Source organism: Bradyrhizobium sp. UFLA05-108, from assembly GCF_059803455.1.
The window spans coordinates 1-46,260 of sequence record NZ_JBANAZ010000074.1 but is presented as its reverse complement, the minus strand read 5'-3'; the positions used below and the strand labels follow the sequence as shown (position 1 = coordinate 46,260).

Annotated in this window: 43 protein-coding genes and 4 pseudogenes; 21 read left to right on the top strand and 26 right to left on the bottom strand. The window is 60.6% G+C overall.

What is annotated here, in order from left to right; all coding sequences use genetic code 11:
- Nucleotides 1-302: 302 nt before the first annotated feature.
- On the bottom strand, nt 303-689 hold the full coding sequence (locus tag SO140_RS37420; RefSeq protein WP_449384313.1) for a GYD domain-containing protein: 387 nt from the start codon (nt 687-689) through the stop codon (nt 303-305).
- A 384-nt stretch (nt 690-1,073) separates the two neighbouring features.
- On the opposite strand from SO140_RS37420, the gene SO140_RS37415 reads away from it, so the two are divergent.
- Together SO140_RS37415 and SO140_RS37410 are read left to right on the top strand one after the other, a co-directional pair.
- Complete coding sequence (locus SO140_RS37415) at nt 1,074-2,414, top strand: MFS transporter (protein WP_449384314.1); 1,341 nt, start codon at nt 1,074-1,076, stop codon at nt 2,412-2,414.
- Nucleotides 2,415-3,122: 708 nt separating this feature from the next.
- Nucleotides 3,123-3,359, top strand: a complete 237-nt coding sequence (locus SO140_RS37410) for a hypothetical protein (RefSeq protein ID WP_449384315.1) — start codon at nt 3,123-3,125, stop codon at nt 3,357-3,359.
- 364 nt (nt 3,360-3,723) lie between these two features.
- Here the strand turns inward: SO140_RS37410 and SO140_RS37405 are convergent, their stop codons facing one another.
- The 3 genes from SO140_RS37405 to SO140_RS37395 all read right to left on the bottom strand — a co-directional run bounded on the left by SO140_RS37405 (nt 3,724) and on the right by SO140_RS37395 (nt 4,533).
- Nucleotides 3,724-3,972: a hypothetical protein gene (locus SO140_RS37405; RefSeq protein WP_449384316.1), complete on the bottom strand. Its 249-nt coding sequence runs from the start codon at nt 3,970-3,972 to the stop codon at nt 3,724-3,726.
- Nucleotides 3,973-4,088: 116 nt separating this feature from the next.
- Complete coding sequence (locus SO140_RS37400) at nt 4,089-4,403, bottom strand: adenylate/guanylate cyclase domain-containing protein (protein ID WP_449384328.1); 315 nt, start codon at nt 4,401-4,403, stop codon at nt 4,089-4,091.
- Nucleotides 4,351-4,533: an SAM domain-containing protein gene (locus tag SO140_RS37395; protein ID WP_449384317.1), complete on the bottom strand. Its 183-nt coding sequence runs from the start codon at nt 4,531-4,533 to the stop codon at nt 4,351-4,353. Before SO140_RS37395 ends, SO140_RS37400 begins: the two co-directional genes overlap by 53 nt.
- A gap of 255 nt (nt 4,534-4,788) precedes the next feature.
- On the opposite strand from SO140_RS37395, the gene SO140_RS37390 reads away from it, so the two are divergent.
- Nucleotides 4,789-5,010 carry a hypothetical protein gene (locus SO140_RS37390; protein ID WP_449384318.1) on the top strand — a complete coding sequence of 74 codons (222 nt, stop codon included), beginning with the start codon at nt 4,789-4,791 and terminating at the stop codon, nt 5,008-5,010.
- Nucleotides 5,011-5,029: 19 nt separating this feature from the next.
- Entirely contained in the window at nt 5,030-5,425 is a 396-nt protein-coding gene (locus SO140_RS37385; RefSeq protein WP_449384319.1) for a hypothetical protein, read from the top strand.
- A 35-nt stretch (nt 5,426-5,460) separates the two neighbouring features.
- Here SO140_RS37385 and SO140_RS37380 read toward each other — a convergent pair whose 3' ends face one another.
- From SO140_RS37380 to SO140_RS37370, 3 genes and pseudogenes are all read right to left on the bottom strand, one after another.
- Entirely contained in the window at nt 5,461-5,976 is a 516-nt protein-coding gene (locus SO140_RS37380) for an inorganic diphosphatase (RefSeq protein ID WP_449384320.1), read from the bottom strand.
- A 90-nt stretch (nt 5,977-6,066) separates the two neighbouring features.
- Nucleotides 6,067-6,541 (bottom strand): annotated as a pseudogene (locus tag SO140_RS37375) (YciE/YciF ferroxidase family protein).
- Between the two features lie 227 nt (nt 6,542-6,768).
- Complete coding sequence (locus SO140_RS37370) at nt 6,769-7,125, bottom strand: PRC-barrel domain-containing protein (RefSeq protein WP_449384321.1); 357 nt, start codon at nt 7,123-7,125, stop codon at nt 6,769-6,771.
- Nucleotides 7,126-7,285: 160 nt separating this feature from the next.
- Between SO140_RS37370 and SO140_RS37365 the strand changes: the two are divergent.
- The 7 genes and pseudogenes from SO140_RS37365 (at nt 7,286) to SO140_RS37335 (ending at nt 11,245) form a co-directional block, all read left to right on the top strand.
- Nucleotides 7,286-7,484, top strand: a pseudogene (locus SO140_RS37365) (hypothetical protein).
- Nucleotides 7,485-7,575: 91 nt separating this feature from the next.
- On the top strand, nt 7,576-7,821 hold the full coding sequence (locus tag SO140_RS37360) for a hypothetical protein (RefSeq protein ID WP_449384322.1): 246 nt from the start codon (nt 7,576-7,578) through the stop codon (nt 7,819-7,821).
- Nucleotides 7,822-8,195: 374 nt separating this feature from the next.
- Nucleotides 8,196-8,537, top strand: a complete 342-nt coding sequence (locus tag SO140_RS37355; protein WP_449384323.1) for a DUF1236 domain-containing protein — start codon at nt 8,196-8,198, stop codon at nt 8,535-8,537.
- Nucleotides 8,538-8,636: 99 nt separating this feature from the next.
- Nucleotides 8,637-9,047: a hypothetical protein gene (locus SO140_RS37350; RefSeq protein WP_449384324.1), complete on the top strand. Its 411-nt coding sequence runs from the start codon at nt 8,637-8,639 to the stop codon at nt 9,045-9,047.
- 134 nt (nt 9,048-9,181) lie between these two features.
- Nucleotides 9,182-9,391 (top strand): hypothetical protein, encoded by a 210-nt coding sequence (locus SO140_RS37345; protein ID WP_449384325.1) that lies wholly within the window; start codon nt 9,182-9,184, stop codon nt 9,389-9,391.
- Nucleotides 9,392-9,528: 137 nt separating this feature from the next.
- Nucleotides 9,529-10,592: pseudogene (locus tag SO140_RS37340) on the top strand (glycosyltransferase family 4 protein).
- 452 nt (nt 10,593-11,044) lie between these two features.
- Nucleotides 11,045-11,245 carry a hypothetical protein gene (locus SO140_RS37335; protein ID WP_449384326.1) on the top strand — a complete coding sequence of 67 codons (201 nt, stop codon included), beginning with the start codon at nt 11,045-11,047 and terminating at the stop codon, nt 11,243-11,245.
- 683 nt (nt 11,246-11,928) lie between these two features.
- Here the strand turns inward: SO140_RS37335 and SO140_RS37330 are convergent.
- From SO140_RS37330 to SO140_RS37305, 6 genes are all read right to left on the bottom strand, one after another.
- Nucleotides 11,929-12,960, bottom strand: coding sequence for an AraC family transcriptional regulator (locus SO140_RS37330; RefSeq protein WP_449384327.1), 1,032 nt, complete (start codon nt 12,958-12,960; stop codon nt 11,929-11,931).
- 1,572 nt (nt 12,961-14,532) lie between these two features.
- The gene (locus SO140_RS37325; RefSeq protein ID WP_449382759.1) at nt 14,533-14,697 is read right to left on the bottom strand and encodes an ATP-dependent DNA ligase; all 165 of its coding nucleotides are present in this window, start codon (nt 14,695-14,697) and stop codon (nt 14,533-14,535) included.
- Nucleotides 14,698-16,497: 1,800 nt separating this feature from the next.
- Nucleotides 16,498-18,165 carry an adenylate/guanylate cyclase domain-containing protein gene (locus SO140_RS37320; protein ID WP_498543819.1) on the bottom strand — a complete coding sequence of 556 codons (1,668 nt, stop codon included), beginning with the start codon at nt 18,163-18,165 and terminating at the stop codon, nt 16,498-16,500.
- A gap of 191 nt (nt 18,166-18,356) precedes the next feature.
- Complete coding sequence (locus tag SO140_RS37315) at nt 18,357-18,665, bottom strand: hypothetical protein (protein ID WP_449382761.1); 309 nt, start codon at nt 18,663-18,665, stop codon at nt 18,357-18,359.
- Between the two features lie 46 nt (nt 18,666-18,711).
- On the bottom strand, nt 18,712-19,080 hold the full coding sequence (locus SO140_RS37310) for a YbhB/YbcL family Raf kinase inhibitor-like protein (protein ID WP_474798216.1): 369 nt from the start codon (nt 19,078-19,080) through the stop codon (nt 18,712-18,714).
- Between the two features lie 284 nt (nt 19,081-19,364).
- Nucleotides 19,365-19,718, bottom strand: a complete 354-nt coding sequence (locus SO140_RS37305; RefSeq protein ID WP_449382763.1) for a hypothetical protein — start codon at nt 19,716-19,718, stop codon at nt 19,365-19,367.
- A gap of 492 nt (nt 19,719-20,210) precedes the next feature.
- Between SO140_RS37305 and SO140_RS37300 the strand changes: the two are divergent.
- Nucleotides 20,211-20,772 (top strand): annotated as a pseudogene (locus tag SO140_RS37300) (amino acid ABC transporter ATP-binding protein); the annotation flags it as partial.
- Between the two features lie 42 nt (nt 20,773-20,814).
- A complete protein-coding gene (gene solA / locus SO140_RS37295; RefSeq protein WP_449382764.1) occupies nt 20,815-21,981 on the top strand; it encodes an N-methyl-L-tryptophan oxidase in 1,167 nt (388 codons plus the stop codon).
- A 281-nt stretch (nt 21,982-22,262) separates the two neighbouring features.
- Here the strand turns inward: solA and SO140_RS37290 are convergent, their stop codons facing one another.
- The 4 genes from SO140_RS37290 to SO140_RS37275 form a co-directional block, all read right to left on the bottom strand.
- A complete protein-coding gene (locus tag SO140_RS37290) occupies nt 22,263-24,470 on the bottom strand; it encodes a xanthine dehydrogenase family protein molybdopterin-binding subunit (protein WP_474798219.1) in 2,208 nt (735 codons plus the stop codon).
- Between the two features lie 7 nt (nt 24,471-24,477).
- Nucleotides 24,478-25,494, bottom strand: a complete 1,017-nt coding sequence (locus SO140_RS37285) for an FAD binding domain-containing protein (RefSeq protein ID WP_449382766.1) — start codon at nt 25,492-25,494, stop codon at nt 24,478-24,480.
- The gene (locus SO140_RS37280) at nt 25,491-25,982 is read right to left on the bottom strand and encodes a (2Fe-2S)-binding protein (protein ID WP_449382767.1); all 492 of its coding nucleotides are present in this window, start codon (nt 25,980-25,982) and stop codon (nt 25,491-25,493) included. Before SO140_RS37280 ends, SO140_RS37285 begins: the two co-directional genes overlap by 4 nt.
- 519 nt (nt 25,983-26,501) lie before the next feature.
- Nucleotides 26,502-27,743, bottom strand: a complete 1,242-nt coding sequence (locus SO140_RS37275; protein WP_449382768.1) for an ROK family transcriptional regulator — start codon at nt 27,741-27,743, stop codon at nt 26,502-26,504.
- Nucleotides 27,744-27,935: 192 nt separating this feature from the next.
- On the opposite strand from SO140_RS37275, the gene SO140_RS37270 reads away from it, so the two are divergent.
- The 3 genes from SO140_RS37270 to SO140_RS37260 all read left to right on the top strand — a co-directional run bounded on the left by SO140_RS37270 (nt 27,936) and on the right by SO140_RS37260 (nt 30,956).
- Nucleotides 27,936-28,955 carry a sugar ABC transporter substrate-binding protein gene (locus SO140_RS37270; protein ID WP_449382769.1) on the top strand — a complete coding sequence of 340 codons (1,020 nt, stop codon included), beginning with the start codon at nt 27,936-27,938 and terminating at the stop codon, nt 28,953-28,955.
- Nucleotides 28,956-29,079: 124 nt separating this feature from the next.
- Nucleotides 29,080-30,162 carry an ABC transporter permease gene (locus SO140_RS37265; protein ID WP_449382770.1) on the top strand — a complete coding sequence of 361 codons (1,083 nt, stop codon included), beginning with the start codon at nt 29,080-29,082 and terminating at the stop codon, nt 30,160-30,162.
- Nucleotides 30,138-30,956, top strand: a complete 819-nt coding sequence (locus tag SO140_RS37260; protein WP_449382771.1) for an ATP-binding cassette domain-containing protein — start codon at nt 30,138-30,140, stop codon at nt 30,954-30,956. The genes SO140_RS37265 and SO140_RS37260 overlap by 25 nt, the downstream gene beginning before the upstream one ends.
- A gap of 78 nt (nt 30,957-31,034) precedes the next feature.
- On the opposite strand, the gene SO140_RS37255 is transcribed toward SO140_RS37260, so the two are convergent.
- Both SO140_RS37255 and SO140_RS37250 read right to left on the bottom strand, forming a co-directional pair.
- The gene (locus SO140_RS37255) at nt 31,035-31,985 is read right to left on the bottom strand and encodes a carbohydrate kinase family protein (protein ID WP_449382772.1); all 951 of its coding nucleotides are present in this window, start codon (nt 31,983-31,985) and stop codon (nt 31,035-31,037) included.
- A 52-nt stretch (nt 31,986-32,037) separates the two neighbouring features.
- Nucleotides 32,038-33,267 carry an ROK family transcriptional regulator gene (locus tag SO140_RS37250; RefSeq protein WP_449382773.1) on the bottom strand — a complete coding sequence of 410 codons (1,230 nt, stop codon included), beginning with the start codon at nt 33,265-33,267 and terminating at the stop codon, nt 32,038-32,040.
- Nucleotides 33,268-33,628: 361 nt separating this feature from the next.
- On the opposite strand from SO140_RS37250, the gene zwf reads away from it, so the two are divergent.
- The 4 genes from zwf (at nt 33,629) to SO140_RS37230 (ending at nt 38,094) form a co-directional block, all read left to right on the top strand.
- The gene (zwf, locus tag SO140_RS37245; RefSeq protein WP_449382792.1) at nt 33,629-35,113 is read left to right on the top strand and encodes a glucose-6-phosphate dehydrogenase; all 1,485 of its coding nucleotides are present in this window, start codon (nt 33,629-33,631) and stop codon (nt 35,111-35,113) included.
- A gap of 92 nt (nt 35,114-35,205) precedes the next feature.
- Nucleotides 35,206-37,038 (top strand): phosphogluconate dehydratase, encoded by a 1,833-nt coding sequence (edd, locus tag SO140_RS37240; protein ID WP_449382774.1) that lies wholly within the window; start codon nt 35,206-35,208, stop codon nt 37,036-37,038.
- Entirely contained in the window at nt 37,035-37,709 is a 675-nt protein-coding gene (eda, locus tag SO140_RS37235) for a bifunctional 4-hydroxy-2-oxoglutarate aldolase/2-dehydro-3-deoxy-phosphogluconate aldolase (RefSeq protein WP_449382775.1), read from the top strand. The genes edd and eda overlap by 4 nt, the downstream gene beginning before the upstream one ends.
- A gap of 124 nt (nt 37,710-37,833) precedes the next feature.
- Nucleotides 37,834-38,094 (top strand): hypothetical protein, encoded by a 261-nt coding sequence (locus SO140_RS37230; protein WP_449382776.1) that lies wholly within the window; start codon nt 37,834-37,836, stop codon nt 38,092-38,094.
- 55 nt (nt 38,095-38,149) lie between these two features.
- Here SO140_RS37230 and SO140_RS37225 read toward each other — a convergent pair whose 3' ends face one another.
- The 7 genes from SO140_RS37225 to SO140_RS37195 all read right to left on the bottom strand — a co-directional run bounded on the left by SO140_RS37225 (nt 38,150) and on the right by SO140_RS37195 (nt 45,632).
- Nucleotides 38,150-38,623: a hypothetical protein gene (locus SO140_RS37225; RefSeq protein ID WP_449382777.1), complete on the bottom strand. Its 474-nt coding sequence runs from the start codon at nt 38,621-38,623 to the stop codon at nt 38,150-38,152.
- A gap of 449 nt (nt 38,624-39,072) precedes the next feature.
- Nucleotides 39,073-39,900 (bottom strand): ethanolamine ammonia-lyase subunit EutC, encoded by an 828-nt coding sequence (gene eutC, locus SO140_RS37220; RefSeq protein WP_474798225.1) that lies wholly within the window; start codon nt 39,898-39,900, stop codon nt 39,073-39,075.
- On the bottom strand, nt 39,900-41,297 hold the full coding sequence (locus SO140_RS37215) for an ethanolamine ammonia-lyase subunit EutB (protein WP_474798227.1): 1,398 nt from the start codon (nt 41,295-41,297) through the stop codon (nt 39,900-39,902). The genes eutC and SO140_RS37215 overlap by 1 nt, the downstream gene beginning before the upstream one ends.
- 40 nt (nt 41,298-41,337) lie before the next feature.
- Nucleotides 41,338-42,168, bottom strand: coding sequence for an ABC transporter permease (locus SO140_RS37210; protein WP_449382780.1), 831 nt, complete (start codon nt 42,166-42,168; stop codon nt 41,338-41,340).
- Between the two features lie 4 nt (nt 42,169-42,172).
- A complete protein-coding gene (locus tag SO140_RS37205; RefSeq protein ID WP_474798229.1) occupies nt 42,173-43,384 on the bottom strand; it encodes an ABC transporter permease in 1,212 nt (403 codons plus the stop codon).
- Between the two features lie 48 nt (nt 43,385-43,432).
- On the bottom strand, nt 43,433-44,389 hold the full coding sequence (locus SO140_RS37200) for an ABC transporter substrate-binding protein (protein WP_474798231.1): 957 nt from the start codon (nt 44,387-44,389) through the stop codon (nt 43,433-43,435).
- Nucleotides 44,390-44,498: 109 nt separating this feature from the next.
- Complete coding sequence (locus tag SO140_RS37195) at nt 44,499-45,632, bottom strand: ABC transporter ATP-binding protein (protein ID WP_449382793.1); 1,134 nt, start codon at nt 45,630-45,632, stop codon at nt 44,499-44,501.
- Nucleotides 45,633-45,907: 275 nt separating this feature from the next.
- Here SO140_RS37195 and SO140_RS37190 point away from each other — a divergent pair.
- On the top strand, nt 45,908-46,260 hold a 353-nt coding region (locus tag SO140_RS37190; RefSeq protein WP_498543818.1), incomplete at its 3' end, for a GntR family transcriptional regulator.

The following is a 46,260-nucleotide window of genomic DNA, read 5'->3' as shown; positions in this document are numbered from 1 at the left end:
TGCGACGTCGCTGCTTCATGTCCACACTCCATCTCTGCTAAAAGATTAGAGTGTTGCACCGACCGGTTGAGTCCACCGGTCAAAATGCGAAGAACTCAGTGAGAGCAAATCTGGTCCGCTATGCTCCACTGACCGGACCTCAATGAGGCGTGCCGCCACTTCGCTGATGGGCCCCTTCTGAGACTTGCCGACGGACACCAAGAATGTCCGCCCATCGGGTAAGACCGGAAGCGATTGGCCACCCGCTTTACGAACTCCCGTAGGCATAGTCTCGGCCATCCACGTGGCGTGTGGAGGTTCGGCTACTTTGTGTCCGATGCGATTTCGCGAGCCGACTCGATCGGCACCCCATAGAAGTCAGCTCCGGCCGATCTGAATTTCTTCGCAAGCTCACCCGCCTGACCGAAAGCCTTTACTGTATCGTCGGCGGACAGTGCCACCGTCGTGGTTATGTCGGACAAGCTTCCGCCAGCTGCCGCCGCAAGCACGGCCGACACCAGCGTACGTTCGTCGGGTGCTTCGGCTACTATCAGCCAGTCATACCGACCCAAGGTGAGGTACCAACTGATTAGACGACCGCCGGCGGCGGCGAGCATCTCAGCAATCGCCTCAGAACGGTTCTCCGGCTTCGCGGTCATTGCGCGGATCGCCGCCGGTGTGTACCGCCCCTGCGAAATGTAGATTGTCATATTGTTCTCCTGTGTGCTCCCATCGTCGCTCATTTTAGATTCACGCGGAAGCTGGGGTGAGGGAACCAAATCACGCGAAGGAACTTGGGGTTTTGCAACCGAGATCGTGTTTAGCTTGCATCGTAGTGCAGCATCGGAAAGCCTGTCCCTAAGTGAGATCCAGCGCCGACGGCAGCCGTGAAGTCTGTACTGCGGTGCACCGGCGTTGTCTGCACGATCTGGCTTTGAACGATTGACCTTGCCATCCAGAAAATGCGGTCACACGGACGACGCGCAAGTTGATACCCATCGGATCAGATACAACCGATTGGGAGCAAAAATGAGTGCCCTCAAAGTGATCCGGGCAGGCCGCCTAAGCCCGACCGACACGGAGGTAACGGTGCCATGGACGAGATCGAAGCAAGGACCATCCGCAAGATAATGTGGCGTCTGCTGCCCTTCCTCTTCGTCTGCTACTTCGTCGCGTACCTCGACCGGGTGAACGTCGGTTTCGCCAAACTACAAATGAACTCGGCGCTTGGCCTGTCGGAGGCTGCATACGGCTTCGGTGCGGGCCTGTTCTTCATCTCCTATTTCCTGTTTGAAGTACCATCCAACCTTGCGCTCGACAGGTTCGGCGCTCGGCTCTGGATCGCCCGCATCATGTTAAGCTGGGGTGTCATCTCTGGTTTGTTCGCCTTCATCCCCTCGATCTCGGCGGCTACCGGGATCTCGACCGAGTGGGTTTTCTACATCCTCCGTTTCCTGCTCGGTCTCGCCGAAGCGGGCTTCTTTCCCGGGATCATTTTCTACCTGACACTGTGGTTCCCCTCGGTCTACCGCGCCCGGGTTGTCTCCTTGTTCATGCTGGCAATACCGTTCTCGTCGATTGTGGGCGGCCCGATTTCCGGGGCTCTGCTGAACATCGTCGGCGCTGGACTGGATGGCTGGCAATGGCTCTTCATCCTCGAAGCCTTGCCGTCGATCCTGATGGGCTTCGGGGTCATCTTCTACCTGACTGACCGGCCGGGGCTTGCGACGTGGCTCGCCAACGACGAGAGGGGCTGGCTCGAACAACGGCTAGAATCCGAAAGGCAGCACAAGGTGGCTGTCGAGCACCTAGGCATCGTCAAGGCGCTCACCGACCTCCGTGTCCTTGCTTGCGCGTTCGTCTATTTTTGTCTGAACGCGGCGAGCTATGGTGTGGCGTTTTTCTTGCCGACGATTATCAAGGACTTCGGCGTGAGTAACTTCCAGACCGGCCTGCTGTCCGCTGTGCCGTTCTTGTTTGGCGCCGTCGGAATGGTCCTCCTGGGCCGCAACTCCGACCGCACCTTGAAGCGTCGGGAGCACGTTTGCTTTGCCATGCTTCTCGCCTCAGTCGGTCTGGCCGGCGCGGGTCTCGTCTCCGCCCCGGCGCTGGTGCTTGGCTTCCTCTGCCTGAGCCAGATCGGCGTTTCCGCGACGCCCCCTCTGCTGTGGCCGATACCCAGCGCGTTCCTGACGGGAGCTTCGGCTGCGGCGGGGATCGCGGGGATCAATGCGCTCGGCAATCTGTCCGGGTTCGCCGGACCTTTCCTGATGGGTTACCTCAAAGATGCGACTGGCAGCTTCACCGCCGGGCTGCTGGTCTTGGGCGGTTGCGCCTTGGTCGGTGGCCTCGTCGCCTTGACGCTTAAAGTTAGTCCACGACTAGAGATGGCCGGCTCTGCGCCAGGCGGGCCCGCGCCGGCGGCGGCCCGCTGAGAGGACCAGGCGATGAGAGTCGATGGGTTTGGGATTGTGGACCGATTCCAGCTGAAACCGTTGCCGGTCGCTAAGGTATCTGCGTGAGCGAGCGCTCCACGCCGCCGGAAACGAGATAGCCGCTGTGGCAACGCGCAGCCATCCCATCGGACCTTCATGGAGGGCGCTACTTACTTTCCATTGCTTGGACCAGCGGCCTCAAGCGCGCGGTGGATGACCTTCGCTTTGAGTCCTTGTTCCTGACCCTTCGCGTCACTTCGCGGCGTTGCGGAGTTTGGTCGCTATCTGGGCAAAGCGGAAATGTAGGTGGGACGCACGACTTGTGATTATAATTTTCGGCAAACGTTCTGGCAGATATTCGTTACTGCGATAGCCCGTAACCCAGCTCCGCACACTCGACTTCTGCGGGCCGCTGCGATTCGCTCGCGCTGCTTGCTGACCAAATCTTCCGCGACCCATTCGTCAGGCCACGCGGAACACGTCTGGCTCAATCTCTGAAATTGGCGCTCGCAGGCCTGTGCAGTCGCTCCAAATGAAAGTTTTATGACGCATTGCGCACGCTTTTGAGCGCATGGCGCTGATGATCTGTATCCCAATTCCCACACTGCGACCGAAACGCGTCTGTTTGTTGCTTATCGGACAGACAGGCAACTCTCTTTTGTTTCAACGTTTGCTTGCCGGATACAATCATTAGCTGGAGAGATGAAAGTGGATCGTTCCCTGATAACTGACATGCCGCGCGACAAATATGTCGGGCGCTGCAAGCAGCGAGCCTTCGATTATCTCAACCGAGACGATCTTAAAAATGCGGTCGGCTCGTTTGTAACCGATATGAGCGCACGTCCCGATTGCGAATTGCCACACCACTTAGCTGCCCTCGGCGTTTTGCTGCTGATGGGGAACGATGTACTTGGCTGGAGGAAGCTGATCGAAGGAATTAGGTGATGGTCACTCGTAAGGAGTGAACAGCGGCTCGATATTGTCCTGATAGAGCCGCGAAGCTGCGACCGAGCACCGCGGGCGGCAGGAACAAACTCATATTGCCATGCAATGGAAAAATTCACGCTAGTAGTCGATAGCCTCGCGCTCGCCGCCTTCGTGTCGGTCCTCATCTTTGCAAAGCAAACACGCGGACGAAGGTAACGAGCGGCGGACAGCCATCATGGTCGGCGTGCCGCCGCCTCGGATAACCCAGCCGGTGACGTTGCCGCCGATCACAAGCGTCCGAATGCTGCCGGTCGGATGTCGGCAACCGACGGGAAAATGTCGACGGGATCTGATCTCGAAAATCGCAGGAGTATAGGACGGGCTATGACACCAACGTGTCGACCATGACTTTGGCCTTCTTCAGATCATCGGTGTCGAAGCCTTCGATGAACCAGTTATAGACCGGAGCGAGCAGATCGCGAGCCTCGTCGCGTTTACCCTGGTCGCGCCAAAGCTGCGCCATGCTCGTCGCAGCGCTCAGCTCCCAAGACCTCGCCTGCTGTCGACGTGCAATTTCGCAAAGTCGGCACTGCGCTTCCCCGGCCTCGACGAGATCGCCAACAACCACCAACCCCCGTCGCGATACCAAGGCGGGTCTGTAATGGGACGGACGATTTAAGCGCGCCAAGTGCAGTAATCATTTCCAGAGCGGCGCGCACGGCCCGATCGGCGTCGTCCTCGTGCGCCTCAGGGATAACCGAAATAAATGAGCACGCCATCGCCCAAATATTTCGCGACGAAGCCGCCAAAGCGGCGCTCGGTATCGGCAACGCACGTCTGGTACGCCGAAATGATCTCACGCAGGTCTTCCGGGTCCATTCGTACGGAGAGCGACGTCGAACCGACAAGATCCGAGAACATCACCGTAATCTGGCGGCGCTCCCCGGCGTCATTATTGACTTTGCGAGTATCGGAAGGAGCGTCGCTGAGGGGCAACGGTGCGTCCGGTTCAGCTCGTAAGGCACGCGATGGCATCGAGTAGCTTACGGCGATGCCCGACAAGTCCGACACCAAGATCCTTCAAGTCCTCCGCCGTTAAGCTTGGGAGGACTGTGTCGTTGATCACATTCTCGCGGAACGCTGCCTCATATTGTTCGAGACCGAGCCTCCGCAGCCAACCCCCGAGGTCCATGGCGGCGCCCCAGTTTGTCTAGCCGCAACGATCCCCAGGCACGACAGCCTGTCCAGAGTATCGTTTTCGAATGGCCGGTTTGGTCACAAGCGGTAAGGTTCAGATCAGTAGACGCTGTGCCTCAAAGTGGACGCAAGGCATTTACGCCAGACGCCCGCCAGATGGGCGGACAGCGAAATTTTCCAGAACTCGGAACAGTAGGGGCCGCCGCCAGGTTCTACGCGTCGGGGGCTAGGAATTGTGGAGCTTTCCTCGATGGCTACCCAGATCGTTATGGACCACACAGGCGACAGCAGACATTTTTTTGACCAAACTGACACCAAGGGGGTGGCCGGGGCTGAGCGACGCTTTCGCAAGCTGACCGGCCAAGGATTTACAGCTGCCACGCGAACGGCGACAGGCGATCTCAACATCGTTCGGACGTTTGATCCGGCCGTTGACGAGACATTGTTCTATCCGCGCCTTGTCGGTGGCTAGCCTGTTCGCTGCAGGGTAGATGTTTTGGTTCAGACGCAATCGCCTTGGCAGTCGCGCGCGGTGGCGCGCGCTTCGTGGGCTCTATTGGAGCTTCATCGAGCAAAATCCTCCTGAAGCCCGTGCGCTTCGCCTTTTGCGAGAATGGTTATCGCCTAAGCAGCGGGCGCAATTCGATACCCAAGGTCACTTCGATGTCACAGGCTGTCACACGGGGCGACGATATCGAATTTGCCAGGGCACGATGAGGAATGTTTTGGAGATCGATGAACAAGGGCAGGCGAAGAAGGGTTGGTGCTTCGTTCCCGCGCGTGCTCTAGCAGTTGGTGATGTGATGCTCGCGCAGAAGATCGCGCTCGAAACCGACGAAATGGCGGTCCTGTCGCGCGCTAACGAGTTTCCGCCGAAACAGCCTTGACCGCCCCAGGGGGCAATGCGCCCATTGAGGCGCCTTTAGCGCGCGAGACGTTTGATGGTCTTCGCGGCGCGGGTCGGCCCATGCCATCCCAAAAACGTCAGTTCCTTGTTTTCGAGCGCATCGGTCGCAAGAAAGAACTGCTCCAGTTCGTCATGGGCGCGAGAGGGGAGGTGTCTGATATCTTTCAGATCAGCTTCGAGGGGCGACCGGTCGGGTACAGCGAAGATGCGATCGTTTCGCTCCTTCGCGCCTTTACTCTTTTGCTCGACCTCCAAAATGCCAATCGGCCGGCAGCGCAATACGACGCCAGGATAGGTACGCGAATCATGGATGATCAAAACGTCGAGTGGATCACCGTCTTCGGCCTTGGTCGACGGAATGAAGCCCCAGTCATAAGGGTAAGTGAGGCCGGCCATCAAAGGCTTCGCCAAGCTGAAAGCGCCAAGCTTCGGATCGTAATCGAGCTTGCACGAACTCCCACGCGGCGTTTCGACTACTGCGTAGATGTTCTCCTTATCCGCCCAGCTTGGTAATTTTGTGAGGTGGGTCATGTGCGATGTTGGAAATGTTTGTTGCAAAGAAGACGACGAAGTCGATGGTCCAGCTCGATGGTCACCGAGCTCCTCCATGTTGATGACGGATCAGGTCGCGCTTGAGGCCTTTCTGTTGACGCCTTTGCGCTGCGCGACCGTGTTGAGCTTGATGTTCGCGGCCTTCTCTTCGTTGAGGTTTGTCGTCAAAAAGCGCACGATGTCCTCGTGCCCAAGTTCCTCGGCCCAGGCGATGAGCGTGTTGTACCGACACATCTCGTAATGCTCGACAGCTTGCGCATTCGAAACGATAGCAGCATCGAGAACCGATTTGTCTTCGATTTCGGCCGCCGTTCCATCCGCTTCCTTGATGATGCCGTCGATCGCCGGGCATTGCGCCCCACTGGGCTGCATGCCAAATTTCTCGAAGACCTTTTGCAGCCGCTGAAGTCTCTTCGAGGTGGTTCTTGAGACCAGCCGACAAGTCGCGGTTGGTCGACTTCTCGATCATCTTGGGCAGCGATTTCACGATCTGCTGCTCGGCATAGTAGATGTCCTGGAGGCCGTGGATCAGCAGGTCTTCCATTGACTTTATGTCTTTGGTGAATATTCCCATATTTGACTTCTCCTTTTGCAATGATCGCAACCGGCTGCCGTTCCTGTTCTCTCTAGCGGGTTCGGAGAATCGAATTAGACCGCAAGAGGATTGAGTCAGCTTGCTAACAGGTGCGCGATGGACGCGGGGGACGATGCCGTAGTCGTTGCGGCATCGCCCCTGTCGTAGGTTGATCTCGGCCAGGTCGCCGGCGAGGGTCAGAATCCGGAATAGTACTCGTTCACCGCTCTCGCCCGTCCCGGGTCCTCCCAATTCCAGTCGTTGTCATTGCCGTATTTCGGTGCTCCCTGCAGCCGTTCTGCGGTGAGATTGGATCGATATCCGCCAAGGTTCGTGTCGTACTTCAAGGATTGCCAAGGCAGCGGGTAGTGATCGTCGCCGATTCCCAGGAAGCCACCGAAACCGAGAACGGCATACGATACCTTACCGCTGACCTTGTCGATCATCACACGCTCGATCGAGCCGATCTTCTGGTTATCGGCGCCGTACACTGCGGTGCCCTCGACCTTGTCGCTGCCGATCAGCGTTCCTGTTTCACGCCTTTCCGTTTCCATCGCAATCCTCCTCATTTAGAAACATCGATGCGGTGTAACGGAGCGCGCCTGATGCTCGTTCCTTTCGATCTTCTGCGCGAAGACGAGGAACTGACGGTGGGTGTGGCGATTGAATCGTCAGATCGACGTTCGGAGTTTGTCATTAGGTCCATACTCGCCGTTGCCTGTCGCCTTTGCTTTCATCTCCTCTGGAGCCGCCGAGGCAAAAGGATGCATCAAGGGAGCCATCGTCGGCGGCGGGCCACGTGGCGGGCCACGGTAAGCGTGGCGCAGCGGCCGGTTGCGTGATCGGCCATCACGAGGCGAACAAGTCGGATCCGAACAAGGCCAATGCTCAAGCGCGGTCCGGTCAAAAGTGAGTATTCACTCCGCGGGCTACGGGCTCGTCTGGACCCGCGGATGTCTTGAAAACGTACCAATGTCCGGTGCCGCACGGTCGATCGAGATGCCATGAAGATCAGGTCGCATTCCGAGAGTCACATAGTCGAACTCGACGATGGCTCGCGCTGGCAGATATTTCCGGGCGATCTCGACGTCACGCTCAACTGGAAGCCGGAAACCGAGCTTGACCTTGTCGTGACGAAGGGCGACGTCGGCTCTCATGCTCTCGTCGGCGCCGGCGGCATTGTCCGGGTCATACGCGCAGGCGAATCTTGGCCCGTACGGGAGGTGAGATCGATCCTTAAGAACGGCTGACGACTGCTCCGACCGCTGGACGCGATAACCGCCGTCTCGGGAGCCGAACGACCTGGACGCCTCTCATCGAAAACTTCGGTCGCGCGAGGCGCTGTTTGCGCCAGGTCCATGCCTCGTCTTCCAACTTCGTTGCCATTCCTGCCTCTTGACGCAACTCCACGACATCGGACGTGCGCATGATTCCTCCATTCTTGAGAGCAGCAACGGTCATGAGGGTGGGATCGACCCTCGTCCCCCCAAATGCAATCTGGCAACACCTGTTCGGTTCCGCGGGCTCGCAGGGAAAAAGTGGCACGTCTCCCGTCAAGCGCAGGGAACGATTGGCACTAATGGTGGTTTTCGCGCCGACCGCATTCAGCGGCGAGGAGAATGACATGAGGAAGTTGCTACTGCTGTCCGCGGCGGCAGCGCTGATTTCGACAGGCGCGTTTGCCCAGTCCACAGTCACGACGACCGGGGCCGGACATACCGCCGTAGTGCAGATCGAGCCGGAGTACCGCACAAAGATTCGGAGCTACGTAACTGAGCACAAGATCCGTCCGGTCGAGACGCGCGAGAAGATCGCCGTCGGATCCCCGGTGCCAAGCGGCGTAGAGCTCGAAGCGGTGCCATCGGAATGGGGGCCGTCGCTCACCAAGTATCGGTACGTCTATTCCGGAGAGCGCGTGATGCTGGTGGATCCGGCCACCCGAACTGTTGTCCAGGAGGTGGACTAAGATCCGTCGCGGCGGGCCGGGGAGGAGGCGACCCGCCGCGAAACCGTCGCGCGCCCCGGCAATCGACGAAAATACGAAACTTAGACAAAACGGCGGCCCATGCCGATCATCAGATACTTCGTTTTCGTCGGCCTTGTCTTGACCGCGCTGCTCTTTGCCGCCGACGGATATCTTCCTGCCTCGGTTGATCATGCCCAGTCCGCGGACTTCGATAAGACGATCATTCGCATTCGGTCGGCGCGGAGACTTCCCGAAAAAATCGTGCTCGATACGAGTAGCCCCGCGATGGTCGCGCCGATGACACCAGCGGCGGAAGTGGCGAACTCATCTTCTTCAGAACCCTTAGCAGCGATGACCGAGGCGACGGCGCCGAAGACTGAAGGCCAGAGGCCGCTTGCGCAGACAGTCGCACGACAAAGGTCTCGTGCGAAGCGGTCCGCGAAGCTGGTGCGCAGGCCGACGGAAAGACGATTGGCTTTCGATCGTCGTGATTTCTCTGGAACGTGGTGATCGGTTGCTCCCGCCGGCCTAACGAGGACGCCGCGGCCTGTGCTGTCCCTAGCCGGAAGTATAAGGGAAAAACCGGAAACTCCCGCCCTTGAGACGAGTTGCCGTGCGACAACGTCACTTTTCGCGGAGCGCAAATGGTCGCCGATGTCCCGTTGCGAGCGGCCGTGGATACGGTCTGGTCCCTGTTTCGGGCGAAGCATCGCGAGGTCGATGCCGCGGACAGGCGACGCTGCCTTCTTGAGCGACATCTGCAAGGGAGATGGGAAGCGCGTGTGAGCGACGCCGAAGAACTGACAGGGTTCGGCCTGGCTTACCTGGAGCGCCTTCCCGAAGACGAATGTTGAGTCTGGTGGAGGGGCTCGTCAAACGAGTCACGTTCGACAGTGCGAGGCCGGGATGGACGTTGCTCGCTATCTCGGAGCTCCTATCCGCAGCGGTCATCCTCGTCTTTCGGGCCGTGCTTCCAGTCTAGGGGAAATCGATGCGCATCGCCCAACTTGCTCCCTTGGCCGAGAGCGTCCCACCTAAGCTCTACGGCGGCACGGAGCGAGTAGTGGCGTGGCTGGTGGATGAACTGATCGAACTGGGGCACGACGTCACGCTGTTTGCGAGCGGCGATTCCCGGACGAAAGGGAAGCTTCAGCCCGTATGGCCGCGCGCGCTGCGCCTCGGGCGGAAGGGCGCCGATCCAAACGCGGCCTTAGCGCTGCAGCTGGAGGCAATCGCCAAGCGCGCGAAAGAATTCGATGTGATTCACGCGCACATCGACTGGCTGCCGCTTCCGCTGCTCAGTCGGCTGGGTGTGCCGTTCCTCATTACCATGCATGGTCGGCTCGACTTTGCCGGGGCTTTCCGACGTGATGCGGGAATTTCCTGGCGCGGGCTTCGTGTCGATTTCCGACCATCAACGCCTACCACTTCCGGAGACGAATTGGAGCGGCACGATCCAGCACGGACTGCCCTCGAACCTGTTTCGGCCGTGGCACGCAGAAGGATCATCTGGCGTTTCTCGGACGGCTCACGGCGGAGAAAGGTCCGGAAGATGCGATCCGCATAGCGAGCGCAGCGGGAAAGCCACTGCGCACCGCTGCAAAGATACCGCGTGCCGAGAGCGCTTACTTCAAAAAGAAGCTCGAGCCTCGTATCGATGGCGAGATTATTCAGTTGATCGGCGAGGTCGATGAAGTAAGAAAGCAGCCATTCCTTGCCCAGGCCGCCGCCTTACTATTTCCAATTGATTGGCCCGAACCGTTCGGCCTGGTCATGATCGAGGCGATGGCGTGCGGAACGCCTGTTATCGCCTATCGCTCGGGCTCGGTTCCGGAGGTGATCGACGACGGGGTGACGGGCGTCATCGTCGACAGCGAGAGGCAGGCTGTTGACGCCGTCAAGGAGGTTGCACGACTGGACAGACGGAAGGTGCGCGCCCGCTTCGAAGAACGTTTCACCGCTATCCGGATGGCGCGAGCGTACGAAACTCAATACGGGCAGCTGATCGCGCGCCAATCGGGCCGGTGCGGTTGCCGGGGCCAGCCAAGGGTATAAAATCACTACGATTGTTTGTCCGCTTGACACTTTTCAACGTCGAGCGATTGCCCCAAGATAAGGGTTTTAGTGGGGTTCCCATGTTCGATACTGCCACGACCGCGCTTTTGCGTGCGGTCCTCGACGAGGTTTGCAGCAGCGTTTCCCTGCGTGAGCGGTGCACGCACGCATGTGGCTGCCAAGATTCTGGAAGCCGCTCCCAGGGGGGTTATATCGCCGGATGGCCTCAGACAAGTCGGCCGGCGGGCGATGAAACTCATACGACGTCGGCCAAGATGGGATGAACTGCGATCGGTCCAGATTAGCGCCCACGTGCTCTGCGTTTCCGTCACGGTGTCGGCGTGATATTAGGCTACACCCCATAGGTGGGTGTACCACGCGCGCGCGTAAGTGTTTCGTTTGTCTCAAGCGATGCGTACGGCGGTACGGCGGATAGCGAGCGTGAGGGGATCATGAAACCCCTATTCAAACTGCTGTTCTTCGCTTGCGGCTGGATCGGCCTGGTTCTGAACTTGGTGTTCGTGGTCGTGTCCTTTTCGCATGATGCTCCGATCGAGACCTCGGCAATCGAGACCGCGCTTGAACTTCTCTGGGTCGGCGGCGTCACGTTCTTCGGACTCGGCACTCTAGTCCTCAACGAGGAGAGCGAATAGGCGCTGGTTCGGCTGCTATAGGGCCCGAAATGCACCGCTCTCGGCTCGGGCGATGAACACGAGGCCCGCCTGTTCACGCTGGCGGGCCTTTCTGTTTTGGAGCAACTGCGATCCGAGCAAATTTCTTTAGCGCTGCGTCAATTGCCTTGAGCTGTTGACCGCGAGAAGGTCGTCCCCTCCGTAGCTTAGGCACCGATGGTTTGGACGCTCTGGCAACAAGCCAAAGGTCGCTGCCGCAGCTGACGCATTCGTAGAATCCTAGGTCGTAACCCCTTGCGACAGGAAAAGCGCCCTTGAGCACTCGGGGTTGGCTACAAATCAGGCATACGGCTTCGCTGCTCACAATAAAACATCCGGAAAAGCGATCTGGCTGCAATAAGCACGATGTTAGCCCGTAAGACCGGGCGGGCTACAATCTGAACAACATCCAGACCATCGCAGCTAACCAAGCGGCGAGCCAAACAACCGAAGCCAGGAACAACGGGTCATATCGCCTCAGGAGTCTGAAGCCGCGCCCTAGTGAACCGCGATCCTTTCCTGCGAGTGTGTTGATTATCGCAGCCGCTTTTTGTCGTGCTTGCATAGCGCCGGGCGTTAGCGCATTGCGGCCAAACAAAGCTTGCTATCATGCGCCAAAAAATTGAGATTTTGGGCCAGCGTGGCGCCGAAGCTCAGCGAACGTCTCATAGATTGCGGAACGCTGTTGGCGTCGAGCTAGTCCAGCGGGCGAAGGCATGTGTGAAGGAGCTAACCTCACTATAGCCCAACAGCCAAGCGACCTCGGAAATCGGAAGATCCCGTTCCCGGAGATAGCGTTGGGCAAGCGCACACCGAAACTCCCCAAGCACGCCAGAAAAGGCTGTATCCTCGTCGGACAATGCACGAGAAAGGGTGCGGCGGCTCATACCAAGCCGGCGGGCAATCTCTGACGCATTGGCCTTGCCGTGCGGAAGCAATTGCGCGATCTGATCTTCAACGCGAGATCGGATGCTCGCTTGTCGGGGCGCTCGGTTGCCGAGAGCTTCATCGGCGTATTGAAGCAGCAGCTTGTTGAGATGGAGATCGGCTCCAACCACGGGCAACGCGCCGATCGGTGCGGGAAATAATATCTCGTCGGTATCCGCCTCAAAGCTGATGGCGCATCCCAAATGAGATCGGAAGTCCGGCGGCGTCTTCGGCCTAACATGTCTTAGCTTAATCTGCTTTGGAGCAAGCCTGCTGTTGGTCAGGGTCCGGCAAATGCGAACCAAGGTACCAAGCCAGAATTCTATATGGTGATGATCGGAGAGCCGATCGATATTCCGATATTCGAAACCGATGGAAAACGTACGCTCTAAAGAAACCCGCAGTCGCACCCCTTCGTTGTTGATCGCGCAATAGCGCTCCGCGTTTCCTAACGCATCGGCGAGGCGATCTGACGAGGCCATGACGTAGTAAACCAAGCCGATTTCACCCAGTTCGAAATCTTGAGCCAAATGGAAACCGAGCCAATCGTCTTGTAATTCTTTGGCGGCGAGTTCGAGCACCTTAACTTGGGCGCTTGCGTGAAGGCGACGCTTGCGGTCCTCAAGGTCCACGGTTGTTAAACCTGACCCCAACATGATCGGAGCTAGATCTCTTCCCGCCGTCCGCAATCGGGCGCAAACGAGCCGCGCTATTCCTCCAGTGGAGCTTGGTATCGATGAGAGGTCGTTAGCAAAACCAACCTTACGCATGTACAGTTCTCATTTTGCGAGCGCTGCGCCGGCCAGAAACCGCTGAAATAATCCCAAGACATGTCTGCCGACCGTTGTACTAACGTCGAACGCTGCCGGACCGAAACTTTGACATAGATCAAGTTGGGATGTCCCCTCCTGAGGGCCCGATGCATCGGGGGAAGGCATCACTCTTCGCCGCTAGAGTACTGCATCGCTGCCGCAGAACGTCATCACGATGGCACTAGTGGCGGGGTGGAGGCTTTCCGGATATGTCTCGACGGAAATTCCCGCCGGTGCCGTTCCCATTGCCCTAATCGCCCGATCGGTCGCTCGTGCCGGCGAGCGCCGCCGCCGTTTTGATCAGTCGATGCAACTGACCTTCGACAGCGCGGCGTCGGTCGGCGTGCCCGGAGTGTCGATCCCATCCGTCCATTCCGAGCGCGGGTCCACAATAGTAGTCCGCTGCTGCGAAGCGGGTCATCGTTACGGCTTGGCGCATCCCCACAACAGACTGGCCTCAATTCACAAGAAGTGATCGCCGCATCTGTTTAGACGGGCTGTTTTTCCCAGACGAAGGCGTCAGAGGTTTGAATGAACGTGACCCACGAGATTGGAGTGCAGCGCCTTCAGGCCGCCGGAGCTGATCAAGTAGCCGATCAAGTCGCCGCCTTCCGTAACGTGGCTGGAGGGCTCGGTGGATGGGACGGTTGGATCCGAGGTCGCTTTAGCAGACCGATTATTGGAATTGTCTGGCCCGAAGAGCAATCCGGTCAAGCGGAGGTGCAGCCTTCGGCGAGAGCCACCGCCGGAAAAGATCGCCGTTGATGGTAAATAGCAAGCAAAGTTTGGGCACTGCCCAGGGCTCACCTTGGCCGCTCGACAGCGACCTTCTGAGAAACTCCAGATGTGCAAGATTTGCTGAGAGCATTTCGTTTCTCAAATTGCGGGCATGGTGGACTGCAAAGAATAGGCCCCAGCTTCGGGGGATAAGCTGGGGCCTTCGTCACGCAGAGATGGTGCCTGTTTGTGAGGGGCAAGCACCGAGTTGGCAACCTGGTCCCGAAGTCTTCGTTCCTAAAAGCAGTAGCCGTGTCCTCGCGGCTGTGGGAAGAGGAGCCGCTAGTGACGGCTCCTAACAGGAATTGGCGACTAACTTAGCGGCGGCGACGGAATCCGGGAGGGCTGGACAGTCGCAACCGCGGTCGTACGGCATAGACCGCACGGCCTTCTTATTGCAGAGTACGCCCGTTGGGTTAGGCGATGGCGAGAACACGGCCCGCCGGTTCTGCTGGCGGGCCCACTAGATCAGTCTTTCAGTATCGCCTCCGGCGCCGAGTCGGATCTTCTCCGCTGCCTCGGTGAATAGCGCCTTCTGTAATCCGCCAGCCGAGCCAGTTGTGCCACTAGGCCCGGCCCAGAACCAGTAGTCCCCGGCGCCTCCTGCACTCGAGGACGAGCCGCCCATGCCCGTCGATCCGCCGGTGCCGACCCCTGCGCCGGCACCACCAGCTCCGCCAGCACCTGCACTACCGGATCCGCTAGATTGGGCATATGCAACGCTAGCCGCCCCTGCGAGTACCACCGCTGCTGTTAGGGTGGCAATAATCGTCTTCCGCATATGGCCTCGCCATCGATGACGAAGTGCTTCTGCCGGTTCTCCAGAGCAGCCTCGGCGATCCACGGATACCGCTTCGTCCAGTCGCTCCCGTTGCGAGACAGCAGGCGCACGCGCTCGTTCTCCCGGATCACGAGCATCCGGTAGCCATGTGCTTGACTTCGTGAAACCACTCCGGTCCAGACGGGACCTGCTTGCCCGCGGCCGCGAGACAGGGCTCGTACGCCATACGCATGGGCCGATAGGTATCGACGGCAGATCTTCGACTCGAAAGGGGCCGCTTTTCAGCGACCCCTTTTGCCGGTTGCAATCTTGTTCGGGATGAAATGCCAGCCCCGGCGGCAACCAAACTATCGGTATCTAAATGCCAAGTGGACTCCGGGTGATTACCGTTAACAGTACTGCCCCAATTCCGGTTTCGCCGTGGAGCTGTAGCGGTCCAAAGGTGGAGCGAACGCCTAGAATGTTCCCGCCCGAACGTCTGCATCTCCAGAGCGTTTTTGAGTGGAGCGATTTTCATGACAGGAGGACATCGTGAAACGCCTGCGGTTCAAACCAGACAAAGCGCTCGGAGAACGACTGATCAAGGAAGCCCGGCTAGCAAGAGAAAAGGCAAAACAACTACCACCTGGTAGGGAGCGTGAGGACCTTTTGAAGAAGGCCCATGACGCTGACGTCGCCGCCCGGATCGATGGGTGGTTGCGTTCTTCGGGACTGCGCCCACCAGAATAAGCTGTTGCGAGTTCCTCGCGCGAAATGAAACTTAAATGCGCAACTTTGCGTTGGGCATGATGGATGACAGAGAACTTCAAACCCAAAGCGAACGAGCCCTTGTCGTAGTCACGCTCAGTACGGCAACGTTGATTGCGTGTGTCGCCCTCCTAATTTCTAACGGGTAGGTCCCGTTAGCTCTCGTGCAGCTCCAACCAGCCGCGCTCGACTGCCGTCTTGGTGCCTTCGCAGAACTCCGGTCGCCGGGCCGGTCTGGCATTCCGTTTGGTCACATGTGCCAGATGCACGCCTATGTTTCGCGGGACATCCTTCTCTAGTTTAACGTTGGTCCGGCCGCTACCGAGTCTCGCAAAGTTATGTCGGGGGCATTGCGCTGAAATTCTCTGCGCGAACGTTAGTTATCGGACAGACCGCACCAACTAGCGACTCTAACATATCACCCGGCGACAGGCTTAGGACTGGGCGCTGTGAGTAGGCATCCCGGAGCCACTGACACTCCCAAACAAGCAGTAATTGCAAACAGAATTGGTGTCGCCAGTGAACGAGTTCACATATTGCGCGACTGGCTCAGAACTAAAGTGATTACGGAATTCGTGGTGGAAATATCTCTAATCCAAGAGGGGTATCATCATGAGAAATCTGTTCTTAATCGCAACCGCCATCGCCTCCGTGGCAGGTGCGACGACCCATCAAGCTCGCGCGTGCACTTTGCGCTTTCCAACTTTTGAAGTGACGGGCTTCCCGATCTCGCGGCTGCAAGTGGCAGTGCTGGGAGGAGCCCGGGTTGAAGAGAGTTCGCCTACGCCAACGCTGGTATCGGCGGATATGCCCGCTTCTCCCCATCAGATCGCGGTTCTGACACCGCGCCCAAAACCACGGATAGTTGAGGCTTCGGCGGATCTCAGCCAACTCACCGTGGGCCGGACGCGGCCTAGCTCAAAGAGCACGGCAGAGAGCTGTGCCACTGAGTGATATTGGCAGCCCCTGTAACCTTGCGCTACCCGCCTTCGGGCGGGTGTCTCTTTTCGTAGTGCCCCCAGCAACCGAACTCCTAGCCGCGATCTCGACGATTTTTCGCGCGGCGACTTTCGGGGCTGGCGAAGGGGCATTCGACGGTGAGTTTTATGCGGCGGTCTGACCGTGTGCGGTGTGGATATGAGCGTCGAGCGTCGGCAGCGCGCCCATTATTGTGGGGATGAATGACGACTTCAAGCGGGGGCGCCGGCCGCGCGTAATGTTTCGGCAAAAGTCAGCCATGGCGCTGCACCACGATAAGGAAGCGGACAACAGCCGCTGACCGAGAAGTCCGGTTCGTGCTCCAGAAGGGCCTCGACTGTACTCTGCGCGCATTGGTGATCGCCCGCGCGCCAGCAGGTGACTGCTAGGGCAGCCAGGTTGGGGCCCACGCCAGGAGCCAACTGGTTAGCCCGTTCGAACCAGGCTCTCGCTTCATCAAGGCGACCTGCGTCGAGGTGGCCATAGCCTGCGAACCGACTGTAAAGGTGCACATAAGGATCTCGAGTTTCGATGCCGACAGCCCGCATCGCGCTCTTGGCTCCCGCATCGGGATCGCCCGAAAACACCTGGGCGGCACCCAGCGCCCACATGGCCATGTTGAAGTCCGGATTAAGTTCAAGCGAGCGCCGCGCCGCGGCTATCGCATCGCGGTGCCGGTGCCGTCCGAACAGCAGCAGCAGGGAATGCGCAGTGTGGTTTACGTCGCTCTTGTTGTTCACCCGCACCGATTCCTCGACCCGGCGAACAGCAAGGTTAAGGACAGCGTCGTCCGGCCTGCTGAAACCGTAAAGGAATTCTGCAGTTCCAAGTCCCGAGCCGGCCATCATCAGCGCCATGAAGTTTTTCGGCTGGAGCTCCAGAATTTGCTCCGAGATTACCCCGCCGCCGCGCCAGCCCTCCTTCGTCGGCGTAAAAAAGCTCACGCCCGCCAGCGCCAAGAGCTCTTCGACCGAGAGTTCGTCCAGGGGACGATTGGCGAGTCTGTCGGCATCATCCGCTGCCACCCGGCGCCGCACGCTCATGGCCACTCTTGGCGCGCAACGGTCTAGAACATCGAACAGGCTATCGCAGTGCTCATCGTATCGTTCCGACCAGATCTGCTTCTCTTCCTCAGCCGACAGCAGCCGCGCAAAAATCCGGTGCCGGCTTTCGCCGATGTGCACCGCGCCTTCCAGCACGTAGTGTGCCTTGGCGCGATTGGCTGTAAGTTCAAGCCCGGTCAGGCGTGAGAGACAAGAGTTGAGTTCGTGACAGAGATCGTTCGCAAACCGTTGTTCGGCTTCACCGGAAGCTTCAAACTTGCAAAGGAACAACCGCGGCTTCCCCTCCGCACGCAAGCTTGTCAGTCGCTTCGGCCACGACCAGACCCGTATAGGACGCGCGATGTTCTTGAACTTCCGCTCGCCATTGTCGAAGAAGGTTGCCTGGACAGACAGCGCAGCATTTTCCTGGACCGATTGCGAGATCAGCACTCCGCCCGGCTCGGCCATGCCTTCCAGCCGCGCCGCGACATTGACCCCGTCACCATAGACATCGCCGTCGTCGCGAATGACATCGTCCAGGTTGATCCCGATGCGCAGTACGATACGGTCTTTCTCGGAAGTCGCGCCTTCTCGCCTGGCGATCGCCTTTTGCAGATCGATGGCAAATTGAGTTGCCTTTGCTGCACTTGCGAATTCGGCCAGAAACCCGTCGCCGGTCAGCTTGACCACGCGTCCGCCGTGGCTTGCAACGGCTGGATCGACCAACTGTGTGCGCAGTTCCTTGAGCCTTCCGAACGTCCTGAGTTCGTCCGACTCCATCAAACGGCTGTATCCGACTACGTCGGCGGCAAGGATTGCGGTGACGCGACGTTCCATTCTGCGCTCCCTCAGAACGGCCGGAGCTCAGCATATTTCAAACAGCCGAATTGCCAAGGCCCGCCCCGTCAGAAGGTAGCGAAAGACGATCCGACCCTATGTCGGTAGATGACAGCAGTGCTTTGTTGTCCACAGTGTCGATCGCGACACACCGCATTGGCGCGACTCGTCGTAGGCTTTTGCCGCGTCCTTCACGGCGCGTTCTCCCTTAGCCTGGAGCCCGCCGCGAATGGCGGGCTACCTTCGATAGGACGCATTAGTTGTAGGAGCCGCACGTAGGTCCCGCTCTTGTGCAGCTCGAGCCAGCCGCGCTCGACCGCCATCTTGATGCCGGCGCCGAACTCCTCACCACTGACCTTCAATGTGTAGAGGAACGGCGCGTTTATCTTCTCGATGTGGGTGCGGCCGTCCTGTACTGGCTCGATGCCAATGGCGATCTCGACCAGCTTGCGCGCTGCAGCTTCTGGGTTGGCGAAAGGGCGTTCGGTGGTTAGCTTCATGCGGCGATCAGGCAGTGGGCACTTCGGACATGGGCTGACGCTCGAACTACTCGGGAAATTTTCGAGTGAACGTAGCGGTTCCGAGATTTGCATTCCCAGAGCCGAGGGCCGTAACGCTCATCTGGTAGCGGTGGCTGCCTTTTGGCGGCGCCGGTGGGTTGTACGTTTGCAGCGCTGCGCAGGGCACGCTGTTTTGGCCGGTGTAGGCCACAACGCCTCCACCATGATTTCCAGCCGAGTAATCGAGATCATCCATGTGGAATTGAAGCGACGTCGTTCCCTTTGGCACGCCAGAAAGCGCGATGACAGGTGAGGGGCCGGCGCCACACCAGCGGAAGCTCATCGAAAAAGCAGATGCATCCGCTGTACTGAGTGCAAAAAACGCAGTTGCAAAAGCCGCTAAGCGAAAATGCATGTCTTCCTCGATTTGAATACTCCGACAGATTTGCACTAGCGGTCGATCGTTAAAACCGAGTTATGGTTGCCTCTGCAAATGCGCGCCCCCAGCCCGGAGGGGGCGGCATGGCCCAGCGCATCAACACCATCTTACTTCCGGCGTCGGTGTTGCGTAGGACGGGCGCAGAATAATCGGGGAATACGCCGGGCATCAGCGCGAGGTTGCGTAGAGATTGCACACTACGCGCGGAGATTACCGAGAATGGGCAAACGCCAACACCGAGGCCGGCTCTCAGCATGTGTTTACTTCTTGAGAATGCCAATATCGGTGTTGCCCAAGTTTTTCATTGCCCGATTGGCGGCGGGCGTATCCACCGCGTTGTCGTGCGAGGTTGGAGCCTGAGTAATCGAGGAAGCATCCACGTCGCCGCCGGTTGTTGAGTGGCTAAGCGCGTTGCCCGTGTTGGGACCGGAGAAGCCCGCAGTGCCGCTTATGGTATGCCCGGTCGATAGGGTGCCGCCCGCATAACCTGTGGACCCGGTGGCCGCAGTTCCACTTGCCGCTGAGCTGCCACTGCTCGATCCACCCGCACTCTGGGCCAAGACGAGCGAAGAGCCGCCAACAAGTAAGATCAAGATTATGGCGATGTGGTTCATAGAGTGGTCCTCTACATGAATAACCGCTCAATGAGTTGCACGTCCGATAGTTCCGCGGGGCCTACCGCTCTCCCGACCACAGTCGAAGGCGGGTTGCTGGAGGGAGCGTCAATCCTGCGCAACCGAGCGGCGGCTCGTTCAACTCGTCGGCCTTGGCGAGGCACGCCGCCGCCCTCGCGCCGGAGCTGATCCACGACGACCGCGTCGATGTTGGGCCTGACGCCAGATCGCGCGTGCAGCGCGCCGTCATGCCGGACAGATGCGTAAGGACGTGTCTACGATCCGGTCGATCCGTTCCTCGGCCGCGTCGCGCCGTAACAAGGTGCGCTTCTACTCCATGCGCGGCGATCGCCGATGCTCACGTCGCCGCAGGTAGGCAACGCGGCTATGGTCGAGCGGAAAGCCGCCATCTTGCCGCTTGATCGACGGGCGGGCGATCATTGCTGACGGTCTCGGTCATCGTGGTCGTTCCTGATGCGCTAACCATACGGCCTGACGCCCATTAGCGACGGCGTCATTACGGTTGGTGAGATCAAAGTCAACGATCCGAAGGTGGACAAGATCAAGCTTCGCCACCGCGTCGGCATGGTCTTCCAGCAGTACAATTTATTTCCGCACAAGACAGTGCTCGAGAACGTGGCGATGGCGCCCATTCAGGTGTTGAAGGAGGCTCGGCCGCTCGTCGAGGAACGTGCCCGCAAGCTGCTTGGCGAGATGCGTCTGCCAGGCAAGGCTAACTCCTATCCCGGAGAACTGTCGGGCGGCCAACAGCAGCGCGTCGCAATCGCATGGAGCCCGAGGTCATCCTGTTCGACGAGGTCACGGCGACGCTCGATTCGGAGATGGTCAAGGAAGTCCTTGCCGCCGTCCGGAAGGTTGCCGAGGACGGGACGACCTGCATTCTCGTAACCCATGAAATGGGCTTCTCTCGTGAGGCCGCCGACCATATTTATTTCACCGACAAGGGTGTATCGTTGAGCATGCACCGCCAGCAGAGTTCTTCACGCGCGCGAGCGATCCGCGCACGAAAGAATTCCTCTCCAAAGTCTTGTAGGCACCCACAGCTTCCGTCGGACTTCAACACGGCCACAGTTCCATGACCGAGCAAGCAGATTTCGTCGTCATAGGTCTTGGCGCCATGGGCAGCGCCATCCTCTATCAGTTGGCCAAGCGCGGCGCGCATGCGATCGGAGTTGACCGTTTCGCGCCCCCGCACCGTATGGGGTCGAGCCACGGGGAAACCCGTATAACGCGGCAGGCGGTCGGTGAGGGCAGCGACTACGCTCCACTCGTCCTCAACTCCCACCGGATCTGGCGCGAGCTCGAAGCGGATACCGGAGAGAAGCTGCTGAATGATTGCGGAGTTCTGGTCATGGCGCCGGGCACGGGACCTACCTCGCACCATGGCAAACCGGACTTTGTCGCGCGCTCGATCGAGGTGGCGCGGGATTTCGGCATCAAGCACGAGATTCTCGACGGTGCGGAAGTCGCCCGTCGTTTCCCTCAATTCCTGGGCCTCGCCGGAAACGAGAAGGCTTACTTTGAGCCGGGCGGCGGTTATGTTTTTCCCGAGCGCTGCATCGCGGCGCAACTGAACCAAGCCATGCGGCTCGGCGCGCAAATCCGCACCGGCGTCGAGGTTCTTTCGGTCGACCAGCACGGCAAGGTCCGCATCGAGACCTCGAGCGGGACGATCCAGGCACAGCAGGCGGTGGTCGCGGCCGGTAGCTGGACGGCGCCCTTGTTGGGCGCGCCATTCGACCGTCTTCTGACGGTCAATCGTCAGGTGCTTCACTGGTACGAGCTCGATGATCTCGCAGCTTACGGGCCCGACGCGCCGGCTTTCATCTGGATGCATGGCGCGACCGACGTCGACTATCTCTACGGCTTTCCTCCACTGCCGGGCGATCGCCGCATCAAGGTTGCCACCGAGCAGTACGAGACGCTGACCACCGCGAACACTATCGACCGCGACGTCTGTCCGGCGGAGTCGGCCGAGATGTATCGAACGCATGTAAAGGGGCGGTTGGCAGGTGCGACGCCCTGCGTTGCCCAGGCAGCCGCCTGTCTCTATACCGTCACTCCCGATCGAGGTTTCATCATCGACCGGCACCCGCGTCACGATCGAGTTTTCGTGGTCTCGGCATGTTCCGGCCACGGTTTCAAGCACTCGGCCGGAATCGGCGATGTCGTTGCCGAACAATTGACCGGCGGGCGTAATCGGGTCGATTTGACTTCGTTTTCGATCGCTCGCTTTGAGTAGTTCCAGGCGAGGAAGCGAAGATCCAATGCTTGAGCGTCTCATTTCTCAAGCGGCCATTTTGAGGCGACGGAGTCTCGCGCCAGGGGTGCTGTCAGAGACGCATGTGGGCGCTGCGACCAGTGAATGCGGGCGCGGTGTTCGTCCATGGCGTGGATCATTGCCGAGCAGATCGGCCCGCTGACGCGTTGTGGCGCCGATGCGTCTCCACCAGGCGAAAGCGCGCAGGTCGTACGCGCATGGATACGCGATAAGCCTCGCTGCCGAAACACTGATCTGGCGCATCAGGCGAGGAGCTTGTCCAGCGTGATCGGGAAGCGGCGGATGCGCTTTCCGGTCGCGTGATAGACGGCGTTCGCAATTGCTGCGGGGACGCCGACGATGCCTATTTCGCCGAGGCCCTTGACGCCAAGCCTATTGATGCGGTCGTCGCGCTCCTCGACGAAAATGACATCGATGTCGTGAACGTCGGCATTCACGGGGATGTGGTACTCGGCGATATTCGCGTTCATGATCCGGCCGTAGCGGTGATCCATCAAAGTCTCCTCGTGCAGGGCCATCCCGATCCCCCAGACCACGCCGCCCATGATCTGGCTGCGGCCGGTCTTGGTGTTAAGGATCCGTCCGGCCGCGACCGCGCTCACAACTCGCGTGACGCGGATGACGCCGAGTTGCTCGTCGACTTTCACCTCGGCGAATACGGCCGAATGCGTGTTGCGGGCGTGCGACTTGTCCTCCGCGAAGTGATTGAGCTTCTGCTTCTCGATCCGCTCGAGCTTCCCGTATCGCATCGCATCCGCGATCGAGACCGCACGGCGTTTTTCGCCGTTGCTGGCGATCGTGCCGTCGACGAGGATGACGTCGGCTGCATCGATATCAGCGAGCGGCGAGCCGGGCATCGCGCCGGCAAGATGCGCGAGCTCCTGGCGAATGTCCTCGGCTGCTCCGAGAACCGCATGCGCGCTGGATGCAGCCATCCAGGAACCGCCCTCGACGGGCGCTTGCGGCAGCGTCGAGTCCGCGAGCTTGACGCTGATGTTCTCGATCGGCAGCCCAAGTGTATCGGCTGCTACCTGCGCCACGATGGTGTAGGTGCCGGTGCCGATGTCGGACGCCGCGCAGGATACCTCGGCATGGCCATTGGCGGTCAGCACGATGCGTACCGCGACCGGCATCTGCAGCGCCTCCCACACGCCTGTTGACATGCCCCAGCCGACCAGTTCCTTACCATCACACATCGAGCGAGGGGCAGGATTGCGCTTGCCCCAGCCGAAGGCCTCCGCGCCGCGGGCGTAGCATTCGCGCAGCTGCTTGCTGGTGTAGGGGAGGTCTTCGCTCTGGTCGCGATCCGAGTAGCACTTCAGACGCAGTTCGAGCGGATCGAGCTTGAGCGCGACCGCCAACTCGTCCATGGCGCATTCGAGCGCGCAGACGCCGGAGGCGGCTCCGGGCGCGCGCATGTCGCAAGGAGTGGAGACGTCGAGATGGACGAGCTTGTGAGAATAGCGACTGTTCGGGCTCTTGTAGAGTTGTTCCGCCCAGCCGCTGTCGTTGCGCGAGAAATCTTCGTAGCGTGAGGTGATGGCCGTGGCCTCGTGCGTAACCGCCTCGAGCATGCCGTCGGGCCTGGCGCCGAGCGCGACGCGCTCAATCGTCGCCGGCCGGTGGCCGAGCCCGTACATTTGTCGCCGCGTCAGCACGACTCGAACGGAGCGCTTCAGCGCGAGTGCGCCGAGCGTTGCCAGCACAACTTGATATTGCGGCCGCAAGCCGGAGCCGAAGGCGCCGCCGACATAGGGCGAGAGCACGCGGATGGTATCGGGCTTTTTGCCGAACACGCTGCAGAGAAACTTTTGGACGTTCTGGACGCCTTGCGTCTTGTCGTAAACCGTGAGCCTGCCGTTGCCGTCCCAGACGGCCGTGGTCGCAAAGAGCTCCATCGGGTTGTGATGCTCGGTCGGAATGAAGTAATCCGCCTCGTGCCGCACGGCCGCTTCGGCAAGGGCGCCTGCGGCGTCGCCGCGCGGCTTGTGCGGCTCCTTCACCTTGACCGCCTTATTGCACTCGGCTTCGAGGTCGGTCGCAAATGTCCGCTCCTTCTCATATTCGACTTGCACCAGCGTCGCGGCGAATTTCGCGGTTTCCCAGTCCTCCGCCATGACGAGCGCGATTGGCTGGCCGTTGAACTTGATGGTGTCGTCATAGAGCGGACGGAATGGCGATCCGTCGTCCGGCGCCACCTCATCCATCCAGGCCTCGTCCTTGTTGGCGAGCGGCGGGCGATGCGTATGGGTGAGCACGTCGAGCACGCCCTTCACGTTCAGCGCCTCGCTGGTGTCGAGGCGGGTGATGCGGCCCCGTGCAATGGTGGCCTCGACGACGAAGCCATGGACGAGCCCGTCGGCGGCGAATTCGCCGGCGTATTTGGCTGCCCCTGTGACCTTGGCCCGGCCGTCGACGCGGGACGTTGGTGTTCCGACATAGGCGTTCATCGGTCCCTCACGCGATCTTCTTGTGAGCCTGGGATTGCGGCGTGGCGTTTGCGGCCTGCATCAGCGTCCGGACAATGGCGCGGCGCGCGAGCTCGATTTTGAAGCCGTTATGCGAATGGGCTTTTGCCCCCTGCAGCAGGAGATCCGCAGCGCGCGAGAAATGATCTGCCGTCGCGGCCTGGCCGCGCAACGCCGCTTCCGCTTCAGGGCTGCGCCAGGGCTTGTGCGCCACGCCGCCGAGCGCCATGCGCGCCTCGCCGATGGCGTTGCCCTCGAGTTCGAGCGCAGCAGCGACCGAGACCAGGGCGAAGGCATATGACAGTCGGTCGCGTATTTTCAGATAGCTGTAATGACCGGCAAAGCCGCGTGGCGGCAGTTCGATTGCCGTGATGATCTCGCCGGTATCAAGATTGGTGTCGATGTGAGGCGTGTCGCCGGGAAGCCGATGGAAATCGGTTAGCGCCATCGTGCGCTCGCCGGACGGACCGGCGATGTGGACGAGGGCGCCGAGCGCAGCGAGCGCCACGCTCATGTCGGACGGATTGGTCGCGATGCAGGAGGCGCTCATGCCGAGGATGGCATGGTTGCGGTTGAGGCCGTCGATCGCCGAGCAGCCGCCGCCCGGCGTTCGCTTGTTGCAGGGCGTTGCCGTATCATAGAAGTAGGCGCAACGCGTTCGTTGCAGCAGATTGCCGCCGACTGAGGCCATGTTGCGCAATTGCGCCGAAGCACCGGCGAGGATGGCGCTGGCGACCAGCGGATAGCGCTGCTCGATCAGTGGATGGTAGGCAAGATCCGAGTTCGACACCAAGGCACCGATGCGCAGTCCTCCGTCGGCCGTCTCCTCGATCTTGCGGAGCGGCAGACGGGAAATGTCGATCAGCCGGGAGGGCTCTTCGACATTTTCCTTCATCAGGTCGATCAGATTGGTGCCACCTGCGATGAGCTTGGCGCCGGGATGGGCGGTGAGCAGGAGGATCGCGTCAGCGACGTCGTCGGCGCGGGAATACTGGAAATTGATCATGGCCGGCCCATTGCCTGTTGGATGGCGGCGACGATGTTCGGATAGGCGCCGCAGCGACAGAGATTCCCGCTCATCAGTTCCCGAATCTCGTCAGAATCCCTGGCACGTCCTTCGGACAGGAGGCCGACGGCTGAACAAATCTGTCCTGGGGTGCAATATCCGCACTGGAATGCGTCGTGATCGACGAACGCCTGTTGCAGAGGATGCAGCGCGCCATCCCTGGCAAGACCTTCGACTGTCGTGATCTCCGCCCCATCCTTCATGACGGCCAGTGTAAGACACGAATTGACCCGTCGGCCATCGACCAGCACCGTGCAGGCGCCGCATTGACCATGATCGCAGCCTTTTTTGGTGCCGGTCAGCCCAAGATGGTCACGCAATGCGTCCAGCAGCGTGGTCCAGGGAACGAGGTCCAGCGTGTGCCTGACGCCATTGACGATGAGGTTGGTTGGGATGCGGTCGGCAATTTGATTTGCGGCATCGGCCATGTCTTTTTCCTGCGGTGGAGGCCGAGCTGAGAAGTCAAGTCTGTTGGCGCGAGCGCGCGTCAGTTTCTGCTGGCCATTAGCGCCCAACGGTCAGCCAATCTCTTGGTTCCACGCAGTGATTTCCTCTGCGGCGAGGAAACCGTCAGCTCTCCGATACGTGGTGTCGCCCAGTTGACGACCTCGCGGGTCGCGTCTTGTCGTGTGGAGCAGCAACTGACCCAAGCCAAGTCCGGCGCGATGGACGAATCCTTCCATCAGGAACCAAGGCAATCACGGTCCATTGTTCGAAGCAGAGCTGCGGACGGCGGCTCGACGAAGATGTTTCGTCGTTCTCACGCAGAAATTAGAAATAGAACGTGCGCGATCGAGGCTGCGATGCGGCGCAGGATCGTTCCCGGCCGGACCGTCAACCATGACGGCGCTCATCTGGTGGCGTGGGCGGGTATCGGTCACTGGCCTCGGCGTATTCGAGCCTTCTGCAAACGCGCGAGTTGCAGCCTTGTTGGTTAGGATCACATTTCATTCCTTGAACAGAACGTCATGGTCGCGCGCAAAAGTCGCCAGCAGTGGCAGAGCGGCGCCGCCGATTGCACGCGCATCGCGACCGACCGAGCCTTCCACCACCACGGCGTCTGTGAGTCCTTGCCGGTCCATGTGTGCCCATTGCGAGTTGGTTCTCTCGACAAGACGGCGCCTCACGTCAGCCGGAAAGGCACCGTCGATGACGATGGCTTCAAAGTCGATAACCGCCAGCAATGCGGCGATCGCCTGCGCCAGGGCTTCGGCGGCTTCGGCAATCCAGGCCTCGAGTGGCTCCTCAAAGCTCGACCAATCGTCAGGTGAGAGCCAGATGTCAGTGCCGCGTCGACCGGCGGCGATGAGCCGACGCTCGAGTCGATAGATGGAGGCGGTGCGGATCAACTGTTGAAGTGTGGTCTCGCCGCTCTCTTCCCGTCGCATGATCGGCAACGAGCCGAACGCTCCGGCGTTGCCGCTACGACCCGGAAACAGACTGCCGTTCAGAACGATGCCGCCGCCGACGAATGTTCCGACATAGAAATAAGCGAAGTCGCGGTAGGCTGCTCCCGCACCGAAGGTGAGTTCGGCCGCACATGCCGACGTCGCGTCGTTGTGGACGCGGATCGGCCATGCGCCAAAGCGGCGCGAGAATTCGATGGCAACGTTGAAGTCGCGCCACTTGCCGAGTGCACCGGGTGGCGTTTGCAGATCCGCCTCCCAATTCCACAGTTCAAAGGGCATTGCGACGCCGATGCCGCTGATCCTGCCTTGCAGATTCTCCGGAAGTGCGGCGAGAAGATTAGGCATCTCGCGTTCCGCAAAAGCCATGATGTCCTCAGGCGAGGGGAAGGCGTAGATCATGCGGCGCCTGGCGCGGATGCCGGCGACGAAGTCCATCAACACCAGATCGGAACTGCGCCTGCCGATCATCAGGCCGAGCCCGAAAGCACCGTCTGGATTGAGCGAGTAGGGGACAGACGGCTGGCCGATACGCCCTCGCTGCGGCTCGCCGGCGCGCAGCAGTCCGTCGGCTTCCAGCCGGTTGATGATGACCGTCGTGGTCTGGGTCGACAGGCCGGTCAGGCGCGCGATTTCGACCTTCGCGAGGCTGCTATGGCGCCGGATCAGGGAGAGGATCAGGCGCTCGTTGTAAAGTCTCACCCCTGTCTGGGTGGTGCCGCGGCTTCCACCCGGCAACGTTACCGGCGCGTTGGCCCCGGCGCCTGGGGCTGCATCATCCATCCTCGGCTCCCAAACCCTTGAGCTGTCTCGCTTTCGCAGCAGCCTAGCGGTCACAATGAACGGAGAGAAGCCAAGCGTCAATTAATAAATCGGAATGATTTATTTATTGACTCGGAGGTTTCTATGCCCTTAGGATCGCCAAATACGCGGATCGAACCGCTTACCAAACAAACGTCCCACGGGAGGGGATCAATGCGTCAGTCAATCGGGCTATTCACCGCACTCGTGCTTGCTTCGTGCACAACCGGCGCTTCCGCCGCCGACAAGCCGATCGTCGGGCTCATCACCAAGACCAACACCAATCCGTTCTTCGTGAAGATGAAGGCCGGTGCAGACGAAGCGGCCAAGGCCAATGACGTCGAACTGCGCTCCTTCGCCGGCAAGGTCGATGGCGACAATGAGAGCCAGGTGGCAGCCATCGAGAACCTGATCGCCGCCGGTGCCAAAGGCATCCTGATCACGCCGAACGACTCTCGCGCCATCGTGCCGGCCGTGGAGAAGGCGCGCGCGGCCGGCATTCTGGTCATAGCCCTCGATACCCCGCTCGATCCGCCGAATGCGGCAGATGCAACCTTTGCCACCGACAATTTCCTGGCTGGTCAGTTGATCGGGCAGTGGGCCGCGAAGACGCTCGGCGCCAAGGCGGCATCTGCGAAGATCGCACTTCTGGACCTCAACGTGAACCAGATCTCGGTCGACGTTGCCCGAGACCAGGGTTTCCTGAAAGGCTTTGGCATCGATCTCGGCAATCCCGCCAAGATCGGCGACGAGAAGGATGCGCGCATCGTCGGTCACGATGTGACGCTCGGCAGCGAGGAAGGCGGTCGCAAGGCGATGGAAAACCTGCTGCAAAAAGATCCCGGCATCTCGCTTGTCTACACCATCAACGAGCCGGCCGCGGCTGGCGCCTACGAGGCCTTGCGGTCCGTCGGCCGCGACAAGGACGTGCTGATCGTTTCGGTCGACGGTGGTTGCCCCGGCGTGCGCAACGTGAAGGATGGCGTGATCGGTGCCACGTCGATGCAGTTTCCGCTGCTGATGGCGGCGAAAGGCGTCGAGGCGGTCAAGGCCTTCGCCTCAGATGGCGGAAAGCCCAAAGCTTCGCCCGGACTCGACTTCTTCAATACTGGCGTCGAGCTCGTCACCGACAAGCCGGCAGCGGACCTGCCGTCGATCGACAGCGCCGCCGCCTTGAAGAAGTGCTGGGGCTGATCGCGTCGCTGACTTTTTACCTCTGGCAAGGAGAGGTGCCCGGCATCTGGGCGCCGGATAACAGCGGAGACTTTCGCCCTGAGCGCTATGGGCGCGTCTTACGCATGCAACGAGGAAAACGGCCATGACCGATATCGGCAACAGCCGACCCGCTGCCCAGGCCTTCGAGCTTCTGGTCGACAAGAGCGACTCTCGTGTGGCTGAATTCGAGGTGCGTGCAAGATCGCCGTTGCAGAAACTTCAGCACTTTCTGCATGCCAATCCGACGGCGGTGCCGGCGATCGTGCTGTTGCTCGGCGTTGCGGCGTTCGGGCTCATCGTCGGCCCGCGCTTTCTATCGATGTTCAATCTGTCGCTGATCATCCAGCAGGTCACCATCATCGGCGTCATTGGCGCGGCCCAGACATTGATCGTGATCACTGCCGGCATCGATCTGTCGGTTGGGGCCATCATGGTGCTGTGCTCCGTGATCATGGGCAAGCTTGCAGTCACGATGGGACTTGCCGCTCCACTGGCGCTTGTGATCGGCATCGCCGTTGGCGCAGGCTGCGGGGCTCTCAACGGCACGCTTGTCACGCGCGTGAAGCTGCCGCCCTTCATTGTGACGCTCGGGACCTGGTCGATCTTTTTCGCCCTCAATCTCTGGTACTCCGCCTCGGAAACCATCCGTTCGCAGGAAGTGGCGAAAGTCGCTCCGCTGCTACAGGCGCTCGGTAAACCGGTGGACGTCCTGGGGGCCCGCTTTACCTATGGTTCCTTCTTCATGCTGGGGCTCATCGCCTTGATCTGGTTCGTGCTCAATCGCACGGCCTTCGGCCGCCATCTTTATGCAGTTGGCGATGACCCCGATGCGGCACGCCTGGCCGGCATCAGGACCGACCGCATCCTGTTCTCCGTCTATGTGATTGCCGGCATGATTTGCTCGCTCGGCGCTTGGGCTCTGATCGGGCGCATCGGTTCGATCAGCCCGCAGGCCGGCCAGACGGCCAATCTCGACAGCATCACGGCAGTGGTGGTCGGCGGCGCCAGCCTGTTCGGTGGACGCGGATCGATCATCGGCACGCTGATCGGCGCCCTGATCGTCGGCGTGTTCCGAAACGGCCTCGCGTTGTCCGATGTGGACGTGCTGTGGCAGGAATTCGCCGTCGGCTGGTTGATCATCATCGCCGTGGCGCTTGATCAATGGATTCGCAAGGTGTCGGCATGAGCATAGCTGCGAACGTTCAGAACTCCGAGCCGCTCGTGCAGGCGCGCGGCCTCGTCAAGCGCTATGGCCGCGTGACGGCGCTCGATCACGCCGACTTCGATCTCTATCCGGGTGAAATCCTTGCCGTGATCGGAGACAACGGCGCGGGAAAATCCTCGCTCATCCGCGCGCTTTCGGGCGCGCTCGTTCCTGATGCCGGCGAGATCAGGCTCGATGGCAGGCCGGTCGCATTCCGCTCGCCGCTCGATGCGCAGGCCGCCGGCATTGAGACGGTTTACCAAACGCTTGCGCTGTCGCCGAGCCTTTCGATCGCCGACAACATGTTTCTCGGCCGTGAATTGCGCCGGCCGGGCCCGCTCGGTTCAATCTGCCGCATGCTCGACCGCAAGGCCATGCAGCGCATCGCTCGCCAGAAGCTCACCGAGCTTGGTCTCATGACCGTGCAGAGCATTAACCAGCGTGTCGAGACTTTGTCGGGCGGTCAACGCCAGGGCGTGGCGGTCGCAAGAGCCGCCGCTTTCGGCTCGCGCGTGGTGATCATGGACGAACCGACTGCGGCTCTTGGCGTCAAGGAATCGCGTCGTGTGCTGGAGTTGATCCTCGACGTGCGGCGGCGGGGCGTTTCCGTGGTCCTGATCAGCCACAACATGCCGCACGTGTTCGAGATCGCCGATCGCATCCATATCCATCGGCTTGGCCGGCGACTGACGGTGATAGATCCCAAGTCCTATACGATGTCGGATGCGGTGGCGTTCATGACCGGCGCGCGCGTACCTGCCGAGATTGCGGCCTAAGGGATTCAAGGCAAGATCTATCGCAGCCCTTTTTGCAATGGGGGTGCGATCCGGCTTGTCGGATGGTCATGGCCGCACTTATCCACGGATCCATGCTTCGACTTCCGCTTTTCTCGGCAAGTCCGCGCCTTGTCGGGAGCAAGTGATAGCGGCCGCTGTCACGGCGAAATCGATTGCCCGAGCCAACTCCGGCGCGGTCAGGTCCGCGACGCGTTCTTTGCTCAGTTTGCCTGAGCTATTGAGAGAGCTCAAAATCGCGGCGTGGAACGTGTCACCGGCGCCGACGGTATCGATGACATTGACCGGCTTTCCCGGCACTGAGATTTTTCCGCCACTTTTCAGATAGCTGGTCGCGCCATTGCCGCCGTGCGTGACGAGAACGATCGAAGGACCCGACGCGAGCCAGCCGGCGACGACCTCATCGATGTCAGCGTCCTCGCCGTAAGCCACGGCGATATCTTCCTCGCTTGCTTTGACAATGTCTGCGATCGACAGGAAGGCGCCGAAGCGCCTTTTCCAATCCTCGAGGTTGGGTGTCACGGTCGGGCGCAAATTGGGGTCGACGGAAATCACACGACGGCCAGCTTCGCGCCTGGCGAGCGCGAGATAGGCATCCGCAACGGGGGCCACGGCCAGAGTATAGGATCCAAATGTGAGCGCGCAAACCTCGGCCGGCAATGAACCTGGCAGCGCGTCGATGCCGATTTCCCGGTCTGCCTTGCCTTCGCCGTGGAACGAATAGCTCGGCTGCCCCGAGGAGTCGGTCGTAACGATGGAAATCGTCGTCAGTCGATCCGAGTTGACGACGTAGTCAAGAGCGACTCGCTCCGATTCGAGCTTTCGTCGCAGGGCCACGCCAAAACGGTCGAAGGAAATCCCGCCGCAAAATGCCGCTGTCTCCTCCAGCCGCGCGAGGCCAATGGCCACATTCAGCGGGGAGCCGCCCAACGTGACTCGCGCAGTCAGTCCAGAATCCGGCCGCTCATCGACGAACAAATCCGCCAGGGCTTCACCGCATACAAGGATCATGGGGCGATCTTCTCACGGGCGCACCTAAGCAAGGAATCTGATCTTCTCGGCACTAGGTCTCCCCTTTGAAGAGTACATTCTGGTCGAGAAGAAAACGGGCGAAGAAGGGAAGACTCGCGGCGCCCATCGTGCGGGCGTTGGCTCCAATCGACCCTTCGCCAATCTCGAAGGGTGAAAGCCCTTGCAGATCGGAGGCGCTTTTTTTCTCGCGCACAAGGCTGACAAGCCGCTGCCGGATGTGGGCTGGAAAGCCACCGTCGATGACGGCCTGGCCGAAGTCGAGCACCGATGCCGATGCGACAATCGCTTGCGCGAGGCTATCCGATGCTTCTTCAAGCCAGTCATCGAGAATCGGGCCGAGACTCTCCCAGTCCTGCGATCTGAAGAAGGCGGCGGGGTCAAGATTGGCGCCGATGAGACGCTTTTCCAGGCTGTGCAGTGATGCCGAATGAATCAGTTGCCGCCTTTCCGCAATTCCCGTGCTTCCGTTCTTGACGAGCACTGGCATGGAGCCCAGCGCGCCGGCGTTTCCCTGACGCCCGGAATAAAGCTCACCGTTGAGAACGACGCCGCCGCCGGCAAAATAGCCGACGAAGACATAGAGGAAGTCTTCATATTCGCGGCCGCTGCCGAAAGTCAGCTCTGCGCCGCAGGCGGCTGTTGCGTCATTGGAAATCGAAACGGGCAGACCGCTGAGAGATTCGAGTTCGGCTTGCAGATTGCAGTTGCGCCAGGCTTCGAGCGAAGCATGAGGTGCCCCGACCTCGCTGCGCCAATTCCACAGTTCGAAAGGAACCGCAACGCCAAGACCAACGATCCGTTGATTCTGTGCGCTGCCCAACTTTCCCGTGAGCTCCGCAAGGCTGTCGGCAGTGAATCTCAGGAGATCGCCGACGTCCGGGTAGGCGAAGGAACAATGGATCTGATCGCGCACCGATCCAACGAAGTCCATCAGCATGAGACTCGCGGTGCGACGGCCGATGTGGAGGCCGAGCGCGTACGCGCCGTCGGGGTTCAGTTTCAAGGGCACCGAGGGTTGCCCGACGCGACCGCGATTGGGCTCCATCCGAAGGAGCAATCCGTCCGATTCCAGCGCCTTGACGATGACGGAGGCGGTCTGGGCCGAAAGGCCGGTCAACCTCGCGATCTCGGCCTTGGGTAAACTGGAAAACCGGCGGACGAGGGAGAGAACAAGCCGCTCGTTATAGGCGCGAACGCCAATCAGATTGGTGCCGCGAGATCGCTCCCCAGCCAGAGGCGTCACGGCTCCCTCAGGTGTCATCGGGGCTGTCGAAGAGATGCGCAAATTCCGGAATCCGGCTGAGGAGACACAAGTGTCTCTTCTTAGACCTGCCTCGGCGCTTAACACGAGATAGAGAACAGGTCAATAAATAAACCAAAATGATTTATTTATTGACATAGCGCTGAGTGGATGGGAAGGTGGGGCCGCCCCTGGGACTCATGGCTTTGGGTCTTTTGGCGACGCTGAACCGATCGCGACGCGTCCGAACGGTCGCGGCAGCCCCTAACAGTTGCGGGTTGTTCGTCCCACCCGGGTGGCAGCGCCTCGCCGACGTCAGACTGACGTCTGTGGGTCGGGGTGCAGTCTGGTCGCCGCGAAACATGGGACAGCTGTCTTGAAAATGATCACGCAGGCTCTTCAAGTCGAACCCTTCGATCTGGTGGTTTTCGGTGGGACTGGCGATCTGTCCTACCGCAAGCTCTATCCGGCGCTGTTTCGCCGTCACCATGAAGGTCAGCTTTCACCGGGAACGCGCGTCGTCGCCGTCTCGCGGCAGCGGATGAGCAGGCGGGAATTCGCCATCGCCGTCGGCGATGCCCTGAAACGCTTCGATCCCGCCCGCGCGTGCAATCCCGAGGCGCTCGCAAGCTTTGTCGACCTGCTGGATTATGTCGTCGTGGATGCAGGCGGCGATCTCGGTTGGGCGGACCTCAAAGCTAGTCTTGGCGACGATCCCGTGCGCGTTCGGGCGTTCTATCTGGCCACCTCGCCGGACTTGTTCGGAAAGATAGCCGATCGGCTTTCGGCACATCGATTGATCACAAGCGCGACACGCGTGATTGTCGAAAAGCCCATCGGCAAGGACGGCGCGTCGGCCGCCGAGATCAACGACGCTCTCGGCGAAGTTTTTGCCGAAAGCCAGATTTTCCGCATCGACCACTATCTCGGCAAGGAGACGGTGCAGAATCTCATGGCGTTGCGCTTCGCCAACGCCTTGTTCGAGCCTCTATGGAATTCGGGTCATATCGACCACATCCAGATTACGGTGTCCGAAAGCATCGGCGTCGAGAGTCGCGCTGGCTATTACGACAAGTCGGGAGCGCTGCGCGACATGGTGCAGAACCATCTCCTGCAATTGCTCTGTCTCGTGGCGATGGAGCCGCCGGCGTCACTCACAGCCGATGCGGTGCGCGATGAAAAACGCAAGGTGCTCCAGTCGCTGCTGAAGATCGACGCCAGCAATGCGGCCGAGCGGACCGTGCGGGGGCAATATCGTGCGGGCGCGGCGTTTGGCGAAGCGGTGCGCGGCTATGCCGAGGAGGTTGGCGACCCGGACAGCGCCACAGAGACCTTCGTGGCGCTGAAGCTCGAAATCGAGAACTGGCGCTGGGCCGGCGTGCCCTTCTATCTGCGTACCGGCAAGAGATTGCCCGAACGCATTTCCGAGATCGTCGTCACCTTCCGCAAGGCCCCGCATGCGCTGTTCGCGGCGAGTGCGGGTAAGGTTCATCAAACCAAGCTCGTCATCCGCCTTCAACCCGACGAAGGCATCAAGCTCTGGTTGATGATCAAGGAGCCGGGACCAGGTGGATTTCGACTTCAGCATGTTTCGCTCGACATGAGCTTCTCCAAGGCCTTCGGGAACAATGCGCCGGAGGCCTATGAGCGGCTGCTGATGGACGTGATCCGCGGCAACGCCACCTTGTTCATGCGGCGCGACGAAGTCGAGGCCGCCTGGGCGTTCATCGATCCAATCCGCCAAGCTTGGTCGGACTCGAAAGAGCCGCCACGCCCCTATGTCGCCGGCAGTTGGGGACCCTCGGCCGCGATTGCTCTGATCGAGCGCGATGGTCGGACATGGGTCGAGGACGGTGAATGGGCGTGACGAAGCCAGCAAGAATTGCTGGCGCCGAGAGCCCTCGAAACAAGTGACACACTGAACTCAAGGCGGTTCACGCAAGAGACTGAGGACCAGGCATGGCCATTTTGAACGCAAGAATCGGCGAGGTCACCGAGGCGATCGTCCGGCGCAGCCGCGATGCGCGGTCGCGCTATCTCGATCGCATCGCGAGCACGGCATCCGCCGCGCCTCATCGCCAACGTTTGGGTTGCGCCAATCAGGCGCATGGTTTCGCCGCTTGCGCGGCAAACGACAAGGATGCGTTGCGCCTGGGTGTGAAGCCAAATTTGGGCGTCGTCACCGCCTACAATGACATGCTCTCGGCTCACAAGCCCTATGAGCATTATCCGGAGCTGATCCGGTCGGAAGCGCGCGCGATCGGCGCGACCGCCCAGGTCGCGGGCGGTGTTCCCGCCATGTGCGACGGGATCACCCAGGGCGAGGCCGGAATGGAGCTTTCGCTGTTTTCACGCGACGTCATTGCGCTGTCGGTTGCGGTCGCTTTGTCGCACCAAACATTCGATGCCGTCGCGCTTCTCGGCATCTGCGACAAAATCGTTCCTGGCCTTGTGATCGGCGCTTTGTCGTTCGGGCATTTGCCGGCGATCTTCATTCCCGCGGGACCGATGCCTTCGGGCGTCCCAAACGCCGAGAAGAACCGCGTTCGCCAGCTCTTCGCCGAGGGCAAGGTCGATCGAGCTGCTCTGCTGGAAGTCGAGGCGCGATCCTATCATGCGCCCGGCACCTGCACATTCTACGGCACGGCCAACACCAATCAGATGCTCCTGGAATTCATGGGCCTGCAGTTGCCAGGTGCATCCTTCGTCAATCCGGACACGATCCTGCGCGAGGCCCTGACCAGAGAAGCGGTCCGGCAGGTCATCGGCCTCAGTGCCTTGGGCTCGCAGTTCTTGCCTGTCGGCCGCATGATCGACGAGCGCTCTTTCGTCAATGCGATGGCGGGCATCGCCGCCACAGGTGGTTCGACGAACGCTGTGATCCATCTCGTAGCCATGGCGGCGGCGGCGGGATTGACGGTGGACCTGCGCGATTTCGAACGGGTAGCCGAAGTCACCCCGTTGCTGGCGCGGGTCTATCCGAATGGCCAGGCTGACGTGAACCAGTTTCATGCTGCCGGCGGCACGATCTTTGTCATCCGTGAATTGCTCGACGCGGGTCTGCTGCATGCGGACGCGGCAACCGCCTTTGCCGGGACATTGGCCTCTTACCGCCAGGAGCCGATCCTCAGCAACTCTGGCGCAGTCGTCTGGCGCGAAGGGCCGGCCACGAGCGCCGACGATGCGATACTGCGCGGCATCGAGAGGCCCTTCAGCCCAACCGGCGGCTTGCGGATTCTCGAAGGCGATCTTGGCAGGGCGGTCATCAAGACCTCCGCGGTTGCACCTGAAAGGCATGTCGTTGAAGCGCCGGCGCTGGTGTTCCATTCGCAGGAGGAGTTGCAGGCGGCCTTCAAGGCCGGAAAGCTCGATCGCGATTTCATCGCCGTGATCCGCTTTCAGGGCCCGCGCGCGATCGGCATGCCGGAACTCCATAAGCTGATGCCGCCGCTCGGCGTCTTGCAGGATCGCGGCTTCAAGGTTGCGCTTGTCACCGACGGCCGGATGTCGGGCGCCTCAGGCAAGGTGCCCGCTGCAATCCATCTCACGCCCGAAGCGCTCGACGGAGGCCCGGTCGCCAAAATCCGCGACGGTGACTTCATCCGCATGGATGCAGTCGCGGGAACGTTGACCGTTCGGGTGCCTGCCGACGAATGGGCGGCCCGTCCGCTTGCCAGCAAAGATCTGTCTGCCTCGCACGTCGGAATCGGCCGAGAGCTCTTCTCCCAATTGCGCGCGTCCGTCGGCCCTGCAGATCGCGGTGCCAGCATTTTTTCAGGGTTGAACGCATGACGACCCTCCTTCCGCAGAGCGGGCTCAAGGACATTTTGTGCCGCGCGCCGGTCGTTCCAGTCGTGGTGATCGAAAAGCTGGTCGACGCCACTTCATTGGCGCGTGCCTTGGTCGCCGGTGGTTTGTCCGTCATCGAAGTGACCCTGCGCACGCAGGCCGCACTCGAAGCGATCCGCATCATTGCCGCTGAAGTCGAGGGCGCGGTCGTCGGTGCCGGTACGGTGCTCAGCCCACACCAGCTGGAGGCGGCGCGTGAAGCCGGCGCGCGCTTCGCGGTGTCGCCCGGTGCGACAGACGCCTTGCTCAACGCGGCGGGTGCCTTGGGGATGCCGCTTCTGCCTGGAGTGGCCAGTGCTTCCGAGGCCATGGCACTGATCGCGCGCGGTTATCAATTTGCGAAATTCTTTCCGGCCGAGCCCGCCGGCGGGATTCCCTATCTGAAGTCGCTGGTTTCTCCGTTACCTCAACTGCAGTTTTGCCCGACAGGCGGGCTGACGCCAGAAACCGCCCCGAACTATCTCGCACTTCCCAACGTGATCTGCGTCGGCGGCTCCTGGATGCTCAGGCCCGAAGCGATCGCAGCGCGCGACTGGGAGGCCCTGACCGTAGCCAGCAAGCAAGCGGCAGGGCTACAAAAAATCAAACGGCAAGCCGGACGGTTGCCGATTTGACGCGTAGCCTGCTGGTTCCATCAACGGCGATTTTGCGCTTCAAGCTGCTCGACAGCACTCGCAGAAGCAAAGCGACAAGGCAAAATCGTCCTCGGCCGTCAGGCCGACGCCGTCCCTTAATCTGATGCTGGCGGCCGGTATTCTCGAATATGCCGACAAGGAGAGCCGCGTTTTTCTTGGCCGCAAATTGTACTTCCTTGGTCTTGCCGATCAGTCGCAGTTCGACCTGACCCGCGAGTGCCGGTCGTATCGCGATGAGCTCACCGAGACGACGCGCGAGAGAGTTGCTTCCCGCGCCATCATTGCTTTCGAGGCGTCACGAGCCAAGATGCGAGCGGTGCTAGCTCGTTCCGACCTGCAAACTCGCGCTGATGTCTCATCATAGGAAGTCAGGCCGTGAGCGAAAGCTCGATTGCCGACCGGTAATTTGCCGGCAGAACCTAATTTTCGACGTCGACGTACTGCCGCAGCCTGAAGATGACGTCGGGCAAAGCGTATCGCAGCCGTGCTGCATTTTGGGAAGTGGTCGAGAACGGGGCGAACCTGATCATGGCATTCCATGGCCGATACCCGTAGACGACGATCGAGACGCCTGAGTTCGGAAAGCCATCTACTTTGCGAAGCTCGCCAAGAACAAGGTCGGCGATCGCCACAGCCGGCAGTCGCGCTCGTTTTTCATCGTGGCCGCTGGTTGACATGGGAGCAATTGGCTTCGTTTGCGGCGCGGAGGAGGTCACGGGCTCCTCTTGGAGCGTTGGCGGTATCTCCGGCACCTGAGGCGCGGTCGTGCTCGTCGGCGCTGACTGGGCAGCCTCGAGCGGATGCGACCTTGAAGCTTGCTCTTTCGTGGACTTGCCGCCCAGAATGCCGCTGATCAGCGCCACAAGGCCTGCATCTTTCGCGTCATCGCTCATTGCTCTCTCGCGGTTCTGCCCAGAGTAACCACTTCCTGAAAAGAACGCCACTACGACGCCTGGGCAAGTGATCGCGGTTCCTGTGTTAGCAATCGAACATTCAGGCGTGCAAAGGTCCGCTAATCTCCACCTCTACGAGAACTCACGAAGGGGCGTTCGAAGGTGTTGGATAGTCTGGTGATGCGCTGGCGTATGCGCAATTTCTTATTGGTTTGTCCGTCTTGCAAAAATGCCGCTTCCGCGCTCCGCGGACGCTACATGCTCGGCGAGGAGCGATTGACATGCGACCGCTGCGGAGCGACTGACTCTGTAACTTTCTGGCGTTTCGAAGGGATAGCTTACCGGGCGTGTGCGGCGGAGCCACTGACTGCACGCGTCACAGCTCGCACTCCATAGCCTAGCACAAGAACTTGCAGCTGATCGCCAAGGTGCCATCCCGACACGTCGAGTCAGGGGCCGTTGCGAGAATCCGCCTGCTTAGAGCTCCCTGAAGCTGGGATGGAAACAGCTGCAGACGAACGCAGGTCACTTAGGGCAACCCCGGTCACCCCATGCGAAATCGCGCGGCTGACCAAGGCGTCGATCTGTGCGGCGGCGTCCTCAATTGGCAGTCCGTCCGGCCTGATATTAGAGATGCAGTTTCTAGACGAATCCATCGTGCCGACGCGTGGTCGCCATGTGATATAGGCGCCAAGGGAATCGGCTGCCGAAAGGCCAGGACGCTCGCCAATCAGAACGATGGCGAGCTTGGCGTTCAGCAGTTCGCCGATCTCGTCGCCGACAGCGACGCGGCCTTGCTCGACGAGCACAAACGGGGCAAGGCTGAGCCCTCTGGCCAGCAACAGAAGTCGAAGGCGCTCGACGAGCGGCGCGAGATTTCCCGCAATCGCCGACGAAGAAAGACCGTCGGCAGCGACGATCACGACGTCGCCGCCGGCTGGCTGCGCTTTCAGAACCTCGCGTCCTTCCGACGAAAGGCGTCGCCCAAGATCAGGGCGACGAAGATACTCGGCTCGATCGTTCGCGGCGGTGCGTATCCGTACAATACTCCAACCTTGGGTGCGCAGGCGTTCCTCGAGCGGCTCGAAATCGAGGGGGATATGGACGGCGTCTCTGGCGCGTGCGTGATCAGCCAGGAAGTTGAGCGTCGCGACGGTAGATTGCCCGGAGCCGGCTCGTCCCAATCCGATCCTGGCGGGCGTGAAGCTACGCAGGCGCTCCAGTCCGCCGCTCGCTTGTGGAGCTCGATCGCCGCTATCTGACCGGTCGTCCTGCATCAGCCCACCATCGATTCGATCAGTGTGATCGCTGGCGCGATCGCGGAGGTGGGGGACTTTTCGAGCGCTCGACCGGCCTGATCGATGACGCCCACGCGCTGCAGCCACGCTTCGAATTCGGGAGCGGTTCGCTTTCCGAGTGTTCCGCGAATGTAGAGAGCGTCGTGGAACGCCAGGCTCTGATAGTTCAGCATGACGTCGTCTGCGCCGGGAACGGCGATGACGAAGGCGACGCCGGCGGCGCTCAGCAGCGTGAGCAGCGCGTCCATGTCATCTTGGTCGGCTTCCGCATGGTTCGTGTAGCAGACGTCGCAACCCATCGGCAGGCCAAGCAGCTTGCCACAGAAATGATCCTCCAGGCCGGCTCGCGTGATTTCCTTGCCGTTGTAGAGATATTCCGGGCCGATGAAGCCGACGACTGTGTTGACCAGGAGCGGATTGAATCGTCTGGCCACGGCATACGCGCGTGTCTCCATCGTCTGCTGATCGACACCGAAATGGGCGTCGGCGGAGAGGGCGCTGCCCTGTCCCGTCTCGAAATACATTACGTTTCGACCGACAGTCCCGCGGCCCAGGGAGAGTGCGGCGTCATTGGCCTCCGCGAGCAGCGCTAGATCAATTCCGAAACTGCGATTGGCCTTTTCCGAGCCGGCGATCGACTGAAAGACGAGATCGACGGGGGCGCCTGCGGTGATCGCTCGCATCGCCGTCGTGAGGTGACCCAAGCAGCAGGTCTGTGTCGGGATATCGAGACGCTGCCTGACGTCGTCGAGCAAGGCAACGATCCGCATGTAGTCGTCCAAGCCGTCTGTCGCAGGATTGACGCCGATCACGGCGTCGCCAATGCCGAACATGAGCCCATCGAGGAGGCTGGCAGCGATGCCGCGCGAATCGTCAGTCGGATGGTTTGGCTGAAGACGAGTGGATAGGCGGCCCGTAAGCCCAATCGTGTTGCGAAAGGCCGTTATAACACGGCACTTGGCGGCGACGACGATTAGATCTTGCGCGCGCATGATCTTGGAAACGGCGGCGACCATTTCGGGCGTCAACCCCGGAGCAAGCCGCGTGAGATCGGCCGTTGTCGTCTTTTCGTCCAGGAGCCATTCCCGAAACTCGCCGACGGTCAAATGCGATATCGGCGCAAAGGCCGCGAGGTCATGACTGTTGTAGATAAGGCGCGAAACCTCATCCTCCTCATAAGGAATGAGTGCAACGTTCAGAAAGGTCTTGAGCGGAAGATCGGCCAACGCAGTTTGAGCGGCCACGCGCTCGATGGCGCTCTGAGCCGCGACGCCAGCCAGCACGTCGCCGGAGCGGGCCGGCGACGCTTTGCCGAGAAGCGTCTTCAGATCCGCAAAGGTCCAGCGTGTGCCGCCAAGCGTCGTGCTGTAAGACATGCGGGGCTCCTCATGGCGTGAGACGTTTTGTCAGACGTCTTCATTCAGCGAGGACGCCGGCGTCCCGGCGCGAGCGCCGCGCCAGGAGATTGGCGACGATCAAAAGCAGGATCGATAGCGCCATCATCAGCGTCGCTGCGGCGGTAATGGCCGGGCTTAGCTGTTCGCGCAGGCCGGTGAACATCTCGAGCGGTAGAGTTCGTTGATCTGCATTGGCGAGAAATTGCACGACGACGACCTCGTCGAATGACGTAACGAAGGCAAAAGCCGCCCCGGAGAGCACGCCGGGCAGGATCAGCGGTAGCATCACCCGAAAGAATCCGGTGAGCGGCTTGGCGCCCAGGATCGCCGTCGCACGCATCAGATTCCGATCGAAGCCCGTGAGGCTGGCACCGACGGTCACCACGACGAACGGGCTTGCAAGGACCGTGTGAGCAAGAACGATCCCGGCGTAAGTATTGGCGAGACCGATTCTGGCATAGAAGAGATAGGTGCCGACAGCGGTCACCACGACCGGGACGATCAGCGGCGAGATCAGCAGTGGGACGACGAAACGGCGCGCAGGGAATTTCGGGTCTGACAGGCCTATCGCGGTGAGGGTCCCGAGTATCGTCGCCAGGATGGTCGCTCCGAAGCCGATCAGCAGACTATTGCCGATAGCAGCCCGCCAGCGCGGCGTACCGAGCACGACTTCGTACCAGCGGGTCGAGAATCCGGCGAGCGGGAAGGTAAAGAACGATCCGCTGTTGAAGGAGAGGGGCACGGGTACGAAGATCGGCACGACCAGAAAGATGAGGACGAGAACGCACCAGAACCAGAGCGCGGCCACGCGAAGCCGTTCGCCGGTGGTCGGATATGGCGAAAGCAGCATGGCTTTACCCCATCTTGAAGAGATCGAGACCGAGATAACGGGTCATGGCTACATAGAGGCCGAGGGTCGAGGCGAGCAGGACGAAGCTGAGCGCCGCCGCCATCTCCCAATTCAGTTCCGCGTTGACGTAGTTGGCGATGAAGTTGCTGATCAACTGGTCGCTCGCCCCACCGATCAGGACCGGCGTGATGTAATAGCCGAGACACAAAATGAAGGTGAGCAGACAGCCGGCGAGAACGCCCGGAACGACCTGCGGGAGATAGACCCGACAGAAAGCGGTGAGTGGGCGGGCGCCGAGCGATTGCGCGGCGCGCATCAGCGATGGGGGGACCGAACGCATCACGCTGTAAATCGGGAGCAGCGTGAAGGGCAACTGGATATGCGTCATCGCGATGATCAGTCCCGCGCGGCTGTACATCAATTCGAGACGATCCGATGTCAGGCCGAGCCACAGCAGGAGATCGTTGAGGAGGCCATATTTCTGAAGCAGTACCGTCCAGGCAGCCGTTCGGACAAGGATCGACGTCCAGAACGGCAGCAGAACCAGAACGAGAACCACCGCGGCAGTTGCCGGACGTAGGTGGGTGATCAGGTAGGCGAGGGGAAAGCCGAGCGCCAAAGTGGCGAGGGTAACGAGCGTGGCAACCAGAAAGGTCCGACCAAATACGCGCAAGAAAACCGCCTGGCCGGAGGGAACCGCGCCAATCGTTCCTTCGTCCGTCCATCGCAAATCAAAGGCGCTGAGAAGGTAAAACGAGGTGAACCGATGCGTTCCCGCCCGGATCGCCGTCCAGCTTTTCGCTTCGCCGAGGAGCGGCGCTGACTTGATTATTGCCTCCTTGCTTGTCGCCTGATCCTGGCTTGCCAGCCGGGCGAGACGTAGCACCTGGCTGCGCGCGCCGGGCAGGCGGGTGTTGAGGCTCTTGGCGAACTCAGGGACCGCACCCGCTGCCTGCGCCTGCTTAAGGTCCGCTGCAAGAGCAAGGAACGCAGCGTCGTTCGGCACGCCCGCTCCGTTATCCGAACGCAGCGCATCGATGGTATGCGGCAACGCATTGGCGATCGTCGGCTCATAAACGGCTCGTGAGAGCAGTGCGACAATCGGCGCACCGAAGCTGAAGATCAACAGCAGCAGGAGCGGGGCAGCCAGCGCCAGCGGACGAAGGCTCTCGCTGTGCTCTCTTCCCCTGATTGCGGGCATTGCGATCGATGTCATCTTGCGCTCCTTGCATCCGCCATGAGCCGGGCGTCAGGCGATTGCCGCCTACTGGGCGAGCCACGCGTTGAAGCGTTTCACGAGGTCCTCGCCCTGGTCGCCCCAGAATTCGACGTCGCTCACCAGATAGGTCTTCATGTGATCCGGCGCGGTCGGGAGCTTCGGCAGAACTTCTTTGGGGACGAATGCAGTTGCGTCGGCCCGCACCGGGCCATAGGGGATGAAGCGGCCCAACTGCGCGCTCACCTCGGGCTCGGCGGCGTAGGCGAGATATTTGTAGGCCAGATCCTGGTTCTTGGCGCCCTTCGGGATCGCGATCATGTCGTACTCGACAATCTGGTTATTCCAAACGATCACGAATGGCCGCTGATCCTGGTCGATTGCGTTTTGAATGCGCCCGTTCCACGCGGTCGTCATGACGACTTCTTTCGAAGCCAGGAGTTGCGGCGGCTGTGCACCAGCCTCCCACCAAACGATGTCCTTCTTGATGCTGTCGAGCTTTTTGAAGGCGCGATCGACGCCGGCCGGGGTCGCCAGTACTTTATATACGTCGTCGATCGGCACGCCGTCGGCCATCAGCGCCCACTCGAGATTCTGCGCTGGCGCCTTGCGCATGGCGCGCTTGCCAGGAAACTTCTTCGTGTCGAAAATGTCGAGAACCGAAGTCGGGGCCTCCTTCAGCACCGTCGTGTCATAGGCAAGAACGTCGCCGTAAACGTCGATACCGACGCCGCAATCGAGTGCCGTGCCGGGGAGGAATTTCGACCGGTCGGCGATCTTTGAATAGTCGAGACGGATCAGGACCCCTGCGTCGCAGCCCTGAAGAACCGTCGAAGTTTCGACGGTCACGAGATCAATAGGGACATTGCCGGTCTCGACCATTGCTTTGATCTTGCCAAGCTCGCCCGTGTATTCCTGCTCGTTGAGTTTGATGTTGGCTTTCTTGGCGAAGGGCTCGAACCAAGCTTGACGCAGCGCGGTCTGCCAGGCGCCCCCTGTCGCCATGACCGTAAGCTCCTCAGCGTTCGCGGGCTGCCATTGCGAAACGATCGCCGCGCTCGCCAAGGCTAAGGCCGTTCTGCACACTCGTGTCATGGGTATCTCCCTGAGCTTACTAAACTGCATTGGCGGACGCGCCGGTCGGAAAGGCCCGGCATTCCGAGGCAGGCCAGCAAAGATCGATCGTGTCGCCTGTTGCGAGCGCCGCCTCCGCGTCGATCTTCACCGTCAAAACCTGTCCGCTCGGCAGGCGCGCGAGCAGGCGCTGATGGTCGCCGTGGTAGATGCGGCCGTCGACCTTGGCCCGGAAATGATTCTCCGCTCCTCCCGTAGTAGCGGACAATCCGATGCGCTCCGGGCGAATCGCGAGATGCACCGGTGCGCCGGGGCGGATGTCGCCGATGGATCGTGCGGTCGCTCGCAATCCCGTCGGGAGCGCAACGAGGCACTGACCGTTGCTGACGCGTTCGGCAACGCCCTCGAGCGCATTGTTCTCGCCGATGAAGCTGGCCACGAACGCGGTCGCCGGCTCCTTGTACAGTTGATCGGGCGTGCCGATCTGAACGATGGCTCCGCTTTCGAATATCGCGACGCGATCCGACATCGTCAACGCTTCGCTCTGATCGTGGGTCACGTAGACAATCGTGACGCCGAGCATTTCGTGAATTTGCTTCAGCTCGATCTGCATGTGCTCGCGTAGCTTCTTGTCGAGAGCGCCGAGTGGTTCGTCCATCAGGACGAGCGCCGGCTGGAATACGAGTGCGCGAGCCAGCGCGACGCGCTGCTGCTGTCCTCCCGACAGCTGAGTGGGTTTGCGATCCTTGAATTGCCCCAGGCGCACCATCTCCAGCGCGCGCATGACCCGGGAGGCGATTTCCTGCTTGGGCATTTTCCTGACGGAAAGGGGAAAAGCGACGTTGTCGGCTACGCTCATGTGGGGAAACAGGGCGTAGTTCTGGAACACCATGCCGATGTTGCGCTCATAGGGCGGCAGGCGGTCGACCGACTTCCCGTCCAAGGTGATGACGCCTTGGGTTGGCCGTTCAAATCCCGCCAACATGTTCAGCGTGGTCGTCTTGCCCGAGCCAGACGGGCCGAGCAGCGTCAGGAACTCGCCGCGACCGATGGACAAGTTCAGACTACGGACTGCGCGAAACGTACCGTAGGACTTCTCGACGTCGACGAACTCGACGAATCTGGCGTCCGCTTGCCCCCCAATTGCAGGTGCGCCCGCAACCTTTGCCGCCATCGTCATGACCGTTCCCCGTGCTTCGGCCCCTTTGCGAGAGATCGCGTCGAGGCGCTGCTGTTCGCGGTGCTTGTCAAGTTGTAATGCCATACAACTTGGATTTGGGTGACGATATATTCGACGGATCGTGCGGTCAACTCCAATTATACGTCATACAATGCGACCAAATTCGCTCTTTTTGCTCAGATTCGGTGCATACAAGATTATTTGTATGGCGCCGGGCCGTGTGATAAGAAAACGCGGGCAAACGAGGACTCCGGGACGCCGGAAAAGGAATGCTTGAGAATCTGGAACTGCCGGCCGGCGATCAACCGCTCTATCAACGTCTGGCGGATGCCATCGGCGCGCGCATCGCCAGCGGCGAACTGGCGAGCGGCGACAAGCTGCCCCCGTATCGTGAAATCGCGCGTGCGCTCGGCATCAATGTCACGACCGTGACGCGCGCCTTCTCGGCCTTGCAGCAGCGTGGGCTCGTCGAAGCTCGTCCCGGCCGCGGGACGCTCATCGCTTCGCGCGACGCGGAGGAGGGTGGTTTCAAATCCGCTCCCAGCGATGAGGCGGGCCTGATCGATCTGTCGGTCAACCGACCCGCCACCTCCGCCTATCTGGATACGCTGACGACAATGCT

Coding starts and splice junctions, on each gene's coding strand:
- SO140_RS37395 (WP_449384317.1), bottom strand. CDS start 4,533: ATGGACCTCGGGGGTTGGCTGCGGAGGCTCGGTCTCGAACAATATGAG.
- SO140_RS37370 (WP_449384321.1), bottom strand. CDS start 7,125: ATGGAAACGGAAAGGCGTGAAACAGGAACGCTGATCGGCAGCGACAAG.
- SO140_RS37390 (WP_449384318.1), top strand. CDS start 4,789: ATGGCTACCCAGATCGTTATGGACCACACAGGCGACAGCAGACATTTT.
- SO140_RS37230 (WP_449382776.1), top strand. CDS start 37,834: ATGCTGGCGGCCGGTATTCTCGAATATGCCGACAAGGAGAGCCGCGTT.
- SO140_RS37260 (WP_449382771.1), top strand. CDS start 30,138: ATGGATTCGCAAGGTGTCGGCATGAGCATAGCTGCGAACGTTCAGAAC.
- zwf (WP_449382792.1), top strand. CDS start 33,629: ATGATCACGCAGGCTCTTCAAGTCGAACCCTTCGATCTGGTGGTTTTC.
- SO140_RS37290 (WP_474798219.1), bottom strand. CDS start 24,470: ATGAACGCCTATGTCGGAACACCAACGTCCCGCGTCGACGGCCGGGCC.
- SO140_RS37355 (WP_449384323.1), top strand. CDS start 8,196: ATGAGGAAGTTGCTACTGCTGTCCGCGGCGGCAGCGCTGATTTCGACA.
- SO140_RS37380 (WP_449384320.1), bottom strand. CDS start 5,976: ATGACCCACCTCACAAAATTACCAAGCTGGGCGGATAAGGAGAACATC.
- SO140_RS37420 (WP_449384313.1), bottom strand. CDS start 689: ATGACAATCTACATTTCGCAGGGGCGGTACACACCGGCGGCGATCCGC.
- SO140_RS37335 (WP_449384326.1), top strand. CDS start 11,045: ATGAAACCCCTATTCAAACTGCTGTTCTTCGCTTGCGGCTGGATCGGC.
- SO140_RS37225 (WP_449382777.1), bottom strand. CDS start 38,623: ATGAGCGATGACGCGAAAGATGCAGGCCTTGTGGCGCTGATCAGCGGC.
- SO140_RS37330 (WP_449384327.1), bottom strand. CDS start 12,960: ATGCGTAAGGTTGGTTTTGCTAACGACCTCTCATCGATACCAAGCTCC.
- eutC (WP_474798225.1), bottom strand. CDS start 39,900: ATGCAGGACGACCGGTCAGATAGCGGCGATCGAGCTCCACAAGCGAGC.
- SO140_RS37415 (WP_449384314.1), top strand. CDS start 1,074: ATGGACGAGATCGAAGCAAGGACCATCCGCAAGATAATGTGGCGTCTG.
- SO140_RS37210 (WP_449382780.1), bottom strand. CDS start 42,168: ATGCTGCTTTCGCCATATCCGACCACCGGCGAACGGCTTCGCGTGGCC.
- edd (WP_449382774.1), top strand. CDS start 35,206: ATGGCCATTTTGAACGCAAGAATCGGCGAGGTCACCGAGGCGATCGTC.
- SO140_RS37280 (WP_449382767.1), bottom strand. CDS start 25,982: ATGGCCGATGCCGCAAATCAAATTGCCGACCGCATCCCAACCAACCTC.
- SO140_RS37350 (WP_449384324.1), top strand. CDS start 8,637: ATGCCGATCATCAGATACTTCGTTTTCGTCGGCCTTGTCTTGACCGCG.
- SO140_RS37325 (WP_449382759.1), bottom strand. CDS start 14,697: ATGCTCGTGATCCGGGAGAACGAGCGCGTGCGCCTGCTGTCTCGCAAC.
- SO140_RS37215 (WP_474798227.1), bottom strand. CDS start 41,297: ATGTCTTACAGCACGACGCTTGGCGGCACACGCTGGACCTTTGCGGAT.
- SO140_RS37315 (WP_449382761.1), bottom strand. CDS start 18,665: ATGAAGCTAACCACCGAACGCCCTTTCGCCAACCCAGAAGCTGCAGCG.
- SO140_RS37205 (WP_474798229.1), bottom strand. CDS start 43,384: ATGACATCGATCGCAATGCCCGCAATCAGGGGAAGAGAGCACAGCGAG.
- SO140_RS37255 (WP_449382772.1), bottom strand. CDS start 31,985: ATGATCCTTGTATGCGGTGAAGCCCTGGCGGATTTGTTCGTCGATGAG.
- SO140_RS37310 (WP_474798216.1), bottom strand. CDS start 19,080: ATGCATTTTCGCTTAGCGGCTTTTGCAACTGCGTTTTTTGCACTCAGT.
- SO140_RS37385 (WP_449384319.1), top strand. CDS start 5,030: ATGTTTTGGTTCAGACGCAATCGCCTTGGCAGTCGCGCGCGGTGGCGC.
- solA (WP_449382764.1), top strand. CDS start 20,815: ATGACCGAGCAAGCAGATTTCGTCGTCATAGGTCTTGGCGCCATGGGC.
- SO140_RS37305 (WP_449382763.1), bottom strand. CDS start 19,718: ATGAACCACATCGCCATAATCTTGATCTTACTTGTTGGCGGCTCTTCG.
- SO140_RS37320 (WP_498543819.1), bottom strand. CDS start 18,165: ATGGAACGTCGCGTCACCGCAATCCTTGCCGCCGACGTAGTCGGATAC.
- SO140_RS37270 (WP_449382769.1), top strand. CDS start 27,936: ATGCGTCAGTCAATCGGGCTATTCACCGCACTCGTGCTTGCTTCGTGC.
- SO140_RS37195 (WP_449382793.1), bottom strand. CDS start 45,632: ATGGCGGCAAAGGTTGCGGGCGCACCTGCAATTGGGGGGCAAGCGGAC.
- eda (WP_449382775.1), top strand. CDS start 37,035: ATGACGACCCTCCTTCCGCAGAGCGGGCTCAAGGACATTTTGTGCCGC.
- SO140_RS37265 (WP_449382770.1), top strand. CDS start 29,080: ATGACCGATATCGGCAACAGCCGACCCGCTGCCCAGGCCTTCGAGCTT.
- SO140_RS37360 (WP_449384322.1), top strand. CDS start 7,576: ATGAAGATCAGGTCGCATTCCGAGAGTCACATAGTCGAACTCGACGAT.
- SO140_RS37345 (WP_449384325.1), top strand. CDS start 9,182: ATGGTCGCCGATGTCCCGTTGCGAGCGGCCGTGGATACGGTCTGGTCC.
- SO140_RS37200 (WP_474798231.1), bottom strand. CDS start 44,389: ATGGCGACAGGGGGCGCCTGGCAGACCGCGCTGCGTCAAGCTTGGTTC.
- SO140_RS37275 (WP_449382768.1), bottom strand. CDS start 27,743: ATGGATGATGCAGCCCCAGGCGCCGGGGCCAACGCGCCGGTAACGTTG.
- SO140_RS37250 (WP_449382773.1), bottom strand. CDS start 33,267: ATGACACCTGAGGGAGCCGTGACGCCTCTGGCTGGGGAGCGATCTCGC.
- SO140_RS37285 (WP_449382766.1), bottom strand. CDS start 25,494: ATGATCAATTTCCAGTATTCCCGCGCCGACGACGTCGCTGACGCGATC.